At 38.8% G+C, this 57,671-nt stretch carries 62 protein-coding genes (2 of these 62 only partly in view); 47 read left to right on the forward strand and 15 right to left on the reverse strand.

The window, feature by feature from the left end; genetic code table 11:
• From G3O08_RS02295 to G3O08_RS02310, 4 genes are all read right to left on the reverse strand, one after another.
• Window positions 1–315, reverse strand: the 5' portion of a protein-coding gene (locus G3O08_RS02295) for a VOC family protein (RefSeq protein ID WP_163283040.1). The gene continues 90 nt to the left of window position 1, outside the view; 315 of the gene's 405 nt are visible here — the first part of the coding sequence; the start codon lies at window positions 313–315; the stop codon falls past the left edge of the window.
• Between the two features lie 139 nt (window positions 316–454).
• Window positions 455–1,369: a carbon-nitrogen hydrolase family protein gene (locus tag G3O08_RS02300; RefSeq protein WP_163283041.1), complete on the reverse strand. Its 915-nt coding sequence runs from the start codon at window positions 1,367–1,369 to the stop codon at window positions 455–457.
• Window positions 1,366–2,685: an aspartate aminotransferase family protein gene (locus G3O08_RS02305; protein ID WP_163283042.1), complete on the reverse strand. Its 1,320-nt coding sequence runs from the start codon at window positions 2,683–2,685 to the stop codon at window positions 1,366–1,368. The genes G3O08_RS02300 and G3O08_RS02305 overlap by 4 nt, the downstream gene beginning before the upstream one ends.
• A 359-nt stretch (window positions 2,686–3,044) precedes the next feature.
• Window positions 3,045–3,461 (reverse strand): DUF6157 family protein, encoded by a 417-nt coding sequence (locus tag G3O08_RS02310; RefSeq protein WP_163283043.1) that lies wholly within the window; start codon window positions 3,459–3,461, stop codon window positions 3,045–3,047.
• Window positions 3,462–3,743: 282 nt separating this feature from the next.
• On the opposite strand from G3O08_RS02310, the gene G3O08_RS21795 reads away from it, so the two are divergent.
• From G3O08_RS21795 to G3O08_RS02350, 9 genes are all read left to right on the forward strand, one after another.
• On the forward strand, window positions 3,744–3,971 hold the full coding sequence (locus tag G3O08_RS21795; RefSeq protein WP_163283119.1) for a DUF433 domain-containing protein: 228 nt from the start codon (window positions 3,744–3,746) through the stop codon (window positions 3,969–3,971).
• 236 nt (window positions 3,972–4,207) lie between these two features.
• On the forward strand, window positions 4,208–4,981 hold the full coding sequence (locus tag G3O08_RS02320) for a peroxiredoxin-like family protein (protein WP_163283044.1): 774 nt from the start codon (window positions 4,208–4,210) through the stop codon (window positions 4,979–4,981).
• 390 nt (window positions 4,982–5,371) lie between these two features.
• Window positions 5,372–5,626, forward strand: coding sequence for a hypothetical protein (locus G3O08_RS02325; RefSeq protein ID WP_163283045.1), 255 nt, complete (start codon window positions 5,372–5,374; stop codon window positions 5,624–5,626).
• Between the two features lie 345 nt (window positions 5,627–5,971).
• Window positions 5,972–6,784, forward strand: a complete 813-nt coding sequence (locus G3O08_RS02330; RefSeq protein ID WP_163283046.1) for a hypothetical protein — start codon at window positions 5,972–5,974, stop codon at window positions 6,782–6,784.
• A 109-nt stretch (window positions 6,785–6,893) separates the two neighbouring features.
• A complete protein-coding gene (locus G3O08_RS20860; RefSeq protein WP_204336751.1) occupies window positions 6,894–7,091 on the forward strand; it encodes a hypothetical protein in 198 nt (65 codons plus the stop codon).
• Window positions 7,088–7,771 carry a restriction endonuclease gene (locus G3O08_RS02335; RefSeq protein WP_204336758.1) on the forward strand — a complete coding sequence of 228 codons (684 nt, stop codon included), beginning with the start codon at window positions 7,088–7,090 and terminating at the stop codon, window positions 7,769–7,771. Before G3O08_RS20860 ends, G3O08_RS02335 begins: the two co-directional genes overlap by 4 nt.
• A 259-nt stretch (window positions 7,772–8,030) precedes the next feature.
• Window positions 8,031–8,273, forward strand: coding sequence for a VF530 family protein (locus G3O08_RS02340; protein ID WP_163283047.1), 243 nt, complete (start codon window positions 8,031–8,033; stop codon window positions 8,271–8,273).
• Between the two features lie 53 nt (window positions 8,274–8,326).
• A complete protein-coding gene (locus G3O08_RS02345) occupies window positions 8,327–8,758 on the forward strand; it encodes a phage tail protein (RefSeq protein WP_163283048.1) in 432 nt (143 codons plus the stop codon).
• Window positions 8,759–8,921: 163 nt separating this feature from the next.
• Window positions 8,922–9,977, forward strand: coding sequence for an NAD(P)-dependent alcohol dehydrogenase (locus G3O08_RS02350; RefSeq protein WP_163283049.1), 1,056 nt, complete (start codon window positions 8,922–8,924; stop codon window positions 9,975–9,977).
• Between the two features lie 66 nt (window positions 9,978–10,043).
• Here the strand turns inward: G3O08_RS02350 and G3O08_RS02355 are convergent, their stop codons facing one another.
• Window positions 10,044–10,721, reverse strand: coding sequence for a type 1 glutamine amidotransferase domain-containing protein (locus tag G3O08_RS02355; RefSeq protein ID WP_163283050.1), 678 nt, complete (start codon window positions 10,719–10,721; stop codon window positions 10,044–10,046).
• A gap of 295 nt (window positions 10,722–11,016) precedes the next feature.
• On the opposite strand from G3O08_RS02355, the gene G3O08_RS02360 reads away from it, so the two are divergent.
• Window positions 11,017–11,619, forward strand: coding sequence for a CDP-alcohol phosphatidyltransferase family protein (locus G3O08_RS02360; protein WP_163283051.1), 603 nt, complete (start codon window positions 11,017–11,019; stop codon window positions 11,617–11,619).
• Window positions 11,620–11,670: 51 nt separating this feature from the next.
• On the opposite strand, the gene G3O08_RS02365 is transcribed toward G3O08_RS02360, so the two are convergent.
• Together G3O08_RS02365 and G3O08_RS02370 are read right to left on the reverse strand one after the other, a co-directional pair.
• A complete protein-coding gene (locus G3O08_RS02365; protein WP_204336752.1) occupies window positions 11,671–12,021 on the reverse strand; it encodes a phage holin family protein in 351 nt (116 codons plus the stop codon).
• An 82-nt stretch (window positions 12,022–12,103) separates the two neighbouring features.
• Complete coding sequence (locus G3O08_RS02370) at window positions 12,104–13,225, reverse strand: YihY/virulence factor BrkB family protein (protein ID WP_239540846.1); 1,122 nt, start codon at window positions 13,223–13,225, stop codon at window positions 12,104–12,106.
• Between the two features lie 434 nt (window positions 13,226–13,659).
• On the opposite strand from G3O08_RS02370, the gene G3O08_RS02375 reads away from it, so the two are divergent.
• The 9 genes from G3O08_RS02375 to G3O08_RS02415 all read left to right on the forward strand — a co-directional run bounded on the left by G3O08_RS02375 (window position 13,660) and on the right by G3O08_RS02415 (window position 22,715).
• A complete protein-coding gene (locus G3O08_RS02375; protein ID WP_163283053.1) occupies window positions 13,660–14,160 on the forward strand; it encodes a papain-like cysteine protease family protein in 501 nt (166 codons plus the stop codon).
• Window positions 14,161–14,784: 624 nt separating this feature from the next.
• Window positions 14,785–15,555, forward strand: a complete 771-nt coding sequence (locus G3O08_RS02380) for a hypothetical protein (RefSeq protein WP_163283054.1) — start codon at window positions 14,785–14,787, stop codon at window positions 15,553–15,555.
• A gap of 261 nt (window positions 15,556–15,816) precedes the next feature.
• Window positions 15,817–16,017 (forward strand): mechanosensitive ion channel domain-containing protein, encoded by a 201-nt coding sequence (locus G3O08_RS02385; protein WP_394352316.1) that lies wholly within the window; start codon window positions 15,817–15,819, stop codon window positions 16,015–16,017.
• Window positions 16,014–16,595: a hypothetical protein gene (locus tag G3O08_RS02390; protein WP_163283055.1), complete on the forward strand. Its 582-nt coding sequence runs from the start codon at window positions 16,014–16,016 to the stop codon at window positions 16,593–16,595. Before G3O08_RS02385 ends, G3O08_RS02390 begins: the two co-directional genes overlap by 4 nt.
• A complete protein-coding gene (locus G3O08_RS02395) occupies window positions 16,585–17,268 on the forward strand; it encodes a DUF2490 domain-containing protein (RefSeq protein WP_163283056.1) in 684 nt (227 codons plus the stop codon). The genes G3O08_RS02390 and G3O08_RS02395 overlap by 11 nt, the downstream gene beginning before the upstream one ends.
• Window positions 17,269–17,332: 64 nt before the next feature.
• On the forward strand, window positions 17,333–18,286 hold the full coding sequence (locus tag G3O08_RS02400) for a calcium/sodium antiporter (RefSeq protein ID WP_163283057.1): 954 nt from the start codon (window positions 17,333–17,335) through the stop codon (window positions 18,284–18,286).
• A gap of 105 nt (window positions 18,287–18,391) precedes the next feature.
• Entirely contained in the window at window positions 18,392–18,565 is a 174-nt protein-coding gene (locus G3O08_RS02405) for a hypothetical protein (protein ID WP_163283058.1), read from the forward strand.
• A 384-nt stretch (window positions 18,566–18,949) separates the two neighbouring features.
• The gene (locus tag G3O08_RS02410) at window positions 18,950–21,202 is read left to right on the forward strand and encodes a T9SS type A sorting domain-containing protein (protein WP_163283059.1); all 2,253 of its coding nucleotides are present in this window, start codon (window positions 18,950–18,952) and stop codon (window positions 21,200–21,202) included.
• Between the two features lie 211 nt (window positions 21,203–21,413).
• Complete coding sequence (locus tag G3O08_RS02415; RefSeq protein WP_163283060.1) at window positions 21,414–22,715, forward strand: DUF418 domain-containing protein; 1,302 nt, start codon at window positions 21,414–21,416, stop codon at window positions 22,713–22,715.
• A gap of 158 nt (window positions 22,716–22,873) precedes the next feature.
• Here the strand turns inward: G3O08_RS02415 and G3O08_RS02420 are convergent, their stop codons facing one another.
• The gene (locus tag G3O08_RS02420; RefSeq protein ID WP_163283061.1) at window positions 22,874–23,377 is read right to left on the reverse strand and encodes a fasciclin domain-containing protein; all 504 of its coding nucleotides are present in this window, start codon (window positions 23,375–23,377) and stop codon (window positions 22,874–22,876) included.
• Window positions 23,378–23,592: 215 nt separating this feature from the next.
• On the opposite strand from G3O08_RS02420, the gene G3O08_RS02425 reads away from it, so the two are divergent.
• The 5 genes from G3O08_RS02425 (at window position 23,593) to G3O08_RS02445 (ending at window position 27,121) form a co-directional block, all read left to right on the forward strand.
• Complete coding sequence (locus G3O08_RS02425) at window positions 23,593–23,742, forward strand: hypothetical protein (protein WP_163283062.1); 150 nt, start codon at window positions 23,593–23,595, stop codon at window positions 23,740–23,742.
• Window positions 23,743–23,758: 16 nt separating this feature from the next.
• Window positions 23,759–24,289 (forward strand): CIA30 family protein, encoded by a 531-nt coding sequence (locus tag G3O08_RS02430; protein ID WP_239540849.1) that lies wholly within the window; start codon window positions 23,759–23,761, stop codon window positions 24,287–24,289.
• Window positions 24,290–24,404: 115 nt separating this feature from the next.
• The gene (locus G3O08_RS02435; RefSeq protein ID WP_163283063.1) at window positions 24,405–24,743 is read left to right on the forward strand and encodes a DoxX family protein; all 339 of its coding nucleotides are present in this window, start codon (window positions 24,405–24,407) and stop codon (window positions 24,741–24,743) included.
• Window positions 24,744–24,749: 6 nt separating this feature from the next.
• On the forward strand, window positions 24,750–25,088 hold the full coding sequence (locus G3O08_RS02440) for a DoxX family protein (RefSeq protein ID WP_163283064.1): 339 nt from the start codon (window positions 24,750–24,752) through the stop codon (window positions 25,086–25,088).
• 383 nt (window positions 25,089–25,471) lie between these two features.
• Window positions 25,472–27,121, forward strand: a complete 1,650-nt coding sequence (locus G3O08_RS02445) for a L,D-transpeptidase family protein (RefSeq protein WP_163283065.1) — start codon at window positions 25,472–25,474, stop codon at window positions 27,119–27,121.
• A gap of 3 nt (window positions 27,122–27,124) precedes the next feature.
• On the opposite strand, the gene G3O08_RS02450 is transcribed toward G3O08_RS02445, so the two are convergent.
• Window positions 27,125–27,985, reverse strand: coding sequence for a murein L,D-transpeptidase catalytic domain family protein (locus G3O08_RS02450; protein WP_163283066.1), 861 nt, complete (start codon window positions 27,983–27,985; stop codon window positions 27,125–27,127).
• 196 nt (window positions 27,986–28,181) lie between these two features.
• Complete coding sequence (locus G3O08_RS02455) at window positions 28,182–28,640, reverse strand: ferritin-like domain-containing protein (protein WP_163283067.1); 459 nt, start codon at window positions 28,638–28,640, stop codon at window positions 28,182–28,184.
• A gap of 276 nt (window positions 28,641–28,916) precedes the next feature.
• Here G3O08_RS02455 and G3O08_RS02460 point away from each other — a divergent pair, with 276 nt between their 5' ends.
• From G3O08_RS02460 to G3O08_RS02530, 15 genes are all read left to right on the forward strand, one after another.
• Complete coding sequence (locus tag G3O08_RS02460; protein WP_163283068.1) at window positions 28,917–29,084, forward strand: hypothetical protein; 168 nt, start codon at window positions 28,917–28,919, stop codon at window positions 29,082–29,084.
• A gap of 278 nt (window positions 29,085–29,362) precedes the next feature.
• Window positions 29,363–30,268, forward strand: coding sequence for a class I SAM-dependent methyltransferase (locus G3O08_RS02465; RefSeq protein ID WP_163283069.1), 906 nt, complete (start codon window positions 29,363–29,365; stop codon window positions 30,266–30,268).
• A 267-nt stretch (window positions 30,269–30,535) separates the two neighbouring features.
• On the forward strand, window positions 30,536–31,075 hold the full coding sequence (locus tag G3O08_RS02470) for a hypothetical protein (RefSeq protein ID WP_163283070.1): 540 nt from the start codon (window positions 30,536–30,538) through the stop codon (window positions 31,073–31,075).
• A 131-nt stretch (window positions 31,076–31,206) separates the two neighbouring features.
• Window positions 31,207–31,473, forward strand: coding sequence for a T9SS type A sorting domain-containing protein (locus G3O08_RS02475; protein ID WP_163283071.1), 267 nt, complete (start codon window positions 31,207–31,209; stop codon window positions 31,471–31,473).
• Window positions 31,474–31,907: 434 nt separating this feature from the next.
• Complete coding sequence (locus G3O08_RS02480) at window positions 31,908–33,335, forward strand: serine hydrolase domain-containing protein (protein ID WP_163283072.1); 1,428 nt, start codon at window positions 31,908–31,910, stop codon at window positions 33,333–33,335.
• Between the two features lie 149 nt (window positions 33,336–33,484).
• Window positions 33,485–34,768 carry a T9SS type A sorting domain-containing protein gene (locus tag G3O08_RS21625; protein ID WP_163283073.1) on the forward strand — a complete coding sequence of 428 codons (1,284 nt, stop codon included), beginning with the start codon at window positions 33,485–33,487 and terminating at the stop codon, window positions 34,766–34,768.
• A gap of 220 nt (window positions 34,769–34,988) precedes the next feature.
• On the forward strand, window positions 34,989–35,237 hold the full coding sequence (locus G3O08_RS02490; RefSeq protein ID WP_163283074.1) for an FUSC family protein: 249 nt from the start codon (window positions 34,989–34,991) through the stop codon (window positions 35,235–35,237).
• Window positions 35,238–35,300: 63 nt separating this feature from the next.
• Window positions 35,301–35,708, forward strand: coding sequence for a GNAT family N-acetyltransferase (locus tag G3O08_RS02495; protein WP_317164012.1), 408 nt, complete (start codon window positions 35,301–35,303; stop codon window positions 35,706–35,708).
• A gap of 408 nt (window positions 35,709–36,116) precedes the next feature.
• On the forward strand, window positions 36,117–37,196 hold the full coding sequence (gene corA / locus G3O08_RS02500; RefSeq protein WP_239540855.1) for a magnesium/cobalt transporter CorA: 1,080 nt from the start codon (window positions 36,117–36,119) through the stop codon (window positions 37,194–37,196).
• A 589-nt stretch (window positions 37,197–37,785) separates the two neighbouring features.
• Window positions 37,786–38,103 carry a hypothetical protein gene (locus G3O08_RS02505; RefSeq protein WP_163283075.1) on the forward strand — a complete coding sequence of 106 codons (318 nt, stop codon included), beginning with the start codon at window positions 37,786–37,788 and terminating at the stop codon, window positions 38,101–38,103.
• A 259-nt stretch (window positions 38,104–38,362) separates the two neighbouring features.
• Window positions 38,363–38,593 carry a cupin domain-containing protein gene (locus tag G3O08_RS02510; RefSeq protein ID WP_163283076.1) on the forward strand — a complete coding sequence of 77 codons (231 nt, stop codon included), beginning with the start codon at window positions 38,363–38,365 and terminating at the stop codon, window positions 38,591–38,593.
• Between the two features lie 57 nt (window positions 38,594–38,650).
• Window positions 38,651–39,220, forward strand: coding sequence for a hypothetical protein (locus G3O08_RS02515; RefSeq protein ID WP_163283077.1), 570 nt, complete (start codon window positions 38,651–38,653; stop codon window positions 39,218–39,220).
• Window positions 39,221–39,231: 11 nt separating this feature from the next.
• Window positions 39,232–39,588, forward strand: coding sequence for a hypothetical protein (locus G3O08_RS02520; RefSeq protein ID WP_163283078.1), 357 nt, complete (start codon window positions 39,232–39,234; stop codon window positions 39,586–39,588).
• A gap of 222 nt (window positions 39,589–39,810) precedes the next feature.
• A complete protein-coding gene (locus G3O08_RS02525) occupies window positions 39,811–40,503 on the forward strand; it encodes an SMUG2 DNA glycosylase family protein (protein WP_163283079.1) in 693 nt (230 codons plus the stop codon).
• 206 nt (window positions 40,504–40,709) lie between these two features.
• Entirely contained in the window at window positions 40,710–41,174 is a 465-nt protein-coding gene (locus G3O08_RS02530; protein ID WP_163283080.1) for a hypothetical protein, read from the forward strand.
• A 62-nt stretch (window positions 41,175–41,236) separates the two neighbouring features.
• On the opposite strand, the gene G3O08_RS02535 is transcribed toward G3O08_RS02530, so the two are convergent.
• Window positions 41,237–42,346, reverse strand: a complete 1,110-nt coding sequence (locus tag G3O08_RS02535; RefSeq protein WP_163283081.1) for a transporter substrate-binding domain-containing protein — start codon at window positions 42,344–42,346, stop codon at window positions 41,237–41,239.
• Window positions 42,347–42,766: 420 nt separating this feature from the next.
• Here G3O08_RS02535 and G3O08_RS02540 point away from each other — a divergent pair, with 420 nt between their 5' ends.
• Window positions 42,767–45,001, forward strand: a complete 2,235-nt coding sequence (locus G3O08_RS02540; protein WP_239540858.1) for an FUSC family protein — start codon at window positions 42,767–42,769, stop codon at window positions 44,999–45,001.
• A 50-nt stretch (window positions 45,002–45,051) separates the two neighbouring features.
• Here G3O08_RS02540 and G3O08_RS02545 read toward each other — a convergent pair whose 3' ends face one another.
• The gene (locus G3O08_RS02545) at window positions 45,052–46,035 is read right to left on the reverse strand and encodes a dipeptidase (RefSeq protein ID WP_163283082.1); all 984 of its coding nucleotides are present in this window, start codon (window positions 46,033–46,035) and stop codon (window positions 45,052–45,054) included.
• Window positions 46,036–46,463: 428 nt separating this feature from the next.
• On the opposite strand from G3O08_RS02545, the gene G3O08_RS02550 reads away from it, so the two are divergent.
• From G3O08_RS02550 to G3O08_RS02570, 5 genes are all read left to right on the forward strand, one after another.
• Window positions 46,464–46,922 (forward strand): cold-shock protein, encoded by a 459-nt coding sequence (locus G3O08_RS02550; protein WP_163283083.1) that lies wholly within the window; start codon window positions 46,464–46,466, stop codon window positions 46,920–46,922.
• 125 nt (window positions 46,923–47,047) lie between these two features.
• Window positions 47,048–47,977: a mechanosensitive ion channel family protein gene (locus G3O08_RS02555; RefSeq protein ID WP_163283084.1), complete on the forward strand. Its 930-nt coding sequence runs from the start codon at window positions 47,048–47,050 to the stop codon at window positions 47,975–47,977.
• 12 nt (window positions 47,978–47,989) lie between these two features.
• The gene (locus G3O08_RS21630) at window positions 47,990–49,513 is read left to right on the forward strand and encodes a GH3 family domain-containing protein (RefSeq protein ID WP_163283085.1); all 1,524 of its coding nucleotides are present in this window, start codon (window positions 47,990–47,992) and stop codon (window positions 49,511–49,513) included.
• Window positions 49,514–49,591: 78 nt separating this feature from the next.
• Window positions 49,592–50,068: a DUF4293 domain-containing protein gene (locus tag G3O08_RS02565; protein WP_163283086.1), complete on the forward strand. Its 477-nt coding sequence runs from the start codon at window positions 49,592–49,594 to the stop codon at window positions 50,066–50,068.
• 175 nt (window positions 50,069–50,243) lie between these two features.
• Window positions 50,244–51,035, forward strand: a complete 792-nt coding sequence (locus tag G3O08_RS02570; RefSeq protein ID WP_163283087.1) for a universal stress protein — start codon at window positions 50,244–50,246, stop codon at window positions 51,033–51,035.
• Between the two features lie 164 nt (window positions 51,036–51,199).
• Here G3O08_RS02570 and G3O08_RS02575 read toward each other — a convergent pair whose 3' ends face one another.
• Entirely contained in the window at window positions 51,200–51,694 is a 495-nt protein-coding gene (locus tag G3O08_RS02575) for a metallophosphoesterase family protein (protein ID WP_163283088.1), read from the reverse strand.
• A gap of 61 nt (window positions 51,695–51,755) precedes the next feature.
• Between G3O08_RS02575 and truA the strand changes: the two genes are divergently transcribed.
• Window positions 51,756–52,508 (forward strand): tRNA pseudouridine(38-40) synthase TruA, encoded by a 753-nt coding sequence (gene truA / locus G3O08_RS02580; RefSeq protein ID WP_204336753.1) that lies wholly within the window; start codon window positions 51,756–51,758, stop codon window positions 52,506–52,508.
• A complete protein-coding gene (locus G3O08_RS02585) occupies window positions 52,489–54,240 on the forward strand; it encodes an ABC transporter ATP-binding protein (protein ID WP_163283089.1) in 1,752 nt (583 codons plus the stop codon). The genes truA and G3O08_RS02585 overlap by 20 nt, the downstream gene beginning before the upstream one ends.
• A gap of 218 nt (window positions 54,241–54,458) precedes the next feature.
• Here the strand turns inward: G3O08_RS02585 and G3O08_RS02590 are convergent, their stop codons facing one another.
• Both G3O08_RS02590 and uvrA read right to left on the reverse strand, forming a co-directional pair.
• A complete protein-coding gene (locus tag G3O08_RS02590) occupies window positions 54,459–54,932 on the reverse strand; it encodes a hypothetical protein (protein WP_204336754.1) in 474 nt (157 codons plus the stop codon).
• Window positions 54,933–55,121: 189 nt separating this feature from the next.
• Window positions 55,122–57,671 carry the 3' portion of an excinuclease ABC subunit UvrA gene (uvrA, locus tag G3O08_RS02595; protein ID WP_163283091.1) on the reverse strand. Its footprint extends 270 nt past the window's final position, so 2,550 of the gene's 2,820 nt are visible here — the last part of the coding sequence; the start codon falls outside the window, past its right edge; it ends in the stop codon at window positions 55,122–55,124.

Raw genomic sequence — 57,671 nt, forward strand, 5'->3', positions numbered from 1 at the left:
GATGATGCGTCCGCCTGCATCGGGCACCCGTGAAAGAATGGTTTCTAGGTCTTTACCACCATTGAGGTAAAGCAATGGCCCAATTTGACCCGGAATAGAACCGGGGCCGTGCACTACCGCGCCACCAACACCAGAGCTAGTCGGAAATACGGCCATGGAATGTGTGGAGCTTACCACGCGCTCCATCTTAATGTTATAGATATGATCGTAAAAAGCAACCGCCTTCTCAAAGTTGAGCGCCGGAATTTCAAACCAACTCACGAAGTCCTTCAGTTTAGTTTCTGTTTTCATTTTCCTTCCTGTTGTTGATCCCATGTTTTAGTTTTTATTTCGTTGCCCCGCGATAAATCGACGGGGGTACATGAGCGTATCCCCGTCAATTTATCGCAGGGCAATACACTCGTGGGGCAGACTGCCGCGCAACGCGGGGCGTTAGCAAGCAGAACCGCCAAATTTAAAAAGTTGGTGCCTGTGGTATTTCCATTTTGTATTCTTCCAGTTTCAATTCGGCAAGTCTTTCCACCCTTTCAGGTTTAATCAACGGGCCTAACGAATTTAGATAAGTTAAATCGGTACCCGGTTGGTAAATTGTAAATTGCCCGATGTGATCTCTAAAGCTTTTTAAGGGTTGCCCCAAATGCAGAACACCCAATTCGCGGCTGCGCCTTACTCTTTCGATATTTAGCTCAAGCGGAAAAATCTCTTCATTTCCGCCGGCCTCATAAAGTACGCGACCATCAGGACCACACACTATCGACCCACCGCTGCCGCCTGTATCCAATCCATTCACATCAAAGAAGAAGCATTGGTTTACTGCCGCCATGGCTCGGACAATCGAGAGTTCAATTTCGCGGTCTATTGTTCCCGTAAGGGTAGGGTGAAGAATAACTTCGGCTCCCATTAACGCTAAGGTGCGCACTGTTTCGGGAAACCACATATCGTAGCAAATAGAAACGCCAAATCGGCCTACATCTGGTACATCAAACACGCAGTATTCGCTTCCGGGTGTTACGCCAACTTCATACGGGTAAAACGGAAACATTTTGCTGTAGCGTTTTACAACTTCTCCTTGTGGATTGATAACAGTGGCGGTATTGTAAATAGCTCCTTCTCTGTTTTCGAAAACAGAACCCGGCAGTAACCAGATGCCGTACTTTTTGGCAAGAGCCTGCATTTCTGTTTCAAAATGGTTTGGTATAGCTTGCGCGGTTTTAATCAACGGCCCGTAAGGACTCAATTCACTAAACACAATCATCTCTACCCAAGGATAAAGATTCATTGTAATATTAATTTTTAGCTTCATCATTTCCACATTGGGAACGATGGCCGAAACTTTCATTTGAATTCCGGCAATGGCAAATGGCTTCATATAGATTTTTTTATTGATTCTGTGATAGCTGTTTCTAAAATAACGAGTCCGCGGTTCAATTGTTCGTCAGTAATTACTAGTGGTGAAAGAATGCGAATTATGTTTTTCTCCATTCCGGCACTGATTATTATCAAATCGTTGTGGGCACAATGTCGCACTATTTCATTGCACAGATCAGAATCTGGTTGCTCAGGGTCGTTGTGTTTCACGAATTCAATTCCAATCATGGCTCCGAGTCCACGCACATCTCCAATGCTACTGTATTGTTTTTTCAGGTTGTGTAAGCGCTGGTTTATCTGGTCGGCTATATAATTAGCACGGGAATTCAAATCCAGCTCTTCCATCAATTTGATGGTCGCTAAAGCAGCTGCACAACACACCGGATTTCCGATGTAGGTACCGCCAATGCTGCCAGATGCAGCTGCGTCCATTACTGCGGTGCGTCCCACTACAGCTGCAATGGGCATTCCCGAACCCATAGATTTGGCGTAAGTGCTAAGGTCGGGCGTTACGCCGTAATGCTGCCATGAAGCCCAATAGCCTGTTCGACAAAATCCGCTTTGAACTTCATCGATAATGAGCATAATTTCATATTTATCGCAATGGGCGCGCAAGCCTTCCAAATAGCGTTTTGGTACTGGATTAAATCCGCCTTCGCCCTGAACTGCTTCAATAATGATGGCAGCTACAATAGATGGGTCTACTAAATTATGGGTACTCTTTTCTAGGTGATCCAATTCCTGATCGATAAAGGCTTCATAATCCATCCCTTTTCCGTAAAGGTAAAAATTGGGGAAACGCAGTCGATAAACTTCTGGCGCAAAGGGTCCACAACCTATCTTATAACCTATTTTGCTAGTCAAAGTCATGGCCATCATAGTGCGACCGTGATAGGCTTCCGAAAAACCAATTACTGCCTGACGGCCAGTAGCTTGTCGGGCAATTTTAACGGCATTTTCAACTGCTTCGGCGCCGGTGCTCACCAGCATAGCCTTGGTTTCGCCGCCGTGTGGCAGAATTTCGATAAGCTTTTCGCAAAGCTGAACATAAGGCTCATAAGACACTACGTTAAAACTGGTGTGCAGGTATTTTGCGGCTTGTTCTTGAATGGCTTTAACGACCGACTCGGGGCAATGGCCGGCATTCACTACGCCAATTCCGCCGGCGAAATCTATTAGCTCTCTTCCGTCAACATCAGTAATGATAGCGCCCCTGGCATGTTGTACAGTGGCAGTGTTGAACACGCCAACACCATTGGCCACAACTTTTTTTCTCCTTTCCAGGAGTTCTACAGATTTTCTAGTTTCAGCAATCATTAAAATACGTTATTATATAGAAAAATGATATTTCGAATGATCAACATTTGCAGATGAGCCTCAATAGAATTATCAAGCTATGCATTAGGCTTTTAAGCTCAATCTTGAGAAAAGGTATTGGTGTAACTGCCGCTTGTGTTAATCCGTGCTAAATATAACAAAAAATTATTGATATTGTTTTCCGGGTAGAAATTAGTAACATAAACGTCTATAAACCAGTGTATCAAACGGCTGGCTAAGTTTAATCTAAAATCAGTATTAAATAAAATATTTAAGCCAAATTCCTTGAAGTATAAATGATTTTTGGATAAGGAGGCTTTGATCACCTTAAGTTTTTTGGTGGAATATTGTGCGATATATTAAGCTCGCTTCGAGCGCATGGCTTTTACTTTTGCAATTTGTGAATTGATTATCAGGTCTTTGTATTGATCGGTTTCCATTCCAAATAAGGCAAGCTTTCCTTCAGCGTCGCTGTGCACACCAAATCCATATCTTTTGCAAAGAGGTGAAGCTCTAAAACACGGTTGCCCTTTTGAAAAGAATTTAGTTCTTGCCTCATCCAATTCATCTTTTGAAAGACCTTTTCTTAGCGCAAATACTCGAAATAGTACATCATCTGAAGTGTAAATGTATGGCTGATCGTTAATTATCTCAAACTGCAAGTTCACCACCGATTTTTGATCTCCAATTAAAGGTGGCATCACTCCCGCTGCTACAGGGCAATCTTCGGCCACCTCAATAAGGGTGTTGACGTAATTGGTTGTATGGACTTTCATTTTTATTATGAAGGTAATGAATTGAGTGATAATCTGGAGAAGTGTGGAGAATTATTTCTGATTATAACTTGAAAATGATGTGACTACATGAATTCTATTCGAAATTGTTAAATCAAAAGTTCGGAAATTACAGTTCGAAGTTTAAAGGGTTCTTAGGTGGTGATAGAGAGAATAACTTTAAACCAATATTAAATAGTTGATTGATCCAAAATTAATTTTAAATTCTCGGAAAGCTACCTGAACGAAATCATTTCGTATATTTGAATATGGAAATAATTAAGGATCTTACTAACTACTAATTCTGAAATTCAAAATGGTCAGCCCGTTTTTACTTGCACCCGCGTTCCTGTAGAAACTCTGTTTTGGCATTTGCAAAAGGGGATTTCAATAGATGAGTTTCTTACGGATTTCCCAAGTGTAAAAAGGAGTCAGGTAATTGGGGTTATCGCTATTGCTCGTAAAATCATGACGTCGGAAAACGTTGATAAAATTTATGAAGCTGTTGCTTGATGAGAATTTACCAAAGAAGTTGAAATTAGATTTTCCCTTACATGAGATTTTTACAGTTTTAGCGGAAGGGTGGAGTGGTAAAGGTTTTTGCTTGGGATTAAAATGCAGTAAATTTTTAGAAACTGTTCTTGCATAAATTTTCCTTTGCTTTGTATTCGCCGGGCTTGAATGTTTCGTTTAGAATAGTAATCAAGTAGTATTTCAACCCCAATTAATTTTTTGATATTAAGATACTTATGAAGTACATTCTATTGAGTTCAATCGTTTTGAGTTGTGTGGTAATATCATGCAGTAATGAGAAAGAACCAAGATATACCGAAACCAATTTGCAAGAAAAAAATAAAGTCGCCGTCGAGATGGATGACAATAAGCAATCTCTGAAATCGCTTTTAGATGCAAAGAAAGGAGCTTTTGAGTTGAAAGCAGACGACAATAAAAAGAAGATTTATAAAGCAGGTATTGACGCAGTTGAGACTAGCGGAATACTTGACAAGGCTCTGAATGTTGGTGATATTGCTCCCAACTTCGTATTGCAAAATGCCATGGGTAAACCTGTAGAGCTCTACGAGTTTTTGAAAAAAGGAAAAGTGATATTAACTTGGTACAGAGGTGGCTGGTGTCCGTATTGCAACCTTACGCTCAATGAACTGCAATCAGAATTGCCCAATTTTGAGGCCAATGGGGCAAACCTCATTGCATTGACTCCAGAACTACCTGACAGCTCAATGTCAACTGCAGAAAAACTCAATTTGGAATTTGAAGTGCTAAGCGATGTGGGAAACAAAGTTGCAAAAGAGTTTAATATCGTATTCAAGCTTACAAGCGATGTGGCTGACAGCTACAATAAAGCCTTTGATATGAATGGCTATAATGGCGATGAATCGAATGAGCTTCCGCTACCTGCAACTTATATAATCAACGAAGATGGCCGAATAATATACGCTTTCTTAAATGCAGACTATCGCAATAGAGCTGAACCTTCGGAGCTTACTGAAATATTGAAGAAATAATTTTGGGGCATCAATGGGTTTACCGGTTCTGGTAAAATTACCGATGCCGGTAGATTGCAATATGAATTTGATGCTGAAAGTTGTTTCACCTTCAAAAATTCAATTTTCCATTTTCATGGCTATGAACTCCAAATCCAAAGTGAAAATGACACACCGAGAAATAACTGAATTTATGGAGATCACGGCCGACTACCCATGAAGGGGAGTTGCAATCTGGTTCGGAAATACAGCGTAGTTGAAAAGGTGGAGAATGGTTGGGGAATTTCCGCGCAAACAATAATTGAACTTTACCATTGAGAAGATTAAAACACTTAATTTTGATTTTCATGAAACGCCGGGAATCAAAAAACTGAACTAACTTTAGTTTTGCGTTTTAATACAAATTATTGCATGGGAATAAAGATTGCATACTACAAGAAAAGCGATTGGGATCGGGTGACGAAAACAATGGACGACCGGGAAAAAATGCACGATACCTGGCAAGAGTGGCATAAAGAATACTTAAAAGTAAAAATCAATTTTATCAAAAAGGGTTTTAAGGTTGTAGTTGTGGAAGTAAATCCTGATGAATTGATGCTATATTGTGCCATACGAGGAATAAAAAACACCAGCGCAGTCCGATCGCAGTTTGTACAAGATAAATAGTAACTTAATTTTGAAAGTTGAAATAAATAAGAGAGATGACACTACGGGCGGCATTAACAACTAAGCCAATTAACAATCTGGCGAAACTTCCTGAACATAAATTAATATAGGTTTTGGATTTTGCAGAATTTCTTTTGAATAGGATTGATGATCAATTATTGACCGAAGGCATGCAAAAGATAGTTTCAGATTCAAAAACGTTTAAATTTCTAAGAAAATGAAGAAGATATTTATTCATATAGCGACGTTGTTAAAGAGAAATATAAATGAAGAAGGGCGACATTGTTTTTTTAATACCATTTACATTTACAGGCCTTTCGAGAAATAGATTACGAAACCCACTCCATGAGTAAAATCGAAAAAATAAGAAATTACAATTCAATTATCCTGGCTCTCGTTGGAACCATCGCTGTTATATTTCTAATCTTCGCAGCTTTCTTTCTTCTGGAAGAAATGTCGCGTTCTTTTTTTAGAAATGACGATTATAGAAATGACGGAATTCTCGCTACCGAAGAAACAGATCAATTGCTCAAAGACAGCCTGAGACGGCAAATCATTTCTTTTGACAGAATTCAGATTGTAGATTCCATTACTCAAACCTATCTTTTGCCGGTCACCCAGGCCAATTTAGCTGATCCGGAATCAAGCAAAGTATTAGCTGACCGATTAAATACTTTTGGGAGCGGATCGGATTATGAGTATTACGATGAAAATACATACAATAATCTGATTGTATATAATTCGTCGACCGGAAAATCGCAAGTTGTATTTAATCAAAGAGTAAGCATTGGAAATTATCAGGTTTATAATTCCGGCGATCAGAAATACATCATAATTTCGGGCTGTAGTAAAGACTCAAATAATGATAAATATCTAAACGATAGAGATCTGCAGGAGCTTTTTATTTACGACATTCAAAAAGCCGAAATCTCAAAACTAGGAGCAAAGGAGAATTATACAACTCTGAGAACCTATCAACCTGCGCTGTCAACCGATTTGATTGTTCATTTTGGTATCGATCGAAACAATGACGGGGTTTTTAAAAGCAGGGAAGAGCCAATGGTTTTCTATCAAGTAAACTTCCAGAAAATGGCGCTGGAAGAGTTTGTTAGTGATGCTAAGATTAGTGAATTGCAGGGTTTATTGGAAGGGAAGTAATCTTTCTGTTATAATAGTGTAACGAATTCACTATTTTTATTGATGGAAATTGAGGTATTTTGTGCGCTGTATACTTACTCTGCGTTATGCCTAATAGATAATAAACTGAATGTCAAGAAAGAAAATATACGATAAAGTACCCACTCATGATGAAATGATGATTCCTACTTTGGAAGCACTAAAGTTATTAGGGGGTTCAGGCTCGATAGATGAAATAAACGAAAAAGTTTACGAAGTTACTGGCTTGAACGAAGAAATTTTGGAAATACCACACGACGAAAATGGAGTTCAAACGAAGGTCGAATGAGATTGGCATGGGCAAGAACCTATCTAAAAAAATATGGATTACTCGACAATTCTTCTCGTGGTGTCTGGGCTTTAGTTGATAATGAAATTGAAATATCAAAATTGGATTCCGACAAAATACTAAAAACTGTCAGGGAGCAAACTAGAAAACCAGAGATTGAGCAAAAGAAAACCAAGAAAGAGGTCGAACTGGAAATAGTAGAAGAAATCGAAGATCAAATTGATTGGAAAGAGCACCTGATTTCTATTATTCTTAAAATCGACCCTTCAGCCTTTGAAAGGCTGTGCCAAAGAATTTTAAGAGAGAGCGGATTTGTTCAGGTTGAAGTAACTGGTAAATCCAGCGACGGCGGAATTGACGGAAAGGGAATAGTTAGACTAAATGGATTTTTAAGCTTTCACGTGTTTTTTCAGTCAAAACGATATAAAGGTTCAGTCGGTTCTGGAGATATACGCGATTTTAGAGGCGCAATGCAGGGCAGAGCGGATAAAGGTCTATTCATTACCACCGGTAATTTCACAAGGGAAGCAATCAAAGAAGCGACTAGAGACGGAACTCCGCCAATCGATTTAATTGATGGGGATTTATTGTGTGATAAACTAAAAGAATTTAATCTTGGTGTGAAAACTGAACTCATTGAAGAGGTTTCAGTAAATGCTGAATGGTTTTTGAAAATCTAAAAAAAGTACTTGATATAATAACTTGAATAAAACATAGCTATTACATTCGCTATTTTTATTAGTGGAAACTGGGGTATTTTGTGCGGTATCTAGAAACGTTATCGACAACTTATTTGATATGAGTACAATAAAAATAAAAAGAGAACTTGGAGAACTGGACATAATTAAGTTTTCTTTCCGATACATTTTGATTAGAAAAGACGACAGTTCATAACAGTGGCAGCATAAACACAAATGTAATAGCTAACCCAAACAAAAAATGAATAAAGAAAATAGTCAACCGAAACAACAACCCAATAACCCCTTGCACGGGATGAAATTGGCAACTATACTGGAGTTGTTGGTGGAACATTATGGTTGGGAAGGGTTAGCAATGGAAATTAATATCAATTGTTTTAAAAGTAACCCTTCCATTAAATCGAGCCTTACGTTTTTAAGAAAAACGCAATGGGCGAGAGATAAAGTTGAGCGGCTTTATCTTGATTTAGAAAATAAAAAGTAACCCAAATGGTTATTTGGCTTATCATCTTTTAAAAGATCAAAAATAAACGACCTATGAATACTTATCCATTAACCACAAATCACTTTCAAGTTGAGTGGGGCGGCACACGGATGGGATTTACGGAAGTATCCGGATTGTCAATTGGGATTGAACCAATAAATTATCATGAAGGTTCTTCTAAGGAAAACTCCACCCAAAAAATGCCCGGTAGATTAAAATATGATAATGTCATTTTAAAAAGAGGTATTGTGATGAGCGACAATGAGTTTTATACTTGGATGAGTACAATTAAACTCAATAAGATTGAACGGAGAGATTTAACTATTTCATTACTCAATGAAGACCATGAACCGGTTATGGTTTGGAGATTGAAAAATGCTTTTCCAATAAGAATTGAATGGTCGCCTTTGAGAGCCGACGCCAATGAAGCGGCTATTGAATCAATTGAGATAAGCCATGAGGGAATGACTGTGAGAAATGATTAGACTCGTCTTTCATTTTGTAATAATTGTCGCTGTATATAATCTGTTATACTCCACTAGATCATTATGACCACTAAAGAACGCTTGAAGGAAGTAGGGTTAACCTCCAATTCTAAACATCACCTCATACCGCTTGTTGCATTAGCAACTTATTGAAAACTCAAACATGTCAGAAAATACAAAAGCATATGGTACCGACGGTGCCAAAAAAGATTTAAAATCTCGTGAAATTAAACGCAGAGATGTAACCAAAGAAGATGTAAAAATCGAAATTTTATATTGCGGGGTGTGTCACAGCGATATTCATGCTGCACGCAACGATTGGGAAAATTCTACCTATCCGCTGGTGCCCGGTCACGAGATTGTGGGAAAGGTTACAGAAGTAGGAAGCGATGTAAAAAAATTCAAGAAAGGCGACTTGGTGGGAGTAGGCTGTATGGTAGATTCTTGCCAGGAATGCGGCGCTTGCAAAGACGATTTAGAGCAATTTTGTGAAGTTGGTATGGTGGGAACCTATAATGGAAAAGACAAACATACCGGCAAGCAAACCTTTGGCGGATATTCAACACAAATAGTGGTGAGAGAAGAGTTTGTTTTAAATGTTCCGGAGAATTTAGATATTAAAAAAGTAGCTCCTCTACTCTGCGCGGGAATCACCACCTTTTCACCCTTAAATCACTGGGGAATAAAGAAAGGCGATAAGGTTGGCGTTATTGGTCTAGGCGGTTTAGGCCATATGGGAATCAAGATTGCACATGCCATGGGAGCAGAAACGATCATGATTACAACCTCGCCGGAAAAGGCTGAAGATGCCAAGCGACTTGGTGCAGACTCTGTGCTGATCTCTAAAAACGAGAAAGAAATGGAGAAGCATCAGGGTACTTTTGATTTTCTATTGAATACTGTTCCTGTTAAGCATGATATGAACCCTTATTTAAAACTTCTAAAGCGCGATAGTACAATGGTGATGGTAGGTGCCATTGAACCGCTGGAACCCATGCATGGCGGAAATTTGATAATGGGAAGAAAAAGAGTTGCCGGTTCATTGATCGGTGGCATTAAGGAAACCCAGGAAATGCTTGATTTCTGTGGTGAGCACAATATTACGCCAGATGTAGAGATGATAGAAATGAAAGACATCAACAAAGCATTTGATCGGGTTACAGACAGCGATGTTAAGTATCGCTTTGTGATCGATATGCAAAGTTTGAAAGACGAATAGAGTCGATCTAAATCAAAAAAAAGAGCCTATACTTTCACGGTATAGGCTCTTTTTTTTTAATCAAACTTATTTAAGGGCATCAAATAATCTTTCGGCTACCAATTTAGATGAGGCCGGATTTTGACCGGTTATCAAATTTCCATCGACTAAGACGAATTCAGACCAATCAGCTCCTTTTGAATAGAACCCACCATTTTTTTTCAGCATATCTTCTACCAAAAAAGGAACAACATCGGTTAATTCTACCCCTTCTTCTTCTGTATTTGTGAAGCCCGTTACTCTTCTACCTTTTACCAATGGCTCTCCATTTCTATCCTTTACATCTTTTAACGCTGCGGGGGCGTGGCATACAAAAGCTATGGGTTTCTTTTGCTCATTAAAAGTCTCAATTAATTCTATCGATGTTTTGTCCTGCGACAAATCCCATAATGGTCCATGTCCGCCGGGGTAAAACACGGCATCATAATCTGCAGCTTTCATATCTGCCAGTTTATGCGTGTTATTTATCATTTTCTGGGCATCTTCGTCTTTGTGAAATCTTTTTGTCGATTCAGTCGCCGCATCCTCCGTGTCACTTGTCGGATCGATCGGTGCCTTTCCACCTTTTGGTGTAGCCAGTGTAATGTTAACACCCTTATCTATTAAAATGTAATAGGGGCCAGCAAATTCTTCTACCCAAAAACCAGTTTTCTTTCCGGTATCGCCCAATTTATCATGTGATGTTAATACAAATAGTACTTTCATTTTTTATCTTGTTTTTAATCAAATTGCGATACTTTGCTACAGCAATTTTTGCCACAGCTTAATGTTGACTAATACAACCCGAAAAAACCAAAATTGTTAACTCATTTATGATTTTTCATTTCCATAATTGATAAAGTACAACTGTAGCGTGACTGATCTTATTTTTACTAAACCTTATGCCTTAAATTTAGATTTGGATAAATTAATAAGAATGATAAACCCTTCATTCGGAGGCAGCACTCTATCTAAAAGAAAAAGAAATAAATTTACCGTTAATCATTAATCAATATTGAAATTGAACAGAATCCCTTTTTTACTTGTTTACAGCAGAATATTGATAGCCGTTATAATAGCTGTATTGGCTTTAACTAAGGTCGTTAATCATACTATTTGGATAGTGGTTCTAATGTCTATAGGATTGATTACAGACGTTTTTGATGGTATAATTGCCCGGAACTTAAATGTTTCAACTGAAAAGCTGCGAATCTGGGATTCGAACGTCGATCAATTTTTTTGGATAATAACCATTGGTTCAATATTCTACTTAAATAGTGACTTTGTGAAAGAGAACATAATGTGGATAGGAATTATCATAATTCTTGAACTGTTATGCTACCTCATTAGCTATTTGAAGTTTGAAAAGTCCATTGCAACCCATAGCTTACAAGCTAAACTTTGGACGCTCATTCTACTTGTTTTTTTAATTGATTTAGCTCTGAATGCTACAAGTCAAATCCCTTTTTTCAGTTGCATTTTAATCGGTGCTACCTCTAGAATTGAAATAATATTAATAATCGTGAAATTAAAGAAATGGACAACCGATGTTCCTTCCGTTTTTGCAGTTTCAAAAATCAATGCAGGAATCCCTATCAAGAAAAACAAATTATTTAGCAGTTGAAAAGTGCTGGTGATTATGATATTAAAAAAAAAATCTCAACTATTAATTTGCCTATGTAATTATCTCTACGATTCCCCATGCCACCGCTAACCATATTGATAGAATAACAGACGACCCAAACCCTTTCGTTTCAAAATCGCCGCGAAATTTATCCACGATTTCTATCACAACGGCATACGCTATAGTTCTTGTAACAATTCCAAGCCCGATCAACCAAAATAAGCCGAGTGTGAGAACATTAAAAATTAGCGTAATGAGCCAGCCGATTATAAACCCCATAATCATAATGGAAAGCGCTGTGTAAATGGCGGCTTTCTTATCTCTGATGTTAATCGTACTCATAAACTTCGAGGCAAGAAGTAGCACAATGGGTGTTGCAATAATTTTAAGAATAATTTCCATATCAATTTTTAGTATTTCGTTGTATCCAGTCAGCGTTACTTTCGGCACCTATAAAAGTTGTCGAATGTTATGTAATCCGTGTTTATAGCTTTTTTTTCACTTGTCTTGCTCTGTTTGAAGTAAAACCACTTTCCATATCCTTTCTTCGCATATTTCTCTCTAAAAGCTTTTCGTATAATTCAGCTTCTTCCCGGTTTCCGGCTATTCTATGTTCTATATGAATATCCTTCTTTTTAATGTGGGTATGTGGCACCTCGTCGCGTATAAAAGTCGCTTTATTGTTTGGCATAATGCTGTGTCCATACGTATTGGCATATACCCATGTAAATTCGGCTCCGAAAAACAAGATGAGACATGAGTATGAAACCCACAATAAAATAAGCACCATAGATCCTGCTGCGCCGTAGGTAGAGCTCGGATCGGCCGAACCAAAATAGAGACCCAGTAAGTATTTGCCGATTGAAAATAGCACAGCAGTTAGCAAGCCGCCTACCCAGACAGATCTCCATCGGATTTTAGCATCGGGCAAAAATTTAAACAGCAAGGTGAATAGTACCGTTATTACACCAAGCGACAACACTTCACCGGATATCATTGCGATATACACCGATAGTTCTGAAAAAATCCTTTCCAGATATCCGTTTAAAAGTGCTAAAACTGCCGACAATGCAAAACTTACCAGTAGTAAGAATCCCACAACCATAACAAAACCAAAGCCCATGATCCTGTCTTTAACCAATTTTTTAAAACCAGCGTTTTCAACCTGCTTCAAGTCCCACACAATATTCAGCGAAAGCTGCAAATGATAAAACACCCCGGTAGCACCAAATATCAGCGTGGCCAAACCAATAATGGTAGAAATGAAACTCTTATCACCACCCTGGGTGCCTGCAACAATTTCTTGAATAGAATCTGCCGCACTTTGACCTATTGCGTCCGCAATCTCATTGGTAAGTCTGCCCTGCACAATGTCATTGCCCCAAATAGCACCTACCGTATTGATAATCACCACCACCAATCCCGGTAGCGAAAGTACCGCATAGTACGCCACTATGGCGCTTAACCTCCACGGGTCATCAGCATTCCATTCCTTATAAGTTCGCTTTAGCAGTTCTGGTAAATGCTTAATCCTAAATTTTTTATGTTCAATTATTGCCGCTTTAGCCATTTTGGTAGGAGAGGTATTGTAGTGTTGTTTTCGCAATGCATTACAAACTCTTAGCCAAAAGAAAAGTTTATAATTGCTGAAGTGCAGATTCCCGCGCTCAATGCTCTCAAACGTACAATATATCCATAAGCTTGTTCGGAAATGAGCGGTTGCTTTATAGACTTCTTTTGAGGTTCGGCTTCCGCCAATGATAACTTTGTGTGTAAAATTACCCCATTGAACGTGAGAAGTTTTGGACAGAATTGATACTTCGGTTGTGGCAAATAAAAGTTGCGTTTTTTTTAAGACCTAAGTCGCTTTGTATCCCACAATTTGCTGATGAGTAAATCCATTTTCTCAAAACAATATAGATCGTGAATGGTACACTTGGAACTTTCAGACAGCCAATATATTTTTATCGCCTGTTCACCTTTTAACAGGTTGTTCGATATGCCTTTAGTATTCCTAATACCAACAGTTCAACCGAAAAGATGAAAAAGCTACTCGTACTCCTGTCCATCACACTCACCCTTTTTGCCGCAGTGGCAAGTGGCCAGATAAACCGGCAGGAACAGTCTATGTGGTGCTGGGCCACGTGTATTCAGAGTTCGCTCTATCAAGGCAATGTGGAGCAGTCGCAATCTGCAATTGTATCGCGCCTTACAGGATGGCCTCAAAACCGGCCGGCTGCAATCGATGAGGTAATTTCGGTATTGCAATCGTATAAATTTCGTGCCTGGTCGGTAGGCTATCCCGCCAGTCCGCAACAGTTGTATAGCACACTCTCAGACGGGTGGAAGCTAATCGCCTTTGTAAATCCTATGGACAATCCAACCGTAGGTCATTTCATTATGCTTCAGGGTGTTACGCCCAATGGTCTGATACGCGTGAGCGATCCTGCTGATGGACGCACCTATGAGCAAGATCCCCAGACTTTGTACAATGGGTGGAAGTGGAGCCGGTCTATCGTGGTGGGAATGCCGGTGAATTAAAAAAAATGAATTGGTATACCTTGAAGAAATCTCGTCTGCCTTTCGGCGAATGAGAGGTGATAGCATAATCTAAGTCCAGCCAGAAAAGCTAAGATTTCCAACCATCATTTACTCATATCGTTCCTGTATTTGAATGATAAGAAACTTCATCTTAGAGAACTGAAAAATTCAACTTCTATATACCGATTAGCCCATCAATAAGCAGTGTACAACACATTTCGCAAGAGTCATTCTGTAAGATTTACATCGATTAAATCGCCGCAGATTTGAGTCGGCTATCTATCATAAAAACAAATACTGGCAGATTATTAGAAGAAAGGAAAAGCAACAGGATTAAATAGTATTTTCGACGGTTTAAATACTGGCCTCTGGTAATTTAAAGACGCAACTATTATTATAAAGGAGAATACCTAAAGCTTATTTTATATGATGAATTGGAAAATATACGATCCTTTAGGGAAATAAGGTGCACTCGATGTATTTTACTAAGCACTCCACTACGACACGTGGTAGAATGAGCCTTTGGGGGTTCAGCACATGAGTGGCGCTTTTTTAAATGCTGGGCAGCCAAAAAAAAAAACGAAAGTCCGAAAATTAAAAAAGTCTAAATGAATGGAGTCAAAAATGAAAAATAAATTTCTTTTATCAGCAACATGTTTTGTAATTGGTTTTTTTGGTTTAGCAACATTCGTGAATGCCCAGGCATTTATGGATTTTGAATCTGGTTTCGTTTTTACAGGTTACAATAACGTGCGGATTCCTGGTGATGCTGGAACCTTATTTTCTCTAAAAAATGATTTAGAGCCCAAACCAAGCGCTTTTATTCGAATAAGAGCGGGATATACAATTAAATCGAGGCATACGGTATCACTTTTATATGCGCCTTTAACCGTGAAATCAAATGGAGCGACAAATAAGGAAATTTATTTTGAAGATGTAATTTTTGCTCCAAATACCTTTCTCAATGCAAGCTATAAGTTTAATTCATACAGGATAACTTACCGATACGATATTGTAAAAAAATCAAAAATTGAATTTGGTTTGGGCTTTACTGCAAAAATAAGAGATGCCGAAATTGGCCTTAAGAGTGAGGGATTATCTGCTTCAAAAACAAATGTAGGGTTTGTCCCCATCATAAATTTCAGGCTCCATTGGAAAATGAATGATAAAATTGGTGTGCTCTTCGAGGGAGATGCCTTGGCCGCACCGCAAGGTAGAGCAGAAGATATTCTGCTTGCTGGAACATATAAATTTTCAGATCAGTTGTCAGTTCGTTTTGGATATCGAATTCTTGAAGGGGGAGCAGGTAATGATGAAGTCTACAACTTTACGTTGTTCCATTACGCTTCTGTGGGTGCTTCTTATACTTTTAATAGCAAGTTAAAATCAAAATAACTGAAAAATGCCGGTTATATACTAATCTACCACTATTCGAATGGTTTGCATGAATTAGAATTTATAATAGATTTCAAGTTTGGTCAGGGCAGAAGCGGGCTCTTAAGGATATGCTTTACTAATGAGGCTATCATTTAATATTCCTGGTTGGATGCTTTAGGGTCGTATCTAATTTAAGTTTACCTGCTGCGAATAAAGCAATAAAACTTACCGCCGAACGGTTACCTTACCTTATTTGCTCAATGGTCCATACTTTCAAACATTTCTTCTGCCCTTATCATTTTTATAAGCCACCCTGTTAAATTGGGAGAATCAATTACAATAATTGATAAGGAATTTGATATTAGTGGACGCGTGTCAGACATTGGGCTGTTCTATGTAATTTTGAAGACCGATACAAATGAAAAAATTATGATTCCCAACAATATATTCTTACAAAAAGCAACAAAGATAAGTTTATGAAAATTATAACTTTAATTCTATCAATAGGCTTTTTATTACTTTTATCAAATGCTTTAAAGGCACAGTATAAATATGAAAGAGAATACAGAATAAAGTCCGAAATGATTCCGCAATCGGCGCAAGCCTTTATCGATTCAATCGGTCCCGATTCAAGAATAAAGTGGTATAAAGAAATAAGTCTCGACGCTGTTTCCATCGAAGCCAAATTTAAACACAATAAGAAAAAATTTAGTGTTGAATTTGATACATTGGGAATTTTACAAGATGTAGAATTTATAATAGAATCAAGTGAAATACCACCAGTTGTCTTTAACAAAATAGAACAAAAACTTGATTCTCTTTATGAAAAATGGAAATTTCAAAAGATACAAATTCATTACAGCGGAAGCCATAGCGATATCTTAACTTCTATACATAAAAATGAACCAGGCAACGCAGTAAAGGTTTATTTCGAGATAGTCTTAAAAGGAAAAAATCCCGGAAACACCCAGGAATATGAAATTACTTTTAATGCACAAGGAGAGATGCAACATATTCAAATGATAATACAAGATGAAGCCGACCACCTTGAATATTAGAATTAAACTGCTGTTGGCTCTTTTGTTGGTTACAGCCTCAAAAACGGTTTTTGCACAAATCCCAACAAGGGTTGGCTTTTTACCTTCCATAAATTACAATCACAAATTAAACACCAATTGGGATGTAAATCTCAAATACGAATCAAGGCATTTTGTGTATAACAACAATACTTCGGAAAGTAGAGACTTTAATTATAATTATGGATTAAGTGATTTTTCGGCACTGGTGGGAAGAAAAGTAGGCCTAAATTCAAAAGTTGTTGCAGGGTTTTTAACACGTATAGAACCTGATATAGTAGTTTATAGAACGATTCAGCAATTTATATTTCAAACCAAATTAGCGTCTTTTCGGTTGGCACATAGAATAGCTGCTGACCAAACATTTTCGCCTGAAGAAAACCCTGAATTCAGATTGAGATATAGGGTAAGCGCTGAAATACCATTATCAGGTTTAAAAGTTGATGTTAAAGAATTTTATATCAAGTTTAATACAGAGTTACTCAATAGCCTCCAAAACGATGAATATGATTTAGAATTTAGGGTAGTTCCTAATATAGGTTATGTAATCAATGATCAACAGAAAATAGAATTGGGACTGGACAATCGTTTCGATTCATTGATTGACAATGAAACTCGTTTAACTTCTTGGATTTCAATAAATTGGTACCTATAAGAAAATCGTATAAAGCAGAGATGCACAATATGAATTTGGCACATTTAAAAAAATATAGAATAATATGGTTTTTTCATTACTATTAATCGTAGCCGGGTTTTTAGGTTTAATTTTTGGGGCTAATTGGCTTGTCGATGGCGCATCAGGCCTGGCGAAAAAATACAATATTCCTGATTTGGTAATTGGTTTAACAATTGTCGCTTTTGGTACTTCCGCACCCGAATTAGTTGTTAATTCTGTAGCCTCAATTGACGGGCTTTCAGATATCGTTTTGGCAAATATTATTGGCAGCAATAATTTTAACTTGTTTTTAATATTGGGAATAGCCGGATTGGTTTATCCAATTACTGTGCAGTCATCCACCGCCTGGAGAGAAATCCCTATATCCTTAATAATTACAGTAGTATTATTTGGGCTTGCAAACGATTTCTTCATGAATCAAAACCCGGTAATTTCAAGACTTGACGGAATTATTTTGCTCGTATCTTTTGTATCTTTTCTGTACTACATATTCAAACAAATGAAAACCGAAAAAATTGAAGTAATTCCTTATATTCAAAAAACGAATCTGAAGATTTGGAGTTTAATTTTAATAGGTTTTGGCGGACTGATTATAGGAGGGAAGCTTGTGGTGGATAATAGCATTGATATAGCAACAGATTTAGGTGTTAGTCAAAAAATAATCGGATTAACTATCATTGCTGCCGGCACTTCGCTACCCGAATTAATAACTTCAATTGTCGCTGCCCTTAAAAAGAATAGCGACATCGCCATTGGAAACGTCATTGGCTCAAACATTTTTAACATTCTTCTTATCATTTCAATTAGCGCTTTAATAAATCCTATAGAATATAATCCCGTTTTCAATCAAGATTTTGCTATATTGATTGGAGGAACAGTTTTCCTAATCATTGCAATGTTTACAGGGAAAAGGAAAAAACTCGACAGGTGGGAAGCATTGGTATTGGTTGTTTTTTATCTGATTTATACTTCTTATTTGGTCTCAAAGGAATTGTAAAATCATATAAAATGAGGAAAAAACATGCACCCCGAAATTGGTAGCATCATAGAGCTTGGTTATAACCCGGCAATTCCCGAAGATGTGATTAAATAGTCTGCTGCCATGTCAACTCCAAGCGTGCTTTTTATAATGATTGGTTCTGCTTTGATGTTTGTTGGATTGGTTATTATGGCTTTTGAAGTGGTGTGGGAAAGTATGTGCCTGGACGGCTCTGTTTTAAAAAATCGGTTAATCATCTGGGCTGTTAGAATTCGCCATGAGGTAGATTGTTTATAGCATGAAAGAATCTACATATGCCGGTTCTGACGTGATTGCTGACTCATTGTTTCGATTTATTTTTATCGAGCATTCAGGATAGAGTTCATCTTACAATAAGTAATTTTTGACTTCTATAAAATTCTTTAGATGAAAACAACCACGACTGCATGGAGGAGTTAGGCTGTTATTCCACTATCCTTTGGTGATGCCTTACTAAAAACCAATCACCAACTTAGCCGATCTCAGGACTGAAGGACTCCATACAGATGCAGCAAACCAATCACCAAACACAAACTACCTCGGTAGCTCAAAACCCACTTTCGGACAGTAAAACCATCCATTCGGAAAATTATGAGCAGAATAATGTAATCGGCCGCTACATTTATTAAAAAATCTAACCAAATGGAAACAAAATTCTACTCATCTAACCATGCGCTTTTCCTGCCCGTACTTGCGGGATTGTGCGCCGCCTTTCTTATTAGCGCCGGCACAGCACAGGCGCAGAACTTAAATTTTAATACCATAACTGGCTATACAATGTCCGTTAATCCAGGTCCTACGATCTGCGAAACCAGCAGTGCAAGCGTGACCACATTTTATTATCCTATTTTTGGTCTTCCCGATGCACCCGCATCTACGCTTACGGCGAGCGAAGGCAGCCATCACCTGGCAACAGCCGGCGAAACAACAATAGTTACAGTAGATATTCCTGCAGCTGGATATTTAGCCTTGAATTGGCAGTTGAGCTACAAGTATGGAGAACCAGGTGAAGCTATGCCGTGGCAGGTTGTACAGCAGCCTGATAATCCGCCGGCGGGAGTTTTACATCATGACATCCCAGTTACATTCGCCAAGGCTTCAAGTCTATCTTATCTTACTTTTATCGTTAGGGATCAAACGGGAGATCCCAGCGCACCAAATTATCAATCCTATCAATTTGTAATTCCTTTTACAGTTTTAGGGGTCATAGATCCGCAAGTGGCCGTGCCCATTTTGGACACTGTTGTTGAACCACAAATTCCTTATCTTATTTTGCATGCCCCTCCAGGCGATGGCAGCAGCAGTGAATTTCAGGACAGTAAAACCACTTGCCGGAATTTTCAAACCAGCTATGCTGAAGATGGTTCCAACTCGGCAAACGTGGCAGTAAAACTTGGCATCGCCGGTTCTGCAGGGATATTTGTCACCACAAACTTTGAATTTTCGGTAACGATGAGCGCTGGATTAACCGTTGGCGATATGGCTGTGGTTACCACATCAGACCAAACTTGCGTTACCGTAAATCAAGGATTTTCTACTTCGGCGCTTACCGGCCCAAATGGGGGAGGCGATGTCTTTATCGGTTACGGTACTGATTTGGCTCTAGGTGTTTACGATTACCGGTATTTGCCGGAAGGCAGCTGCACCAGCGACACCAAGCAAGGTTTGATTTATGTGCCTGTGGGCTTACCGCGAAAGTTTATTTACACCAAAGAAGCCATTGAAAGCGAAATTGCAGATTTGGAAATTCTTGTTGCCGATTCATTAATCAACGGTCCTGAAGCTACCAATAATGCACAAAATCAGATGGATGTATGGAATCAGGTGCTCGATATGAATTTGGCCAATGTAAATAATCCGGATAATGAATTGCTTGGTAATACATCTTTTAGCGCAAGCACTTCCAGCAGCAACGAGAGCAGTATTACTGTGTTGGAGACCAATACCATTCAATATGAGCATTACATACAGGGAAATATAGGTATAACGGCGGTAGTTGAAATAGGAGGATCTGGGATTACAGGAGGTTACGAATACAAAGCATCTAAGCGCTTTGGCGAAACGCAGAACCAAACCGTAGAAGGTTCTAAACTGGTAAGATATACCCTTGCGGATGATGATAGTGGTGACATCTTTAACCTTTCTGTGGTAAAAGACCCGATGTACGGAACGCCAATTTTTAGATTAGACCCTGGTACGAAAAGTAGTTGCCCATACCAAGGTGGCTATCAGCGCGATCAGCCCCTACTCACATTTGCAGACGATAGCGATAATTTAACTTTGAATAATATTCCAGTGGGCACATCTACTACTTTCCAGTTGAAAATATGTAATGAAAGCAATGAAAACCGCACCTATTACTTGAAAGGAAATGCATCTACCAACCTTAATGGTGCGATAATTCAGGGATTTGGAAACAATATTTTTAATACAAATGATAACGGTGTGCAGTTTGTAAATGTACCTGCCAATGATTGCATCGACAATGCCAGCCTTACTATTTCCCAATCTGACGATAATATATTGAATTATGAAAATCTGGAAATCTTCCTTTACACCCTATGCGAAGGTGCGGGTACGGAGCTTTCATCAAGCGTATATCTGAATGCCTATTTCAGCGAAACTGTTGGCATAAATGATATTGACATGGAAAGTACAGCTGTGCAGATTGTTCCTAATCCCAATAAGGGCGCGTTTAGCTTGCGTTTTGAGAAGGACATGGATGCAGGTAGCATTTCCATAACTGATATGACCGGAAAAACCATCGTTCAGCGCAATCTGCAGGCCGGGCAAAGCGCCATTGAATTTAATGAAGGAGATCTGGCAGGCGGCATGTACATCATCACAATACGTAGCGGGGAATCGTTGATGACTCGAAAACTACTTATTGATTAAAGGAATTTAAGGCTTGCTTTATTCCTAAATACCTAACCAATATTTATGAAGCACGCCTGGTAATACTTAATCTTCACCCCACTTTAAGGGGTGAAGATTTTTAACCAAATGAAGTAAGTGAATCACCGCAATTGTATATCATGTTTTATACAATTGTAGGTAATCATAGCCCAAAACAGAATTAACTCAACCATTATAACAGCTAACTTAAATGCCCGACCTAACCACCTCATACACTCCTTTAAAACCCTCTGACCGGATTCAATCTCTTGACATAATGAGAGGGATCGTTTTATTGGGTATCCTATTAATGAACATTAACGGAATGGGGCTCGCCGGCGCCTATGAAGACCCAACTGTGTCAGGAGGGGCTACGGGTTGGAGTCTTTATACCTGGATAACAACCAATATGCTGTTTGAAGGCACAATGAGAGCCCTGTTTTCGCTATTGTTCGGCGTTGGCATGTTTATATTTATGGATCGGCTTGAAAAAAAGGGAGCTGGAATAAATGCTGCCAATATTTATTTTAGAAGACTCACTTGGCTTCTGGTTTTTGGATTGATTCATTGCTACTTGCTCTTGTGGGTCGGTGAAATTTTGTACAATTATGCGTTAATGGGGTTTTTGGCATTTTCATTTAGAAAAATGCTTCCCAAAAAATTAATCACAATTGCAATATTTTTATTTCTAGGTGGTACATTGTGGACCTACGCTGACTACAGAAATGATATAAAATTTAATCAAGATGTAGAACTTGCTGATAACTATAGGTTAGAAGGGAAAGAGCTAACAAAAGAACTTAAAGAAGCAGACGAGAAATGGGAGAAAAGGGTGTATGAAAGATCTCCCGAAGCTATAGAAGAGCATACTACCAATATGCGCAAAGGCTACTTTGGTGTGGTGGCTTTTCTTGCTCCTATAAACACACACTATAATCAACTTTACCCTTATAGATATGACTTGTGGGATGTATTAAGCATGATGCTTTTAGGTATGGCATTGTATAAAATGAAAATACTCTCTGCCGAAAAATCATATCGCTTTTATGGACTCATGGCCATAGTAGGTTATGGTATAGGGTTAGCGGTGAACTTTTACGAAACAAAATTAATTATAGACGGCAATTTCTCAATGCTGGCATTTTCCAAATCATTCCTTACCTACGACTTAGGGAGAGTTTTTGTAGCGATAGGACATATTGCACTGATAATGCTTTTTTGTAAAATATCTATATTGAAATGGCTAAAGCACGCACTTGCGGCCGTTGGCAAAATGGCTTTGACCAATTATGTAATGCACTCTATTTTTGCCATGTTCATTTTTACTGGTGCCGGATTTGGATTATTTGGAACATTCCAACGCCATGAACTTTTATATATCGTATTTTCAATTTGGGTTTTTCAATTAATCATAAGTCCAATTTGGCTAAAATATTATCAGTTCGGCCCATTGGAATGGGTATGGAGAAATTTGAGCTATTTAAAAAGGCATCCTATAAAGAAGGAGAGATAAACAAGGTCTAAACCTTTAATTCACGAAGTTTTGTATACCACCCGATCGGTATAATGTTTTGGTAAACAGTTTTATGGTGCCTAATTCTTTGCGTTAAGCACAAAAAAAAGCCCCTTAAATTTCTTTAAGGAGCTTTGAGATCGAGAATTAATTTTTGATTACTTCGGAAGAAGAACCGCATCAATTACGTGCACCACGCCATTACTACCTTTTAAATCGGCAACAATTACGTAGGCAGAATTGCCATTTTCGTCCGTTAATTTCACTTTGTCACCTTCTAAGGATCCAATTAATTTTCCGCCGCTAACTGTTGTTAGTTCAACTTTACCCTTTCCTTTCTTGATGGCGGCCACCACAGCAGCAGCATCTAAATTTCCACTTACCACATGGTAGGTTAAAATTTTCGACAACTGGGCTTTGTTTTCCGGCTTCAGCAAACTTTCAACTGTTCCGGCAGGCAAATTATCAAAAGCGGCATTGGTAGGAGCGAATACTGTAAACGGCCCTTCGCCTTTTAAGGTGGTAACCAAATCGGCTGCTTTAACAGCAGCTACAAGGGTCGTGTGGTCTTTTGAACTAATGGCAATGTCTACCACGTCATTTTTTTGACTAAATGCCATAGTTGATGCAAGACTGAATAATACGAAAAGTACTTTTTTCATGTTTTAATTGTTTTAAATTTTGTTTAAGATTATTATCATATCTTTAAACAAGAATTAGATTTGAATGTTTTAGATATTGGAAATTAAACTCAACTAAAAGTTTCTGATGCATAGTTTAGGTTCAATTCAATGAAAATGAAGTTGTGGGAATACTGCAACGACAAATGGATTTGAAAAAAGAAACTTGGTAAATAAAAAATGAATGGACACACAGAATGGAAAACCGGAAACCACGCTATCAGAACCGCAGAAAAAATGAGGAGTACAGTGGTTTCCAAGATTTATTTCTGGTGGCTAAAACCGGTACAGGCACACAGGCAAAAGCTTCAAATAGTCTCTGCTTTATAGCTGCAACACTTAATTAATTTAAAACATAATATTATGAAATACTTAATTTGTATGATGACAATATTCTCTTCTTTACCCTCTCAGGTAATTTTTGATTTTAACAAACATTCAGCTATTCAAGATTGGATAATTGTAGATGATGTGGTAATGGGAGGTGAATCAGCAGGCACTTTTAAATTAAATGCTGATGGTTTTGGTGTTTTCGAAGGCAATATATCGTTAGCTAACAATGGAGGATTCTCTTCAGTGCGTTATCAATTCGAAAAAACATCAGTTAAGGGTTTCACCAAGATTAGTATCAAATTAAGAGGCGATGGTAAAAATTATCAATTTAGGATAAAAGCTAATTCGGGAGATTATTATTCCTATATAGCACCTTTTTCCACCTCGGGAGAATGGCAGGAAATAGAAATTCCTCTAAAAGATATGTACCCTTCGTATAGAGGAAGAAGACTTGACCAGCCAAATTTTTCAGCTGAATCTATTGAAGAGATCACCTTTTTAATTGGAAATAAAAAAAACGAACAATTTAAACTCTTGATAGACAAAATAGAATTAAAATAAAACTTTCGTGAAAAAAGTTTTTTATTGAAATTAAAAAGGGGAAATTGGAGCATAAATTAAAAACAAAGCAAATTCCAAAAAGCCACTAAGACTAAACAAACTAAAACAAATGAACATGGAAGACTTAACAAAATTGGTGCAAATAGCTGTTGCTATTTCTGTTGCTTATGTATGGGTATTCAGATTTCACAATGTCGTTAAAGAATTTAAAGAATTCGGATTAAGTGATTTAACCCGAAATTTTGTAGGAGCAGCTAAAATAGCCTTGGCTACATTGCTTGTGGCGGGTATTTGGTATTCATCATTGGTTTTTATTCCCGCTGTTCTTATGGGGCTATTTATGATAGGTGCTCAATATTTTCACTTTAAGGTAAAGAACCCTTTTATCAAACGTTTGCCTTCTCTCATTCTTTTGATTTTATGCGCTTTTCTGGCGTTAGAATCAATCCAATAAGCAGCTATGGATGTAGTTAAAATATGCATTTTAATATCGAGTTTATCCTTTTTTGCTTATGCTGTTTCCTACTTCATATCACCGCAAATGAAAAAAGAATTTAAGCGATTTGGATTAGAAAAAATTGGCTTATTAACCATAATATTGGAAGTTATGGGAGCAACAGGTTTAATCGTAGGGCTTAAATTTAATTTAATTTTAACCATTTCATCTCTCGGTCTTGCCTTGCTTATGCTATCTGGCCTTATAGTAAGACTAAAACTAAAAGATAGCATTTGGATTTCTTTTCCGGCTTTGTTTTATATGGCGTTAAATACTTTTATCTTTTTGATGTCAATTAAATAAGACAGGGCATACTCGGTGCGAAACCTAGCTGGGTTCATGGCATCTAAACTCTACAGTAATTGAACACCAAATACGCTTCAATACCATTAAAAAAACCACCAATTCTGAACTGTCAGCAGGAATATTTCTACCAAAAGTGTTGACTTCTTTCCTCAACTCACTTCAGGCTCATCTGACTCAAATAAAATTTTGGTTTTTTCTTTAAACCATTACTACAACTCGTCCGGCAGCTTCTTGTTGGCTTCCCCATCAATGGTATGATTTTCGAACGGGGTTGGAAAGAAAACATAAGCGAATTGACATACGGAAAGCTTGACAAAAAACACCCCAATACATTCAGCAGCCCGAATCCAAAATATACTTTTACTTTTTAAAACCTTAAAATGCATAAAATTTTCCTTTTTACACTTCTTTTGTTTGCCTTTTGCTCATGCTCTGTTGATAGTTCCCAGAAAATAGTTGAAGAGGAAAACACCGCGTCTACAGACTTTAATCACACCTTAGATGTCTCTAAAGCATTGTCTGAATTTTCGGCCAGCAAAAATGGAGGCTCAGCCGAGAATTTGAAAATGCAGCTTGGTGAATTCTACTCACAGCGAAACCATTGTTCCATGTGGTTTGGTACCGAAAGGCCAACATCTCAACTCTTGTCGCTGAAGAATACCGCTTACGAGCTTATCAATGAAGGCAATGCTGTTTATTCAAGCTATGCAGATTCCATTGATTATTTGATCGACATAGTGTATGGATCCGGGCAAGTAGATTCTACAGTCCTCGCAAGAGCAGATCTAAATATTTCAGCGCAGTTTTCTCATTTCGCTAATAATCTTTTGGAAGGTCAGTTAGAAAGCTATTCAAACGGCGAGGCGCATTGGTATGTAGATCAGAATAATCGCGATGTGCTTAATGACCTTGCAAGAATTCAAAATAGTGGGCAATTAGATTCGCTGTTAAATTTCTATCGACCCAGTAGTGCCGAGTACGTGGCCTTATTAGCAACCTTTCAAAAAATTCAATCTAAAAAAGACACCTCCACTTTTCTCTTTTCATGCGATTTTCTTGACTGGGATTCATTGGCTCGCGATACTATGGACCTTAAATTGGCCGAAAGGCTAAACCAATGGGGCTTTAAGAACAAAACAAGTATCGGTACTTCTCGCCCTGAGGTGGCGAAATCTTTGGCTCGCTTCCAAACCTTGCGTGGTCTGGAAAATAGCGGTAAGCTAGATTGTGAAACTGTAGAACAGCTTAACATGAGCGATGAAGAGGTTTTGGAAAAAATCGCACTTAATCTGGAAAGGCTCAAAACATTGCCACGCAGAAACGGTAAGGAATACATCATGGTAAACGTTCCCGAATACAAACTTCGTGTATTTAGAAATGGGGAGCGGACTCTGGAAATGGCTGTAATTGTGGGTAAAGAGTACAATCCTACTCCCATATTTGTAGATACACTTTCATACCTTGTGTTTAGCCCCACATGGACCGTTCCTCAAAGTATCGTTCAGCAAGAAATGATTCCAAACTTGAGAAACGATCCGGCTCACTATATTAAGAAAAACTTTAAAGCCTATGAAGGTGACAATGAGATAGATCAAAGAAAAATAGACTGGAGCGACAAAGATATTTCTTCGCGTTATTTCATCTTTGTACAACAGCCGGGAGGGTCAAATTCACTAGGACTGGTTAAATTTATTATGCCTAATGACATGAGCATTTACTTACACGATACGCCTGCAGATTATTTATTTAACCGCACCGAAAGAAGTCTAAGTCACGGCTGTGTGCGCTTGGAAAAGCCACAGAAGCTGGCAGAGTATCTGCTTGCAGACAGAAAAGAATGGAATAGCTCAAAAATTAGCGAGGCGATGCACTCCGACTCCCCTACTCAAGTGAATTTGGATAAGAAGATACCCGTTGAAATCATATATCTTACTACTTGGGTAAATGCCGATGGTGAACTCGCTATTCTTCCTGATGTATATGGGCACGATGCAGAACAAAAGAAGCTATTGTCGACCATTTCTGAATAGAAACTAATTCTTTAAAAGCGAGCGCATTTGAATAAAAGTACTCTGCTGGAGATATCGGTCGTCATTATAATATCCGAAAACCGCTGATTTATTTTTTATCGTATTGATAATTTCTTTGTGCAATTCTACCGGAACGACCGGACATCCATAACTTCTGCCAAGCCGTCCGTATTTCTGAATAAAATCTTGACTCACATAAGGTGCCGAATGCATTACCACGGCACGCGCCCGCATATTGTCATTAATTCCCTTCTCTACGCCATCAAGCCGCAGGCTAAAGCCTTTTGAGCCTCTGTAAGTCTCGCCCGTTATATAAAGACCCATACTAGATTGGAGCGATTCTGCTGTATTGGAAAACTTAATTGCTTTATCGCCTCCTGTATTCTTACCATGGCTCACATAAGTGTGAAACAGAATTTCCAAATTCACCAAATCAATGCAGTAAAATCTCCTAAATTTACTGGGCTTGGTGTAATCAATGATACTAAGTATGTCTTCATTCTCAAGCATTCCTTCATTTCGTAAGCGAATGTATCCCACAAGGGCATACTTAAATGGTAAATAATCAAGCCCAATGGTATCAACCCTTGGATAGAGCGAATTATAGATATCCGAAATTTTAATTTCCAAGGCCATTGAATCTACGAATGAAGTAAAATCTGTAGAAGAATTCAACGACTCTATTAGTTCTTCAACGGGCGAAACTGCGCGCTCGCTTTCCAGATCGTCGTGAGCTTCTTTTTCGAGCAGATTCTCAATGGAATCCGGTTCAGAAACTAGTTGAGCCCAAGAATTTAAAGTTGAAAAAGCTAATAGAATCAGTGCCACTAAAAAGTTTTGAATACCAAATACACTTAATTTCATATTCACAAAGGTAAGCGTATGGAATTAAAGGCGATAATGAAACACAATAAGAAACCGCCCTTTGGCATTTCACTCCTTTTTTATCGTCAGTAGAGCACTGCACCAACTCGAAATTCCTTCAGGATTGAAATTCGCAGTTCAGAAATATCCAGATTTGTTTGTAGAAGAGCTACCAAAATTACTATCGCGGTTTTAATTAATCCACGAGGTCTTCTAAACGCTTAAAGGTGAGCAGCGATCGTTCCACTTTTGCTTTTTGATTTGTTAAGACTTCTATTACAGAGCCAGCCATATACGGAGCCTTCAACTGTTCATTATACTCCTCCACACTCGCTTTGTCGCCTCTTATACATTCTTCCAAAATCGTTTCAGCTCTATTAGTAGAAAGGGCAGTTTTTACGTCAATCCATACCCTGTGGGCAGTCCCTAGAATACTACCCGATGCTTTTGATGCAGCCCCAAGTTTTTTCAATTCACTATCTATTTCAGTAGCGAAACCGCTTCGCTCATTCGCTTTCTGCTGAAGCCATTTTTTTAAGACGGGGCTATCCGTTTTTTGCATTACATGCTTCAAACCTTCCTCGGCATCATAATTTTTCTGAAGTATCTCTTGAAGAGAATTAACTAATCTTTCTTTGTGGTTTGACGTATCCATCAATTATAGTTTTAGTATTAAGGCTGCGATAAAGAAAACTGTTTCTATCAGGTCACGTAACAATCAATTCTAAAAAAAAGTTTAAGCTTAATTTCAGATAATCGCACCTTTCCTTATAAATAACCTACTGCCAACTTGCTTGAATTCATATTTTCTTTCTTTGAGTAGATTTTTTAAACTGATCACATCACGGTACTGCATTTCAATATCCTTCCCGGTGGTTTCCTTTTGGAAATTACGACAACCATACTATGCTGTGCTTAACAAGCTAATAATGTGGGAGACAATATTGACCTGGCCATTCAGTATGGAAATCTGAAATTTAATGTAGGTTATTGGGCAAATCTAAAAAATGTTTATTTTTCAAAATATCTTTACGAAACAGAATCTGAAGAGAGTTTAGATATTGTCAAAAGGTCGGAAACGATTTTAATGAAGATTTAAGGAAGGGAAAGTATCAGGATTTTTTCACTACCTACTAAAATGTGCAGAAGAGTAATTGATATTTGAAGATAGACCCACCACAAAAATAACTTCGTTGCTTATCACTGCCCCTCTATTTTAAATAAAACGCTATTTTTAGCGGTAGGATAGGAGGTTGATTTAAGGAAATTTAGAAATTGCACCACGCAATCCCCATATTCAAAATAAAACACCCAGTGGGTACTGTACCACCTTCCAAGGTGCGCAGCTTAGTGAAGTTATAATTAAGAAATAGAATAATGGCAGACAAAAAGGATCTGGATTTTACATATACCACGATCGATAAAATATTTCGCTTAAGCATAGGAGAGTCCGCAGATTATAGTGGAGCCAAATATGATGGGGATTTCTCAATGAGTCTGGAAGAGGCTCAAAAGGCGAAGCACAAATTTATAGCAGATAGTCTGAACATTAAAGCCGGAAGTAAAGTGCTGGATATGGCCTGTGGCTGGGGTCCATTCATTCATTATTTAACGTTGGAAAGAGGTGCTTCCGGTATCGGATTGACGCTATCTGAGGGCCAAGCAGAAGCCTGTCGAAAAAATGGGTTGGACGTTAGAGTGAAAGATTGTCGCACTGTGAAAATCGAAGATTTTGGTGTTTTTGATGCCATAACCTGCATTGGTGGCCTGGAGCATTTCTGCGCTGTAGAAGAATGGAAAGCCGGGAAACAAGAGCAGATTTACAGCGATTTTTTTCAAACTCTAAATAACCTAATGCCAATAGGTGGGAGGTTTTACATGCAAACGATGACTTTTGGCAAGAATATGATCGACTTTGAGGAGATAGATGTAAAAGCCAAAAAGGGATCTGCAGCACACGTTATGGCTTTAATGATTAAAGAATTTCCAGGTTCATGGCTTCCATATGGGCCGGAAATGGTAGTACACAATGCCCAGCCTCATTTCAAACTTATATCTCAAAGCAGTGGCAGGCTCGACTATATTGAAACCATTGGCCAATGGAGAAAGAAGTTTAGGAAATTTGGGTTAAAAAAGTATTGGCTATATGCCTCGTTGCTTCCTAAATATATTACTAATAAAGAGTTTAGACATCAAGTAGCTATTTTTAAAATAAGTCCTAACAGGGTATGTTTTGAACAGGAAATAATGGAGCATTATAGATTGGTTTTTGAGAAAGTGTAGATTAACTATTACGAAAAGGATTTTATTAAAAACCTTGGCCAAAATTAAGAGATTTGAAATGCCCGAACCTTTATATACAAACACTTTAAGGGCAATACAATCATAAAGAAGGGATGATTCTTTAACGTTTCAAATTCTATATGATAAAATTTAGAGCACATCAAAAGGAAGCATTAGCGTACCGCATTTCAAATTTTGAGAATACGAATGTGAGGCGACATTCTTAATTTAATATTTTGTTTTTGAGAGATCAATTTAAATAAAACCATGAAAAAAACAGTAATTTTTTTAATCGCAGTATTTGCGGCAAGCTTGGGTTACAGCCAATGTGAAGCGCAAATGAAAGGGCTGAGCAATGCCGAAAAGTTCGCCAATACTTCCGGTAAGCTTATTCAAATGGAATTTTTAGAGGTTGGCACAGTAAGGAAAGTTGACATTAAAGTGATTCATTATCTTGATTTAAATTCTTTAGACAGTTTAAGAGCGTTAAGATTTGAGTATCTTGTTGTAAGCACTTACAATACACATACTAAAGTTGCCACCGTAGATACAGATGAAATTGACGGTTTAATAAACGCTGTAAAAATGATTCAGGCAAAATTGGTTTCGGCCAATCTTATAAATCGCACCGAAGTAACGTATAGAACCAGAGGAGAATTTGAGGTCGGATGCTATTTGAAAAACCAGGAGTGGACAGCCTACTTACAACTCGTGTGCTATGATTCAGACTCGCGTGTGCGTTTGAAAGAAGGTGATTTAGCGGAACTTTTAGCATTGCTTGAGATAGGGAAAGGGATGCTAGAATGAGCGTTTTCGCAGAATAAAATAATGCACCACTGCAAGCAGTGTATGCTTTCGAGAGCCTGTAACCTACCCCGCCATCTCCTGCCAACTTTACCTTTGCGGCTTAGCGCCTTTGCGAGCGTACCTATCCGTTTGTGGGTGTACTCTCCATTAACGACGAAGATATAGAACAGCTGTCCATTTATCCCAATCCAAATAATGGATTATTCACGTTAGATTTTGGCACTCAGGTACCGGAGGATGTTTTTATTTCAAACACACTTGGAGAAATCATTTTTTTAAATTCACAGGTCAAACCAATTGAGACGGTAGATTTAAGTGATGTAGCCGCAGGTGTATATTGTGTCATCTATCAATTAGACGGAATGAAGCAAGTGAATAAATTGGTTATTCAGCAATAAACTATTTTGAAACTGTTTGAGACTTCAGAATAGAAATCATGCCAACTACCTTGAAGCGGTAAAAAAAAACTTAGTGCCGAATTTTTATTTGGACTTGGCGCTTAGGTCATCCATCACTTGATTGATTTATTTAGACGGCCACTTTAATCTCTTAGATAATTATAGTGATTGCATTGGTTTATTGTTGCTTTCTGCAATAGTGGTAAGAGGATTTATTGGTTTTTCACATTTGGTGTATTATAAGTTGTAATCGTTTGGGTTTTTGATTAAACTTGGAGTGCAAAATGGATATTAAAACTTATGTGCCCATAGCTGAAATAAACGTAACAGGTGAGCTTATTTTTCGATAAGCGTACAACTATTTGTTACACTAATTTTTCAATATGCGTACGTGTACGCTTATCGGAATGTTATCCACCATAATCACAAGGAATATGAAAGTCTTGAATACGCTTCTGATCTTATTAATTTTAATAGCTTGCTCTCCTGAAACTGGAAAGAATAAAGAACTTTTAAGTACGAGAATCTCCAGAATAGAGAATGGCCTTCAGCCTAATTTCCAAATACAAGGAGATAGTATACCAAACTACAAAATTGAAGAAAGAATGAAGGAACTTGGTATTCCTGGGGTAAGCATCGCAGTGATCAATGGTGGTCACATTGAATGGGCTAAAGGTTATGGTGTTGCTGACAGTTCAGAAAATCGTTTAGTAACTAGCGAGACAATGTTCTTGGCTGGATCAATTAGCAAACCAGTTGCTGCCATTCGAGCTCACCAACTTGCAGAAGATGGTGTAATAAATTTGGATTCAAATGTTAACCAGTATTTATCTAGCTGGAAGCTACCTGAAAATGAGTTTACAGAAATAGAAAAGGTCACTACTCGAAGAATTCTAAATCATACTGCTGGATTGACAGTTTGGGGGTTTCCAGGATATGATAAAGGTGATACGATACCTAGTGTAGCGGAAGTTTTGAATGGTAAGGGAAATACAGATTCGGTACACGTATATAAAGAACCTGGTGAAAGTTGGATGTACTCTGGTGGAGGCTATACTATCATGCAATTAATGATTTCGGACCTTGAAAAAACGCCATTCCCAGAAATAATGCAATCGAACGTATTGGACCCCTTAGGAATGACGCTAAGTACTTTTGAAAATCCGCTACCTCAAAAGTATCAATCCATAGCTGCAACAGGTTATCGTGCAAGCGGTGAAGAGGTTGAAGGTAAGTGGCCAATATACCCTGAAATGGCAGCAGCTGGACTCTGGACAACCCCATCTCAACTCATACTTTGGGCTAAGGAAGTTCAAAAAACTCAGCAAACACAAGAAAATGGATTATTGAAGGTGGAGACAGTTAACGAAATGCTGACTTCTGGAATGAATGATCATGGCCTTGGACCAGGTGTAAGCGAACATACATATGGACATGGAGGTGCTGATGAAGGGTTCAGAGCCAACTTGGTCGTTTGGAAAGAACATCCTGTTGCAGTAGTGGTCATGGTAAATTCGGATAATGGCAGCATAATACAAGAAATCTTATTGAGCATTGCCAACGAATACCTGCTACCCGGGATTGAACCAGATTTACGAAAAGTTGCAAACAAATCTGTAGTGGAACGGACTCCCATGGTGGGGACTTATATATTTCCAGAACTAGGTGTGGCTAATGTTACTATAAAGGAAAATGGCTTGGAAATAGATGGAGATTTCACAGATGAACCTATCCTGCTACTGCCAGAAACCGATAGCACATATTTTAATACAAAAAGTGGAACATATTACACCTTTCTCCTTGAAGGCGAAAATGTCACTGGGATTAAATTTTGGAAATATACAGGGGAAAAAACCGAATAATAAAATGTGGACAACACTATGTAAAATACATTAAAACGCATTTTACACTAACCGTTATGTGCAAACCTTATCGACTGACTTTTTAATATTTTACCAATAACAAATATTATATGTTACGACTTTTATTACTTTGCGGAATTTTATTTTCAGTGACAGCAAAAGCACAACCCAACTGGTCTGCAATTAAATCTAACGCAACATTTATTGTCGCAGATACAAATTATCTAGCCCCGACAATTCAACCAATTAACGTTGGTGGGTGGGAAGACGGTTTATATATCACCCGTGACGGCAAGCATTTATACAGTACTTATTTGCCAATTGATGCTTTTTCTTGGATTGGTGACATTTCTCCATGTATAAATTTCGTACCGTATTTCCGCCCGCCTCTGTTGGGGATTGACACAGTTACAAATCCTTTCGGATGCCCAAATTACATGCATAGCGATATAATTTTAGCATCAAAATCAGATACAAGTTTGCCATTTAACCCTTGGACAAGCTCTAATCTTGCCACTTCTGCAACAATGGAAGGCGGTGCACATGGCGTATTATTAAACTCCGACACATTTGATGTTTTTGTTTACACAACTGACAATGGTTCGCCTTGGGGAATGGAAATAATGTTTATGAAAAATGTGTCTATCAACCCGAATACTTCCACCGCCATTTCAATTGTTAGTTCCATAGGAGCAGAGGATAATCCACACATAGAAAGAATAGACGCAACTACGCTCTTGTTGATTTTTGACCGTGATCGATATATATATTATTCTTTAAGTTACGATAACGGCGCTACTTGGGAAATACCTATTCAGATGACTAACGTGCTGAATGACCAGGCTCCATATGATGTGCAACCTCATTTATGGAATGATGGCGTGGATTGGTGGGTTTATTTTTGTGCCGATAATATAAATAACAGGCGATGTATCTATAAATCAAAACAATTGATTGCAAACGATTGGAACAGTTGGGGGCCAAAACAATTAGTGATAGAACCTTCGACTATTACAGACGGTTCAGGCATAATATTCGGCGTTGGCGAACCAACACTTACTCAATGGGGAGACCTTTCGTTTGTAGTCATATATGGCGACATCATCTCTGCCGACTCAACCGATGTTTATGATTGCGACCCGTGGATTTTGAAACGAAAAAATTATCCACTTTCAACTTCAGATAATCACTTGTTGGCCCCAAAAACATTTAATATTTATCCCAATCCATCGGGCAAAACCCTAAACATTTCACTTCTCGAAAATCAGGAGACAAGAATTCAAATCTTCAATATAATGGGAATATTTCTTAAAGAAATTTCAATAACACAGCAAGCACAAATTGACATATCGGATTTCCCAAGCGGAATGTATTTTGTTCGACTAAAGGACGATCCACTTTCAAGAGAAATATTTATAAAAAGTAGTCAATGATAAAATAACCAATAGAATCAAAACAAAACAGGAATAAGGTAAGCACATAACAAATGGGATAGTGCAAGCTTGGTTAAGTGGATTTGCAAGCTTTGAGGTTCGTGAAAAAAGTCGGTGTAAATTGATAGGTAATCGCTTCCTAATCCCGCACAAAACCATACCATATACCGTTATTCCTGCCCAGTAATCTAGATCTAAAACTAAAGAATCAAAAGAAAAAATGAATCAAAAAGAATTACTAGAATTAACAGACCAAGAGTTGTTGCTAGAAGCAAAGAATAGCAAACGCACAAAAGTTTATGATGCTGTAATCTTCGGCGTACTGATTGGAATTGCCATTTACAGCTCCATTAAAAATGGCTTTGGCTTGCTGACTTTTTTACCCTTAGTTTACATACCAATAGCAGCCAAAAATAAAACTAAAAATACAGCTTTGGAGAGTCTTTTGAAAGAAAGAAATTTGAAATAAGAATTCGCTAAAAGCTTTCAAAATTCTAACCAAATCATCCTGTAAATTGAACAATATTGCGGAATAAATAGCGAAAAAACCAAATATCAGGAAGGACTCTCTACACACAATAAGAAGTTTCTGTACTTTCAATTAATTAATAAAACCACTGGTGAAATTATAGGGTGGTGCGGGTATCACACTTGGTATACTAGTCATAACGGGGCCGAATTGGGTTATGGTATATACGCTGACGCGCACAAGCATCTAGGATTAATGTCAGAAGCAATGCTGCCCATACTCAAATCTGGGTTTGAACAAATGAATCTAAACAGGATTGAAGCATTTATTGGCCCAAACAATTTGCCTTCTTTAAACCTGATCAAAAAAATGAATTTTACGCAAGAAGGCAAGTTGCGAGCGCATTTCATTAAAAATAATCAAGTGGAAGATTCTTTGGTTTTTTCATTGCTTAAAGCAGAGTTTGATTGAGATTGACGCCTAAGTCTGTATTGGGTTTCGGAATAGACCTGGACTGGGATAGAAACTCAAATGTTTTTAAATAAAACTGATAGACAGATATTTATCTCGATATTTTAGCTCTTAAAAGATTATTAGTAGCTATATTGGTACATGTTCCGTGCATGTGCATTCCAAAACCGTGTAAAATAGTACCAACACGAAATGCGCCGTGTGGTGGTGCATTAGAAAAGCAATGATTATGGATACTAGCTATATTGAATTAATACTTTAAATTGGAGTTGTCAAACTAGTCAAAAATGAATTTAGACTGATGAGGTATCTCACCAGCCCCCTAAATGATTGGGCATCGATTAAAGTTTGAAAAACTAATTTGCTGAATGAACGAATTATCGATAGTATTCAATTTAAATATCCATTATGCTAAGAAAAGATATGGCGCGATTCTTAAAAAAAAGTAAACAAGAAATTGGACGCTCACCTGACGAGCTAATTTTTAAGGGAGATCAAAAAATAGATCAGGTGCAATTGCGAATCATAGATTTTGATTCTACAAATCTTTCGGAAGATGCGTTAAAAACGGTGAGTGATATTGTTGCGTTTCAACACAAAAACACGGTAACCTGGCTAAATGTAGATGGATTGCATAACACCGCAGTAATGCTGGAAATCACCAAAGTGTTTGACCTGGACACGCTTGTAATGGCAGAAGTATTAAATACAGATGCAAGGCCAAGGATGATTGAATATGACAATTGCGACTTGATAACACTCAAAATGTTGAGCCTGGATGAAGCAACAGGAAAAACACATGTTGAAAACCTGAGCATAATCCTTACCGAAAATGTTTTAATATCTTTTCAAGAAAACCGCGGCGATGTGTTTGAGCCGGTTCGGGAGCGCATTAGAAAGCAAAAAAAGCGCATACGCAATGGTGGTACTGATTACCTGACTTTTGCCTTGCTCGATATCGTAGTAGATAATTATCTATACGTAATCAGTGTTTTAGGCGAAAAAATCGAGACTTTAGAAGAAAACCTTCTGCTTAATCCAAGTGAAAAAGTGATATATCAAATTAATGATTACAAGCGTGAATTAAACTTTTTGCGAAAGATTGTAAAGCCTGCTAAAGAAATGATTTTTAGCATTACCAAGGCCGATTCTGATTTTATTACTGAAAGCACTGATGTTCACTTCAAAGAGCTTCAAGATAATATTAGTCATGCCAATGATGCAGCAGATTATTACCGTGAAATACTGTCAGACCAGCTAAACATTTATCATACAACGATAAGTAGTAAACTGAATGATATTATAAAATTTCTAACAGTGTTTTCAGTAATTTTTATCCCATTAACTTTTATAGCAGGAATATACGGTACCAATTTTGAATATGTACCAGAGTTGAGTTTTAAATATAGCTATTTCATTATGTGGATTGTGATGATAATCATTGCCATTGGTATGCTATTGTTTTTCAAACGGAAAAAGTGGTTTTAAGAAGGGAATGGGGCGTGGATAGGATTATTTAGTGTCTGTCTATACAGTCCACTATCTGCGTTGCACTTGTCTTGAAAACAGTCATCCCGCCCCAGCGGGGCTCCTTGATTTTCAATCCTACGTGCGCCTTGCTATTGAACTTTATGATCCAGCCACCTGACTCTATTGACAGACTCTATTTAATGTAGTAAATGGGCGCAGATAAAGGAACATACTCAAATAAATGACTTTTTGAATGAAATTTATTTTTATGAGATCACCTCAATGAGTAAAGAAAGATTCTCGGGAAAATTTGTGGTTAGCAACTAGAGGGTGGAATTCGATATTTTCGGTTCAGATGGACACGTCTGGGTTAGTTTAAATTTAAGAGCTTGTCGCAAGTGTCAAAAGTGTCGCAAGTATCATAATGGAATTAAATAAAGCGACCGCAAAAACGCGCAAGCTCCAAACAATAATCGCTAACTTGCATTCAATTGAAAAAAAATGGAGCAAAGAGACTTTTTGAAAGATCAAATCGAGCAAATGGGGAAAGTATTCGCTAAGATACTAGCTGACTTTCTTGGACTAAAATCAAAAGGCGGGACAATAGATGGGAATTGAACTTGCCAATAAGCGTTTGCAAAGCGAACTTGACATAGACATTGAAAAGCTAACCACACTAACCAAAAACGAACTCCAGAACTATCTGTATACCCGGCACCTGACACCCAAGCATATGGAATCTCTGGCCGACTATTTGAAAGTGATTGGGCAAAGCGCAAGGGATCCAAATACAGGAAGAGCGAGATTATTCTTTGTTACTGCTATTGAATTGCTCGATATCTCTGATGAAGTCTCTAAAATAATGTCATTTGATCGGGTTCGTAAGAAAGCTGAAATAGAAAATCTGATTCAACAATGCGAATAGCTTAGGGATAAGTAGGTAAACTCAAAGGTTTAATTTCTCAACCAAGGTGCTATTCGTCAAGCGGGACAGTACTTAGGAAGCTCTTGTAAAACAAATTATAATTGTCGTAAGTAGTCCTCTGAACTCGAATCCAATTAAAAACCTTATATTGAAAAATCGAGATTACTGTATAAATTCAATACTATAAAAAGCAATGGACAAAGTAACTAAACCTAACATAAAAGCATTGGCAACAGGCAATACACTAATAGCCAAATAAATGCAGGCCAATGCAGGAGAGCTATTGCCGGTTCATCTGGCCAGCCTCGAATCTATACTTTTGGTGCAAGAAGGGGAGTGTACCTTTAAAATGAACGATAAGGAACACGTTTTAAAAGCAGGCGATGCGCTTGTTGTTCCACCAGAGATCAAACATCAAATTAAAGCGAATACCGATTTTAAAGCTGTGCATTTTATGCCTAAGAAGATTGTATTTAAATTCTTTGAATAGAGACTCGCACATTTAAATCCATTTTCTTTAAATCAGTAAGTGCCGGCCTCCACATAAATGAAATATCTTTTTAATATAATTTTCATTTTTACGATTCAGTATTCTTTTGGTCAGAATTATTTGGATTATTACACTCAAGTAAATAAGGCAAAGCTGTTGGCTGTTGACTCAAAATATCAAGAGTCAGCCTTGCTCTACCAAAAGTGCTTTGAAGAATATGAATTTGAATTTGCCAGAGATTGTGTTAACGCTATTGAAGTATCTGCTTTAACAGGCCTTGATTCCCTGACATTTTATTTTATTAAATCGGCTTTGAAGAGAGGTATTCCAATCTCTTACTTTGTGGAAAATCCCGATCTATCAGACTTCAGGTCAACTCAATATTGGAATTCAATTGTTATAGATTCTGCAGCTTTTAAGAAAGAATATGAAGCTAACATCAATGCTGAATTGAGAGCAGAAATCAATCAAATGTTCAAAGCGGATCAGGAAATAAGAGCTCGTTATTACCAATGGTCTAATTTCTTAGTAAGACCGATAATAGGCAAAAAATGGAAAAAGCTTAATCAGGAACAAGTAATGCGTATTGTGGAAATAAAAGCTATGGTTTTCCGGGCGAAAGGCTAATTGGAATTGATTTGCCTGAATATCACCAAAAAATAAGCCATACCCAGTTTTCGGCCGGAATGCCTATTATTATATTGGTACACCATTATAGTCAACCCAATATTTCACATGATTCACTGCTTTATGCAGAAGTGTTTACGGGAAATTTGTACAACGAACACTTTGCAACGATTTGCGATTTTGGAGCAGCATTCGGAAAAAACAAGTTCTCTGGTTACGGGTATTATGGATTGAGGCAGAAACCAAAAAATTATAAACCGGATGAATTTTCAGAAAAAAGAGAAAGAATAGGACTGTTGTCTAATTCTGAAATTCAAAAACTGAATCAATCCAATATACAGACTAAATTTTGGAACAGATTGAAATAGGAGTGACTGATAGAATTATCAAGGTATCTACCGAGTTCAAATTAAAGAGGCTTTTTTCAAAAGACTCAAACAATTGTACCTTCTCTGAATGATTTTATATGTACATCTGCAGCAGACCTTTTTTGTAGCGGATTCACAGATTGTGCTATTTCATGAACAACCCAACTACCCAACTGTTTGAAATTTAAGTTAATCAGAAAAGAAATCCTTTAAAAAACCACCATGCCAAAAACCTTTGGAGAGAAAGTCATAGATTACAACCGCACCTTGCACTTTTCAGGGAAATTGCCAAAGGGGTTTCGAGTGCTCAATCCCTATTTTGACAATCCGGAAACGATGGTAGTGATGGAGCAATTTTACAAGAAATTCTACAACGACAGGAACAAAAGAAAGTTTATGATCGGCATCAACCCGAGTCGCCACGGAGCAGGGGTAACCGGTGTTCCGTTTACCGATACCAAGCGACTCGAAAGCGTCTGCGGAATCAAAATGCACTCTGCGCATACCCACGAAGTTTCTTCAGTTTATTTATATGACATGATTATGGAATACGGTGGACCGGAAACTTTCTTCAGCCAGTTTTATATCAACTCACCTTTTCCGTTGGCCATTTTACGCCTATCAAAAGAAGGCAAATGGCTGAATGCCAATTATTATGATGACCGTTTTCTTTTTGAAGCTGTGAAAGATTTCATGATTGAGTCTCTCAAGAATCACATCAGTATGGGATTGGACACCACCGAAGTGTATTCGCTGGGAAAGAAAAATGCAGATTTTCTCGAGAAGTTAAACTCGGAAGTAAAGCTATTTGGCAATATAAAAGAATTAGAGCATCCACGGTTCATCCAGCAGTATAAATCGAAAGAAAAACAACTCTATATCGATAAGTATATATTGACATTGAATAAGTATTGATGGGTTTGTTTTGATCTGGAGCCTGCATTGATAGAGGTCGTATTATCGACTAATTAATACTTGAGGCCGTATCTTTTAAAATCAACCCAGAAAAATTACATGAACGGTAGTTTAGAATGTCCAAATGGACGAAGCTATAAAAGGTTTTATGTTACCTTGCGTTATAACTATTTCCAGAACCAACCCGCTTAATAGAACCAATCAAAATGAATACAATTGAATTAAAAGACAGACAAGCACTGGCCAACGATAAAAAATTAGCTGGTATCTACACCCAGCTTAGAATCCTTTTGAGCGAATTGAATAAGAAGGAAATACCAAATCAGGTCATTGAATCGATCAACGGGGAAATCGAAGAATTAAATGAGACGACAATAAGCGGAAAAGACTTTATGAAATTGGTGAAGGATAAACAAACCAAAATCTTAAAACTGGTTGAACAGGATCTGAAGTATGTTCCAAAGAACCATTTTAGAAATATCTGGCTCGCACTTGGTATGGCTGCTTTTGGGGTTCCACTTGGAGTTGCTTTTGGGCTGAGTATTGGCAATATGGCAATGCTTGCAATTGGGATACCTATAGGCATGGTTGTGGGATTGGCAGTAGGAACTGGGATGGATAAAAAGGCCGCCGAAGAAGGGCGACAGTTAGATATAGAACTGAAGTATTAAACTATCTCTCGTAACACATATATTCTGACCTAAAACTTGGATTAGAACAGTTTCTACATTATTTATTTTTGCTTACCCAGATATTCGTCTATAATTTCTTGCACCACATGCTCTTCGGCCAGCCGCAGCAGGGTTCTGTTTACATCATATACCAGCGGACTCGTTAGCGGAAACGCAAAACCATAACCTTGTTTGTAATATTCGGCCTTGGCAATATACAGATTTTCGTCGTTGTTCACTTTTAGAAAATACATCAATTGCGGCTGGTCGTAAACTACGGCATCTACCGTTTTGTTTTTTAATTTATTCATCGCCTCATCCAAATTACTTGTTTGAATAACGGTTGCGCTATATTCTTTTAAAAAGGCTACCGCTGGAGATCCCGCAATGGTGGCAGCCTTTTTTGTAGAAAGCTCTTCCGCATTTCTAATAGTCGAAGTGCCCAGGCCAGATAAGGTAAGCGTACTGGCAATACCCGCTACCATAGATGTGGCAAAAATAATGGTCACAACCATCCATATACCGGCAATGATTCTGCCGCGCAAAGTTATTGGAGCCATATCGCCATACCCTGTTGTGCTCATGGTTACAATGGCCAGCCACATGCCATTTCCAATTCCTTTTACCGGATCTTTCGGAAATTGCTCTGGAGATGCTTTATGCTCGGCCAGCCAAAAGAGTGTTCCTACAATAGCCAGAATAAATACGAAAATGCCTACAGCGACAAGGAGACTAAAACTAAAAAAAGGTTTTATTCTCGACCAAAGCCCTTTCCCGTCGGCGCGCGAAGCAATAGACAGGCTCGATTGGTAATAAGGTTGCGAAAAACTCATTTTTGTCACCCTGTCAGAAGTTATGCTAATTGGACCTACCACAAGATCGAGCTCCTTGTTTTGAAGGGCAGTCAATGCGGCATTTACCGTATTAAATGGGACGTATTTAAAAGTCCATTCTTTTTCATTCGCCAGATCCTCCCATATTTCAATGGCAATTCCCCGCGGGTTATCTAAATCGTTAAATACAAAAGGCTCATTTCCAGCTATTCCCACTTTTAAGGGTTGGCTCGCTGCCGCGGAATCTTGTTTTATTACAACACCTTGCGCCCCGACTTGAACCGTAATAAAGAGAATGGAAACGAAGAAAACGAAATTTGAAAGTTTGAAAGAATGCATAATAAAGATTGGTAAAATAAAAATTCAAGATCCGAATAGTAAGAATAGTTTGGATTTCCTGCAAATATAAAGTGTTTGGAATTTGCTGTTTTTTGTGGGTTAAGGTTTGATATGGTGGATTTTTTTAACCGCCAAGGAGCAAATCTCAGATCAAGCAACCGGCATGAGGGTTTACGCTGAGGTCGCAATGGGTGTCATGTCATATGGGAGATGCCCTAAAAGGCAATAAACGATTAGTAGGACGCGGTGGGGGTATAGTTAAACCGGAGGTAATGCCGACTGGGCGACATTTATACCGAATACTCAATAAGCCCTTCTTAATATTCGTAAATTTGCATCGCGATAAATCGACGAAGCTACGAGGGGAGAATACGAAATACACACTACTCAATACTCCGTACAAAATACTCAAAAACAAACTTGGCTTCAAAATTTTCAATATCTACCCTTTTTTTAAAAGATCTGCCGCTCTTCCTTAAGAGCCGCGACTTTTCAAAAGCTGTTATGATAGGGTTCGCCATTACGACTCCTATTTTAATCGGTCTGTATTTGGGGCATTTTGAAATTGGTTTAGCACTCTGTTTTGGAGCGTTTTGGTGTTCGCCAAGCGATGTTAGCGGAAGCTTCCGGCATAAAAAAATAGGGATACTTTTCTCGGCAGCTCTCGTAATGATTGTGAGTTTGGTAGGAGGCTATCTGCACTACGAAGCCTGGATTTCGCTGCCGATTATAGGAATTTTCACTTTTGCCATTGCCTTCATTTCGGTGTATGGTTTTCGCGCATCGCTTATCAGCTTTTCCGGTCTTTTGGCGCTTGTATTGAGCTTTGCATACGATGTTCAAAACCTTGAGATTTGGCAATATTCGCTCTTGGTTGGAGTAGGCGGGTTGTGGTATTTGCTGCTAACAATGGTGTGGCACCGGCTTAGCCGAAAGGCTCAGACAGAAGAAATTCTGTCTGATACCTATTTGCTTACCGCCGATTTTCTGGAAATCCGCAGCAAGCTGGTAGACCCTAATAATGATCGTAAGACACTGCAAACCAGGCTGCACGATATTCAGATAAAGCTTATTGAACACCACGCCACCTTGCGGGAAATTTTAATGCTCTCACGGCAAAAATCCGGGAAATCAAATTTCGAAGGGCGTCGGCTTCTCATATTCGTGCAATTGGTTGAAATGCTCGAAACGGCCACAGCAAATCCGGTGAATTACGATAAAATGGATGCTCTATTTATAGAAAACCCCAAATATGTGAGGAGTTTCCAGAAGATAATTCTCGAAATGGTCAGCCAATTGCGGGGTATCGCCAATGCGGGAGGCGACACGAAAAAACTCCCCAAAAACAATAAGCTTACCGAGTGCTTTGAACAGGTGAAATCGGAAATTTCTGAATATGGACAAAATGCCAACGGGGTCGATTATGCCGCTTATGCCATGCTCAAAAACCTATTTGAATATCAGGAAAAGCAGTTTGTGAAAATTAAAAAAATCAAGTGGTTACTCGGCAATCCAGATTTGGAAGGAGAGGAGCCTGTTGATAAATCGGTGTCGAGACTATTCATCGTTTCACAAGATTACGATCCCGCCATTTTGGTGCGCAACTTTAGTCTCCGTTCCAATATTTTTAAGCATTCCTTGCGGCTCGCGGTTACACTTATGGTGGGCTACACCGTTGGCGCCTGGTTCGATTCGCAAACTCCTTACTGGATTTTGCTCACCATCATCGTAATTATGCGGCCGGGCTATGGACTTACAAAAACACGATCTAAAGATAGAATCATCGGGACTCTGATAGGTGCTTTTCTTGCTTTGGGACTGGTTTTTCTCGTGCGTCATCCTTATGCCTATGCCGCCTTAGGCGTTGTGTCTCTTGTTATTGCCTTCTCTATGGTGCAGCGCAATTATAAGGCATCGGCCACTTTTGTTACACTTAGTGTGGTCTTTATCTATGCCATTACCCGGCCCGATATTTTAAATGTTATACAGTTTCGAATCGGCGATACCGCCATCGGTGCCGCCCTTTCTTACATGGCAATGCGATGGCTCTGGCCTGCCTGGGGTTTTCTCGAAATAAGCCGAAATATTGAAACCAGCGTTTGTGCAAACAAGAATTTTCTGGGTCAGATAGCCCATTATTATCAGCAAAAAGGTCAGGTGCCTATTACGTACAAGGTTTCCCGAAAGGAAGCGTTTTTAGAGACCTCAAATTTGAGTTCCGCTTTTCAGCGAATGGCTCAGGAACCTAAGTCGAAGCAAATAAACCTACCCGAAATCTATGAATTGGTTGAGCTAAACCACACTTTTTTATCTGCTCTGGCATCACTTAGTTCTTATATCCAGTTTCACCCCACCACCAGTGCATCGATGGCTTTTAATGCGGCAATAGCCAAAATAGACCAAAATTTAGCCCTGGTTTTGCAAAGCTTAAAAGAAAAACCAAAAGAAAAAATCTTGATTGGAGCACAGGATGATTCGTTTTTTCTGGAGCAATTAGAAGTCTTTCAGGCAGAAAATACGCCACTGATGGGAGCAATCAATACCTTGCAGGTACGCGACTTTCAGGAAGCCCATCTTGTTTGGGAACAATTGAGATGGTTGTATTCGCTAAGCTTCAATATGCTTAAAATCACCTCGGCTATTGAGTTTGACTAAAAAAATGCAGACTGTAATCAATTTATGTTTTAAGGTAGCTTTGCGAATGGCTAATCCCACAACCTATCCAAAAATCGCTTTGCATTCCCAGAGCTAATCTTTTCCGCAACCTCACCACCAAATCGTTTTTCAATTTCAATAGCAATATCCGGATACCGGCTGGCATTTTCATGTGCCGGATAATAAAATGGAATTCTGGATTGATCTGGATGGGTACCGGCAAAAAAGTAATCGGCCCCAAAACAAATTGCATCTCTACCATTTAATGCAATGCCGTGGGCTATATGATCATACAAGGCATTGGGGTTGTCGTTGTTTACAAAGGCGCGTAGGAAATTAACGCCGATAAGGCCTTCTTTTCGGATGATCTCCGATGCAATCTCATCCGATAAGTTACGCGGGTGATCCCACACCGGACGGTAATTTGAATGGCTTGCGATAATTGGGATATCCAAATTTTGTTTTGCTAAATAAGTCAGCAAATCATATGCAAGGGCATCGCTTGTATGCGAAAAATCCAATGCGATATGCTTTCCTGCCATGTAGTCCATCAATGCTTTGCCATCGTCTTTCAACCCTGCAGTTGAATAATTGCCGCCACCAAATCTATTTTCTGCGTGATGGGTAAGACTTATGTAAAATAATTTGCCCACATTCTGGATTATCAAGTCCAAATTTTTGAATCCTTCTTTCAGGTCAATCGCCTCATCGCAAAAGGCAGAAGCATTTTCTACAGAAGCCACCATACCGATTCCCTCTATGGTATCAAGCGTTCCCAAATGCTCTTTTCCTATTGCATATAAGTTGTCCGTTTCACTGTGAGCCAGATACTTAAATATTTGACTTTGCTGCAATCCCAACTTATGGCTTTCAGCTACCGTAGGCGCAAAAATTGCCATGGTCTGGAGTTTTACATTTCCGTTTTGTAAAAATGGGAGAGAGCTGCCAATATCTTTTGTAGTGTTGATATCCGAATTCTCTCGGGTGAGATAAATCAGGAGGTCGCAGTGAATATCAATAATAGCTCTTGCCATAAAGATCTTATGAGGTCGAAACGCTCTTTTTGCTTATGCAGACAAAGTAAGCAGACAAAGCGTTTGACAGGGTTTTACTTTAAAAGCGAAAGGTAAGAATTCTGCCCAAATTTTATTGTGCCGGAATAATAAAAAATGACGCAAAGCCTGTTGCCTTCTGCAGATCATAGCATTTTGAGGGTTTCATCGCATCTAGATTAATACATTTTATTTAGTACCACACCGAATATACTTTATTGTGGAATTCTTCCGAATACTGTTTAGATTTTCATTAAAGCATTTCGGCATATTATTATTCTATTTAAAATAATTACTCGTAGCTTTGCAATATATTTGTGATAATCTTTTGTAAAGTCTCAGTTTATCATTATATTCATGGCGGTTGTTTGAAAAGTTCAGGCGATCTGTAATTAAAAAAGAAATACGAATTGGGAAGATCTCAGGAAACCTGGAGTAAACGGGAAAAAGAAAAAAAGAAGCAGAAGAAGAAGGAAGATAAAATGAAGCGTAAAGAGCAGCGCCAGGAAGAAAGTGCCGGTGGCTCAAGCTTTGACGATATGATAGCCTATGTTGATGCCGACGGAAATCTGACGGACACGCCGCCAGACCCGAATGTCAAAAAAGTAAAGATTAAAGCAGAAGATATCATAATCGGTATTCCGCCTAAGGATGATAGCGAGGAAGAAGATACAGTAAAGGAAGGTACAGTATCCTTTTACGACGATTCAAAAGGCTATGGTTTTATCAAGGTGAAAGGCACTGGCGAAAGTTTGTTTACACACGTAAAATCGCACATTGACGAAATCAAAGAGGGAAATCTCGTTTCTTTTGATGTAGCACCAGGCGATAAAGGGCCGGTAGCTATCAATGTTAAAATTATAAAGTAAATTTTTAATTTCAAGGTTCATTTGTGCCTTTTAAAAACTTAAAAAGCTGTCTTAATCGGACGGCTTTTTTATTTTAAACACTTTTCTCAATAAGGTGTTAGTTTCAAGTATCACTTCAATCATTTATGAACGACGACTATAATGCTATTCAAGAGCAAACGATCAGCCTAACCGAGTCTCTAAAGAACTTTGCCAATGAATTTATAGAAATGCTACCCGGTATCGGTCTTGGCATTTTAATAATCATTATCGGACTTCTGCTGGGTACTTGGGTAGGCAATATATTCAGACGCAGAATAGAAAAGAAGGCTGCAGACCCTCTTATGAGCCGATTTTTGGCAAAGGCAATCAAGATCGTGTTTGTTACAATCGCAATTATGCTCGCCTTAAGGGCGGCTGGTCTTGGCGGTATTGCGACTGGTGTTCTTACGGCGGCAGGCGCATCTGCCGTGGTTCTCGGGTTTGCATTTAAAGACATTGGCGAAAATTTCATCGCCGGAGTTATTCTTTCGTTTAATCGGCCTTTCGATGTAGATGATACAGTGATGATTGGCGATAATTTTGGAAAGATCAAAACACTCACGTTTCGTTATACCAAAATAAAGACTTTCGATGGACGTGATGTGTATATTCCTAATAGTGATGTGCTTACAACTCCCGTCACGAATTATACCGAAGATGGATTCTTTCGATGGGATTTTATAATAGGGATAGCATACGAAGACAATATTGAGGGGGCAAAGGAAACGGTTCTCAAAGCTTTGAGTATGGAGCCCCTTGTTGTGGAAGACGAGGAGCACGAAAATTTTGTAATCGAGGACGAATTGGCTACCAGCACTGTAAATCTCAAAGTTTATTTTTGGGTTGACACCAAAGATTTTAGACGACAGGCATTGGTAACCAAAGGCAATGTGGTGCGAAATGTGAAGGAAGCTCTTGAAGATGCAGGTTATTACATGCCTGCTGATATTCAGGAGATTAAGTTATACGGAGGAGAAAAAGAATTTCCAATACGAATTGCGAAAGATCTTTTAGAAGATAAAAACGAAAAATAGAAAAATACTGTAGTGGCTATAATTGGAAAACTTATAAAAGCAGGAATTGGAATTAATCAAAAACTAAATTTTGATTTTACCAATGATGATAATCCGCAATTAAATCAACTCAAAAATCTGCTTTCCAAAGCAAAAGATACCGCTTTTGGAAAATATTATGGCTTTGCAAAAATCTTGGATTCCGATGATATAATTATGGCCTTTAAAGGCGAAGTACCCATTCACGGTTATGAAGCTATGCACGATCAATGGTGGTGTAAGCAGCAGATTCATCCTGATATTACCTGGCCGGGAATTCCAGAGTTTTTTGCCTTGAGCAGCGGAACTACCGGCAAGAGCAGTAAGCGAATCCCGATTACGGATGACTTTCTGCAAAGTATGCGCGATGTGGGCAGATCTTTGATAAAGGAATTGCCAAATTTTGACTTCCCGGAAGAGGTATTTGAAAGTGAAATTCTCATGCTTAGCAGTAGCGCCAATTTAAAAGAGAATACCGAGGGATACCTCGAAGGAGAAATAAGTGGAATAAACGTGAGTAATTTTCCGGGATATTACGATTTGTTCTACCGCCCGGGAAAAGAAATTGCTGCTATAAAAGATTGGGACGAGCGCGTGGCGGCAATTGTAAAGGAAGCGCCCAACTGGAATATTGGTGCCATAGCAGGTATCCCTTCATGGGTTTTACTCCTTTTGCAGGAAATAGTGAAGCGGCACAAGCTCAAATCTATACACGACATTTGGCCAAACTTTGCTGTATTTGCCAGTGGGGGAGTGGCCTACGAAACATACCGCACCGATTTTGATGCCCTCTGCGCAAAACCCATAGCAATTATTGATACTTATCTCGCGTCTGAAGGGTTTTTTGCCTACTCGAGCCGCCCGGATTCCATGGCTATGAATCTGGCCGTAAATCACGGATACTTCTATGAGTTCATTCCATTCGATTCGCGTGGTGTAGATGAAACCGGCGCAATTCTCGAAAATCCGGTTACGCTCACCATTGACGAAGTGGAAGAGAATCAAGACTATGTATTGATTGTGAGCTCTTGCGCAGGTGCCTGGCGATACAGCATTGGCGACACCATAAAATTTGTCAATTTGAAAACCAATGAGATAATGATAACCGGAAGAACAAAATTCTTTTTGAATGTTGTCGGTTCTCAATTATCGGAAGAAAAAATGGATGCGGCCATTATCGAAGCTTCTCAAAAAATGGATGTTAGCGTCAACGAGTTTTCGGTAGCTGCTGTAAAAAATGAAAATGGCGAATATTTTCACCAGTGGATTGTTGTAACTGATGATGAATTTGATTGCACTAAATTCAAAGACTTGCTAGATAAATCTTTGACGGAGGCCAATAAGAACTACAAAGTTGCGCGAAGCAAAGCATTAAAAGGAGTAAAGGTAGAGTCCATTTCTAAAGAAACATATCACGGCTTCTTGGCAAAGAGTAAGAAAAAAGGTGGTCAGGTTAAAACACCAAAAGTTATGACTACTGAAAAAATGAATGAATTTCTGGAATTTATAAAGAAGTAAGTGGCTTAATATCAGTCTTGATTTTCACCTTTTATGTTGATGCTAAAATTCTATATTTGCTCCTCAAAATTCTGACCCATGATACAGAGAGTACAATCAATCTACCTTGTGTTGGCTACCCTTGCTGGTGCTATGACTTTTTTTCTTCCCTACGCGCATTTTTATGCAAATGAAACCGAAGTGGCAGAGTTTGCTATGTTTGGAGTCTTTAATGTGCAAAGCCAAGTGGTGGAAATGATGAGCCCTTTTGGATTTCCGGCGTGGATATTTGGGGCATTCGCCGTTTTGATTCCGCTTATCAGCATTTTTCTCTATAAAAAGAGACCTGTTCAGATGCGTATTGTCCGACTTGCCTATCTGATAAATCTCGGTTATATCGTTTATCTTTTTTTTGCCATCGATGCCATTAACGACCAGGTATTTGATGGAGCGCTTGATATACTCCACCATACAGGTTTTTACATGCCCGTAATTGCCATCGTATTTTGCTTCCTGGCCGTGCGGGGAATAAAAGCAGATGAGGCACTTGTAAAGTCTTTAGATAGAATAAGATAAGCGAAATTCCGGCCCCCATCTCGACTCCCATCTCGACTCCGTTCGATGACCAGATGCGTAATTAATCATTCGCAATTCGTAATTACTTGTTCGTAATTTGTCCTTTTGGAGAATGAACAAGGTTGTGAATTAATTGTCTTAAATTTAGCGTGGCGTAATTTTAAATGCAATAAGAATGAAAACGATATCTGTTTTAATCGATTTTAGGACAACTTCCGAAATGGCAACACAATACGCCTGCTGGCTTTCTCACGAAACCGGAGCCAGCGTAAATCTGCTTCATATTACCGACGAGCATAATCCGGATATCGAAGAAATCAAAAAGAAGCTGATAGCATTTACGAATATTGAAACGCATGGAGTAAAATACTCGGTTTCAGTTGGAAAAGGCGAGTACCTTCAAGAAATACCGAAACTATTGCTGCTCGTTGATGCCGATTTTGTTGTAATCGGAACCCATGGTGTGGAAGGGGTGTACCAGGCTCTTTTTGGGGCCAACGTTATAAAGCTTATCCAAAGTATATCCATTTCGTCATTAATTGTGCAAGGCAATACCGTCAAACCCGGCGATAATATTTCTCAGATTCTTCTCCCAATTGGGATTCACGAAAATTTTGACGCCATGATTGCGAAAACGGCCGAGTGGGCATTGGACTTAGATAGCGATGTGGATATTTTTAGCGTTTTAAAAGGCGATGGAACTGATAATGAATTTCTGAAAAATCTGGACAAAACCAAAAAATACTTTGATGAACACAAAGTGCGTTACAAAACGGTAACTAGGGAGGCGACCATTTATTCCGTTGGCTATGCCCGCGAAATATTGGCTCATGCCAAAGAAAGCAATGCCGGATTGATTACTATGCTTTCGCAGATGTCTGAAGAGAACCGCTATTTTGGAAATATGGATAAAACCAACTTGGTACTAAACCCGCAGGGAATCCCTGTATTGTGTATCGCTGGGTAGAATTTTATTGTGACGATTACTATGGCGAGTGGATCTACCCACTCAAAACGGGATTTAAAACCGGCGGTCTAAATATTTAAGTATATCAATTGAAACATGTATTTCCGCGGGGTGAATACCGCCGCGGAGCGATAAGTGGATAAGATCAGCCAATAAGATTAACTCTAACGTTTCCCCAATTCCACAACTTCCAGATTTGATATTTTTCCTTTGTCCAATTCCATTCGCAGAAGCGTACGCACTTTGTGAAATCCCTGCACACCTGCCGCACCGGGGTTGATATGAAGCAATGAAAATGCCGGATTCTGCTTTACCATGCAAATATGTGAATGTCCGCAAACGAAAATTTGCGGTTGGAACTTTCTGATTTCAGCACTCACGCGAGCAGGATAGCTTCCGGGCTTTCCGGCAATATGAGTCATAAAAACCTTTACACCTTCCACTTCAAAAAATTGATTTAGAGGAAATACAGTTCTCAACACCCCGCCGTCAATATTGCCGTAAACCCCACGCACCGGGGCAATTTTGTTTAAAGCGTCTGTTACAGAAATATCACCAATATCGCCGGCATGCCATATCTCATCGCAGTTTTTGAGGTGATGCGCAATGCGCTCATCTATATGGCTGTGTGTGTCTGATATGATCCCAATTTTTCTCACTCTTATCTTTTTATCGCGGGTTCAATGAAAGGTTCTTACTTTTGCGCAAAATTAAATCAAATTGCAACGCTACTTTTTGCATCTGGCTTACGATGGTACAAATTACAGCGGCTGGCAGGTTCAGCCCAAAGTTAACACGGTACAGGAAACTATCGAGAAAGCGCTGAGAATATTTGTGCCGGATGTAAAGTGCATAATTGGCTGTGGCCGCACTGATACGGGTGTTCACGCAAAAGATTACTATGCCCATTTTGACACCAATGTAGAAATTCATCCCGAAATCGTCTATAAACTCAATGCAGTTTTACCCATTGATATTTCCATAAAGGATTGCTTTACAGCCAAAGAGCACGTTCATGCACGTTTTAGCGCCACTGATAGATCATATGAGTACTTTGTGCATTTTGCCAAAGATCCTTTTAAGAATCAATATTCGGTTTACCATTCCAAAGTCATAAATATAGATTTGATGAATGTGGCTTGCGCGTACCTTCTTGGTGAGCAAGATTTTTCAGCATTTAGCAAGAGCAGAACCCAGACCTTTACCAATATGTGTAATGTTAAATTTGCACATTGGGAAACTATTGACGACGGTATGGTGTTTAAAATAACTGCCAATCGATTTTTGAGAAATATGGTGCGCGCCATTGTGGGTACCATGTTTAAAATTGGCGAAGGAGCAATACCGCCCGAAGAATTAAAAACCATTATAGCAGGAAAGGAGAGAAGCGCTGCCGGAAAATCAGTACACCCGCAAGGTCTCTTTCTAAGCAAAATTATTTATCCGCAATTTCATGGCCCAGATAACAGGTAAGGCATTCGATCTCAAACTTTTTACCCGCGTATTTCGATATGTGGCGCCTTATAAACGCGTATTTTACTTCGCGTTATTTCTTACAATTTTTCTCGCCGCTCTTGGTGTAATACGGCCGGTTCTTATCGGGAAAGCGATAGATGTATATGTAATAAACAATGACCCAACAGGTTTGCTTTACCTAATGCTCATTGTGGTGGGAATTTTATTTGTGGAAGCGGGAGCACAGTTTTATCAAACTTATTATAGCAACTGGTTGGGTCAGTCGGTTACAATAGACCTTCGCTCCATTCTCTTTAATCACATTACATCTTTTAAGCTTAAATATTTCGATAAAACTGCTATTGGTACATTGGTTACCAGATGTATTAGCGATATAGAAACCATTTCGCAAATATTCTCGCAGGGGCTATTAAGCATAATGGGCGATTTGCTTAAACTGATTGTCGTTATCGGGGTTATGTTTGCAATTAATTGGCAACTAACACTTTATAGCCTCGTGCCGATTCCTATCCTCATTTTTGCAATGATTATTTTTAAGAATGCCATTAAGCGTTCTTTTCAGCAGGTGCGTACGCAGGTATCGCGCCTTAATGCCTTTGCGCAGGAGCATATTGTGGGCATGTCAATCGTTCAGGTATTTAACCGCGAATCAAAAGAAAAAGAGAAATTTGTAAATATTAACCGCAGCCATAGAAAAGCGCACATAAAATCTATTTGGGCTTATTCTATTTTCTTCCCGGTAGTTGAGATTCTATCGGCAGTTTCACTTTCATTGCTCATTTGGTGGGGCGTAGGAGGTGTGATCGAAGGTGAAGTCACAATGGGAGATCTGGTTATGTTTATTCTTTTTATTCATATGCTATTCAGACCTATACGTCAACTTGCCGACCGATTTAATGTATTGCAAATGGGAATGGTGGGAAGTGAGCGTGTTTTTGCCGTTCTCGATACAGAAAGCCATATTCAGGATTCTGGCACACTTAATTCGGGAATACAGGGCAGCATAAAATTTAGAAACGTCTGGTTTGCCTATCAGGATGAAGATTGGGTATTGAAAGACTTGAGTTTTGAAGCGAAACCAGGAGAAACCATTGCTTTTGTGGGAGCTACGGGCGCCGGAAAATCGAGTATTGTAAACTTGATCAACCGTTTTTATGAATTCCAAAAAGGTGAAATTCTCATTGACGATACGCCAGTTCAGGATTACGATTTAGAATATTTGAGAAATGAAATTGCCGTTGTACTTCAGGATGTTTTTCTGTTTTCGGATACCGTTGCAAACAATATATCACTTCAAAATCCTGCCATTACCAGAGAAGAAATTGTAAAAGCCGCCGAAGCTGTGGGTGCATCTACCTTTATTGAAAAGCTGCCCGGCTCTTACGATTACGATGTAAAAGAACGCGGTGGAATGTTAAGTGTCGGCCAGCGCCAGCTCATCAGCTTTATCAGAGCTTATGTTTACAATCCCAAAATTCTAATTCTCGACGAGGCTACTTCATCTGTCGATACTGAATCGGAATTGATGATTCAAAACGCGATAGATCGCCTTACTGAAAACCGAACGAGCATAGTTATTGCCCACAGGTTGAGCACGATTCAAAAGGCTGACAGAATAATCGTTCTTGAAAAAGGAAGGATAATTGAGCAAGGAACTCATCAACAACTTCTTGCAAATGAAGGGCATTATAAGAAATTGATTGATATGCAGTTTCAGGAGAGAAGTTAGTCTCGAGTCGCTAGTCGCGAGTCGCGAGCTGGTGCGTCAAATTTATTCCTTTTGATTCACTTGGAGTCAATCCAAGTGCAGCGGGTCTTTAGGTTGTGAGTTAATCTTAAAATACGGAGCGAAGCAGATATTCATTTTTATAATGCTTCATTTTACTTAATATTTTCCATCAAAAAACTATTATTCAAATAATTTTCTTGATTTTTTTTTTAGATTCATCATTCAGGGATTATGAGACTATATGAAAAAACGAAATAGCATTCAATTGATTGATTTTCTGTTACACTAATAATTGCTGATAGTAAAGCATAACTGTGATTCTGAGTGACCAAAATATTTGATATTAACACATTGTAAATATTAGGCAATTGTAAAGAATCATTTTGGTTTTCTACCGCGTCGTAAGTTTTAATTAGGCTTTGTGTTTGAGTTTTTGACATTTTTAGACTATCTAAAATTTCCGTAAAAAGTCTATCGTCCATGACCTCAAACCCCCTATAATCATCATACTTAAAAAAGCTGAGATTTGGAGTTCTATCAGAATTTTCAAATTTAAATGATACGGTGTCAACATTCAAGTATTCAGAATTGAAAACTGTTTTCTCTAAGCAATCGGGATAAGCTTTGGGTTGCTTAATTTGATTAGAATTGCAACCTATTGCAAAGAACACCATAGAAAACAATAGCAACATTAATTTAACGTTCTCGAAAATCATATTTTTAAATTTGTTAATGAGATATCCCGATCCCTCCGCATTTGCTATTCAGCGCAGCGAAAATATCATAACCATAGACAATAATTAGCTCCCACCAACAGAGCTCAACTTTCCCAGCTTATTGCTAAGCTCGCGACTCGTGACTTGAGACTCGCGACCTTTTTTTTAACCAAACTTCGCCTTCAAATACCCACCAGTAACAGAATCAGGACATTCTATCAATCCCTCGGGCGTTCCGGCAAATACAAGATTACCTCCAGCTTCGCCACCTTCCGGCCCCAAATCTATTACCCAGTCAGCCGACTTAATAATATCGAGATTGTGCTCAATGACAATTACGCTGTGTCCGCGATTGAGCAATTCTCTAAAGCTTTCGAGGAGCTTGGCTACATCGTGAAAGTGCAAACCTGTAGTGGGCTCATCAAATATAAACAAGGTATGGGGCTCATTGTCACCCTTAGCCAAAAAAGCAGCCAGCTTAGTGCGCTGTGCCTCACCACCACTAAGTGTGCTTGATGATTGTCCGAGTTGAACATAGCCCAACCCAACTTTTTGAAGCGGCTCGAGTTTTGACACTATTTTCTGTGCTGATTTTAATTTGGTATCGCCTTTAAAAAAGTCGATCGACTCGTCAACAGTCATTTTTAGAATCTCCGAAATATTCTTTCCACGGTATTTTATCTCCAACGTTTCATCCTTGTATCTCTTCCCTTTACACGATTCGCAGGTAAGCTGAATATCTGCCATAAACTGCATTTCAATCCGCACCAGACCTTCACCTTCGCAGGTTTCGCATCGACCACCTTTTACGTTAAAGCTAAAATGCCCGGGTTTGTAATTGCGCATTTTCGAAAGCTTTTGGGATGCGTAGAGTGAACGTATTTCGTCAAAAGCTTTTACATAAGTTACCGGATTGCTTCGCGATGATTTTCCAATGGGATTTTGATCGACAAATTCAACAGCCCTTATAACGCGCAAGTCGCCTTCTAACTCATCAAACTCGCCCATTTTACTACCGTACTGACCCAGCTGCTTTTGTATAGCAGGATAGAAAATATCGGTAATCAATGTCGATTTTCCACTTCCACTCATTCCGGTAACGGCAACGAAACTTTCGAGCGGAATAGTAACATCAATATCTTTAAGGTTGTGCTCACGAGCTCCTTTTATGGTAATTGAATTTTTCCATTTCTTCCGCTTGGCGGGAATTGCAATCTCTATTTTCCCGGTAAGGTAATCTGCTGTAAGAGAATCTTTTGCATGAATCAACTCATCGTGATTTCCCTGAAAGACGACTTCGCCTCCCAGAGTTCCCGCGCCGGGGCCCATATCGATAATATCGTCGGCGGCTTTCATAATCTCTTCGTCGTGCTCTACCACAATTACGGTATTACCCAATTTTTGAAGTGAGCGCAAAACGCTGATCAACCGGGTTGTGTCGTGTGGATGAAGCCCAATACTCGGTTCGTCGAGAATGTACATGCTTCCCACCAAGCTGCTGCCAAGCGATGTAGCCAGTTTTATCCGCTGCGATTCACCACCCGAAAGGGTATTGCTCATCCGGTCGAGACTTAAATAACCAAGACCAACATCGTTTAAAAATTGCAGTCGATTATCGATTTCGATCAATAGCCTTTTGGCAATAGACCGGTCGTTTTCGTTTAAGTGCAGCGCGCGCATTGCCGGCAGGCTATTCTTAACCGGCATTTTTAGAAAGTCAACAATTGAATATCCATCAACTTTCACGTAAGTGGCATCTTTTCGCAGACGCGAGCCTTTGCAATCAGGACAAGTCGTTTTTCCGCGGTAGCGACTTAACATTACGCGGTACTGGATTTTGTACGACTTAGACTCTATATATTTAAAAAATGCGTTCAGTCCTTTAAAGTGCTTATTTCCGGTCCAGAGTAAATCTTTTTGCGCATCGGTAAGTTGATGGTATGGGCGATGGATCGGAAAATCGAACTTATCGGCACTGCGCACCAATTCATTTTTCCAGACTTCCATTTTCTCTCCCCGCCAAGCCATCACCGCGTCATCATAAATACTTAGCTTTTTGTTCGGAATCACCGAATCGGGATCAATTCCTATAACATTTCCAAACCCTTCGCAGGTTTTGCAGGCACCTACCGGATTGTTGAAACTAAAGAAGTATTCATTTGGAATTTCAAATTGCATGCCATCAAGCTCAAAGCGGTTTGAAAAGGGGTGAAGCCCTTCTTTTTTTCCATCTATCACTTGAATAATACAGTCGCCATTCCCCTCAAAAAACGCAGTTTCGATGGAATCGCCTATTCGGGAAATATTCTCTTCGTCATCTTTTTTATTGACAATACGATCAATAACGATGTGAATTTGATCTTTTTTCTTGGTCTTGTCTGCATCAATTTCATCCAGACGTTTCAATTCACCATTAATCGAAACGCGCGCGTAACCCTGCTTCATTAATATATCAACTTGTTGTGCCATGGTGCGATCGCCCTTTACATAAAGGGGAGCAAGAATTAAGCATTTTGCACCTTCTTCAAGGTTGCTAATAAAGTTTACCACATCCGTTGTGGTGTGCCTTTTTACTTCCTTTCCGGAAATGGGGCTGATGGTATGACCCGCTCTGGCAAAAAGCAACTTAAGATAATCGTATATTTCGGTAGAGGTGCCTACGGTAGATCGTGCATTACGGGTAGTAACTTTCTGCTCAATAGCAATGGCCGGCGA

This window comes from Cryomorpha ignava (assembly GCF_010686655.1).
Classification (GTDB): domain Bacteria; phylum Bacteroidota; class Bacteroidia; order Flavobacteriales_D; family Cryomorphaceae; genus Cryomorpha; species Cryomorpha ignava.

Coding starts and splice junctions, on each gene's coding strand:
- G3O08_RS02300 (WP_163283041.1), bottom strand. CDS start 1,369: ATGAAGCCATTTGCCATTGCCGGAATTCAAATGAAAGTTTCGGCCATC.
- G3O08_RS02305 (WP_163283042.1), bottom strand. CDS start 2,685: ATGATTGCTGAAACTAGAAAATCTGTAGAACTCCTGGAAAGGAGAAAA.
- G3O08_RS02310 (WP_163283043.1), bottom strand. CDS start 3,461: ATGAAAGTCCATACAACCAATTACGTCAACACCCTTATTGAGGTGGCC.
- G3O08_RS02320 (WP_163283044.1), top strand. CDS start 4,208: ATGAAGTACATTCTATTGAGTTCAATCGTTTTGAGTTGTGTGGTAATA.
- G3O08_RS02325 (WP_163283045.1), top strand. CDS start 5,372: ATGGGAATAAAGATTGCATACTACAAGAAAAGCGATTGGGATCGGGTG.
- G3O08_RS02330 (WP_163283046.1), top strand. CDS start 5,972: ATGAGTAAAATCGAAAAAATAAGAAATTACAATTCAATTATCCTGGCT.
- G3O08_RS20860 (WP_204336751.1), top strand. CDS start 6,894: ATGTCAAGAAAGAAAATATACGATAAAGTACCCACTCATGATGAAATG.
- G3O08_RS02335 (WP_204336758.1), top strand. CDS start 7,088: ATGAGATTGGCATGGGCAAGAACCTATCTAAAAAAATATGGATTACTC.
- G3O08_RS02340 (WP_163283047.1), top strand. CDS start 8,031: ATGAATAAAGAAAATAGTCAACCGAAACAACAACCCAATAACCCCTTG.
- G3O08_RS02345 (WP_163283048.1), top strand. CDS start 8,327: ATGAATACTTATCCATTAACCACAAATCACTTTCAAGTTGAGTGGGGC.
- G3O08_RS02350 (WP_163283049.1), top strand. CDS start 8,922: ATGTCAGAAAATACAAAAGCATATGGTACCGACGGTGCCAAAAAAGAT.
- G3O08_RS02355 (WP_163283050.1), bottom strand. CDS start 10,721: ATGAAAGTACTATTTGTATTAACATCACATGATAAATTGGGCGATACC.
- G3O08_RS02365 (WP_204336752.1), bottom strand. CDS start 12,021: ATGGAAATTATTCTTAAAATTATTGCAACACCCATTGTGCTACTTCTT.
- G3O08_RS02375 (WP_163283053.1), top strand. CDS start 13,660: ATGAAAAAGCTACTCGTACTCCTGTCCATCACACTCACCCTTTTTGCC.
- G3O08_RS02380 (WP_163283054.1), top strand. CDS start 14,785: ATGAAAAATAAATTTCTTTTATCAGCAACATGTTTTGTAATTGGTTTT.
- G3O08_RS02390 (WP_163283055.1), top strand. CDS start 16,014: ATGAAAATTATAACTTTAATTCTATCAATAGGCTTTTTATTACTTTTA.
- G3O08_RS02400 (WP_163283057.1), top strand. CDS start 17,333: ATGGTTTTTTCATTACTATTAATCGTAGCCGGGTTTTTAGGTTTAATT.
- G3O08_RS02405 (WP_163283058.1), top strand. CDS start 18,392: ATGTCAACTCCAAGCGTGCTTTTTATAATGATTGGTTCTGCTTTGATG.
- G3O08_RS02410 (WP_163283059.1), top strand. CDS start 18,950: ATGGAAACAAAATTCTACTCATCTAACCATGCGCTTTTCCTGCCCGTA.
- G3O08_RS02415 (WP_163283060.1), top strand. CDS start 21,414: ATGCCCGACCTAACCACCTCATACACTCCTTTAAAACCCTCTGACCGG.
- G3O08_RS02420 (WP_163283061.1), bottom strand. CDS start 23,377: ATGAAAAAAGTACTTTTCGTATTATTCAGTCTTGCATCAACTATGGCA.
- G3O08_RS02425 (WP_163283062.1), top strand. CDS start 23,593: ATGGAAAACCGGAAACCACGCTATCAGAACCGCAGAAAAAATGAGGAG.
- G3O08_RS02430 (WP_239540849.1), top strand. CDS start 23,759: ATGAAATACTTAATTTGTATGATGACAATATTCTCTTCTTTACCCTCT.
- G3O08_RS02435 (WP_163283063.1), top strand. CDS start 24,405: ATGGAAGACTTAACAAAATTGGTGCAAATAGCTGTTGCTATTTCTGTT.
- G3O08_RS02440 (WP_163283064.1), top strand. CDS start 24,750: ATGGATGTAGTTAAAATATGCATTTTAATATCGAGTTTATCCTTTTTT.
- G3O08_RS02445 (WP_163283065.1), top strand. CDS start 25,472: ATGCATAAAATTTTCCTTTTTACACTTCTTTTGTTTGCCTTTTGCTCA.
- G3O08_RS02450 (WP_163283066.1), bottom strand. CDS start 27,985: ATGAAATTAAGTGTATTTGGTATTCAAAACTTTTTAGTGGCACTGATT.
- G3O08_RS02455 (WP_163283067.1), bottom strand. CDS start 28,640: ATGGATACGTCAAACCACAAAGAAAGATTAGTTAATTCTCTTCAAGAG.
- G3O08_RS02465 (WP_163283069.1), top strand. CDS start 29,363: ATGGCAGACAAAAAGGATCTGGATTTTACATATACCACGATCGATAAA.
- G3O08_RS02470 (WP_163283070.1), top strand. CDS start 30,536: ATGAAAAAAACAGTAATTTTTTTAATCGCAGTATTTGCGGCAAGCTTG.
- G3O08_RS02480 (WP_163283072.1), top strand. CDS start 31,908: ATGAAAGTCTTGAATACGCTTCTGATCTTATTAATTTTAATAGCTTGC.
- G3O08_RS02490 (WP_163283074.1), top strand. CDS start 34,989: ATGAATCAAAAAGAATTACTAGAATTAACAGACCAAGAGTTGTTGCTA.
- corA (WP_239540855.1), top strand. CDS start 36,117: ATGCTAAGAAAAGATATGGCGCGATTCTTAAAAAAAAGTAAACAAGAA.
- G3O08_RS02505 (WP_163283075.1), top strand. CDS start 37,786: ATGGGAATTGAACTTGCCAATAAGCGTTTGCAAAGCGAACTTGACATA.
- G3O08_RS02510 (WP_163283076.1), top strand. CDS start 38,363: ATGCAGGCCAATGCAGGAGAGCTATTGCCGGTTCATCTGGCCAGCCTC.
- G3O08_RS02515 (WP_163283077.1), top strand. CDS start 38,651: ATGAAATATCTTTTTAATATAATTTTCATTTTTACGATTCAGTATTCT.
- G3O08_RS02525 (WP_163283079.1), top strand. CDS start 39,811: ATGCCAAAAACCTTTGGAGAGAAAGTCATAGATTACAACCGCACCTTG.
- G3O08_RS02530 (WP_163283080.1), top strand. CDS start 40,710: ATGAATACAATTGAATTAAAAGACAGACAAGCACTGGCCAACGATAAA.
- G3O08_RS02535 (WP_163283081.1), bottom strand. CDS start 42,346: ATGCATTCTTTCAAACTTTCAAATTTCGTTTTCTTCGTTTCCATTCTC.
- G3O08_RS02545 (WP_163283082.1), bottom strand. CDS start 46,035: ATGGCAAGAGCTATTATTGATATTCACTGCGACCTCCTGATTTATCTC.
- G3O08_RS02555 (WP_163283084.1), top strand. CDS start 47,048: ATGAACGACGACTATAATGCTATTCAAGAGCAAACGATCAGCCTAACC.
- G3O08_RS02565 (WP_163283086.1), top strand. CDS start 49,592: ATGATACAGAGAGTACAATCAATCTACCTTGTGTTGGCTACCCTTGCT.
- G3O08_RS02570 (WP_163283087.1), top strand. CDS start 50,244: ATGAAAACGATATCTGTTTTAATCGATTTTAGGACAACTTCCGAAATG.
- G3O08_RS02585 (WP_163283089.1), top strand. CDS start 52,489: ATGGCCCAGATAACAGGTAAGGCATTCGATCTCAAACTTTTTACCCGC.
- G3O08_RS02590 (WP_204336754.1), bottom strand. CDS start 54,932: ATGTTGCTATTGTTTTCTATGGTGTTCTTTGCAATAGGTTGCAATTCT.